The organism is Streptomyces sp. SDr-06 (assembly GCF_003324565.1).
GTDB lineage: Bacteria > Actinomycetota > Actinomycetes > Streptomycetales > Streptomycetaceae > Streptomyces.
Genome location: NZ_QOLA01000020.1, coordinates 114,913 through 161,010, shown reverse-complemented (window position 1 = coordinate 161,010; position 46,098 = coordinate 114,913). Strand labels below are relative to the sequence as shown.

The 46,098-nt window shown below is 70.3% G+C and carries 46 protein-coding genes and 1 pseudogene (1 of these 47 only partly in view); 20 read left to right on the top strand and 27 right to left on the bottom strand.

Annotated features, from left to right (window positions below; genetic code table 11):
- Nucleotides 1-256 (bottom strand): annotated as a pseudogene (locus DT019_RS30830) (Crp/Fnr family transcriptional regulator); the annotation flags it as partial.
- A gap of 288 nt (nucleotides 257-544) precedes the next feature.
- Between DT019_RS30830 and DT019_RS30825 the strand changes: the two are divergent.
- Complete coding sequence (locus DT019_RS30825; RefSeq protein WP_114040248.1) at nucleotides 545-1,855, top strand: PP2C family protein-serine/threonine phosphatase; 1,311 nt, start codon at nucleotides 545-547, stop codon at nucleotides 1,853-1,855.
- 31 nt (nucleotides 1,856-1,886) lie between these two features.
- On the opposite strand, the gene DT019_RS30820 is transcribed toward DT019_RS30825, so the two are convergent.
- The 7 genes from DT019_RS30820 to DT019_RS30795 form a co-directional block, all read right to left on the bottom strand.
- Nucleotides 1,887-2,300: an SgcJ/EcaC family oxidoreductase gene (locus tag DT019_RS30820; RefSeq protein ID WP_411292752.1), complete on the bottom strand. Its 414-nt coding sequence runs from the start codon at nucleotides 2,298-2,300 to the stop codon at nucleotides 1,887-1,889.
- A gap of 136 nt (nucleotides 2,301-2,436) precedes the next feature.
- Complete coding sequence (locus tag DT019_RS30815; protein WP_114040246.1) at nucleotides 2,437-3,750, bottom strand: JmjC domain-containing protein; 1,314 nt, start codon at nucleotides 3,748-3,750, stop codon at nucleotides 2,437-2,439.
- A complete protein-coding gene (locus tag DT019_RS30810) occupies nucleotides 3,747-4,928 on the bottom strand; it encodes a hypothetical protein (protein WP_114040245.1) in 1,182 nt (393 codons plus the stop codon). The genes DT019_RS30815 and DT019_RS30810 overlap by 4 nt, the downstream gene beginning before the upstream one ends.
- Nucleotides 4,925-7,369: a type 2 lantipeptide synthetase LanM gene (locus DT019_RS30805; RefSeq protein WP_223279847.1), complete on the bottom strand. Its 2,445-nt coding sequence runs from the start codon at nucleotides 7,367-7,369 to the stop codon at nucleotides 4,925-4,927. Before DT019_RS30805 ends, DT019_RS30810 begins: the two co-directional genes overlap by 4 nt.
- Before the next feature lie 90 nt (nucleotides 7,370-7,459).
- Nucleotides 7,460-7,621, bottom strand: coding sequence for a hypothetical protein (locus DT019_RS39870; RefSeq protein WP_189390079.1), 162 nt, complete (start codon nucleotides 7,619-7,621; stop codon nucleotides 7,460-7,462).
- A gap of 222 nt (nucleotides 7,622-7,843) precedes the next feature.
- Nucleotides 7,844-9,601: an immunity 49 family protein gene (locus tag DT019_RS30800; protein WP_189390077.1), complete on the bottom strand. Its 1,758-nt coding sequence runs from the start codon at nucleotides 9,599-9,601 to the stop codon at nucleotides 7,844-7,846.
- A gap of 139 nt (nucleotides 9,602-9,740) precedes the next feature.
- Nucleotides 9,741-10,643, bottom strand: a complete 903-nt coding sequence (locus DT019_RS30795) for a YihY/virulence factor BrkB family protein (protein ID WP_114040243.1) — start codon at nucleotides 10,641-10,643, stop codon at nucleotides 9,741-9,743.
- Nucleotides 10,644-11,182: 539 nt separating this feature from the next.
- Here DT019_RS30795 and DT019_RS30790 point away from each other — a divergent pair.
- Nucleotides 11,183-12,139, top strand: coding sequence for an SDR family NAD(P)-dependent oxidoreductase (locus tag DT019_RS30790; RefSeq protein WP_114040242.1), 957 nt, complete (start codon nucleotides 11,183-11,185; stop codon nucleotides 12,137-12,139).
- A 75-nt stretch (nucleotides 12,140-12,214) separates the two neighbouring features.
- Here DT019_RS30790 and DT019_RS30785 read toward each other — a convergent pair whose 3' ends face one another.
- Nucleotides 12,215-12,541, bottom strand: a complete 327-nt coding sequence (locus DT019_RS30785; RefSeq protein WP_114040241.1) for a plasmid stabilization protein — start codon at nucleotides 12,539-12,541, stop codon at nucleotides 12,215-12,217.
- Nucleotides 12,542-12,665: 124 nt separating this feature from the next.
- Nucleotides 12,666-12,983: a DUF3040 domain-containing protein gene (locus DT019_RS30780; RefSeq protein ID WP_114040240.1), complete on the bottom strand. Its 318-nt coding sequence runs from the start codon at nucleotides 12,981-12,983 to the stop codon at nucleotides 12,666-12,668.
- Nucleotides 12,984-13,410: 427 nt separating this feature from the next.
- Between DT019_RS30780 and DT019_RS30775 the strand changes: the two genes are divergently transcribed.
- A complete protein-coding gene (locus DT019_RS30775; protein WP_114040239.1) occupies nucleotides 13,411-14,601 on the top strand; it encodes a glutamate--cysteine ligase in 1,191 nt (396 codons plus the stop codon).
- 208 nt (nucleotides 14,602-14,809) lie between these two features.
- Here DT019_RS30775 and DT019_RS30770 read toward each other — a convergent pair whose 3' ends face one another.
- Nucleotides 14,810-15,715 carry a hypothetical protein gene (locus DT019_RS30770; RefSeq protein ID WP_147267366.1) on the bottom strand — a complete coding sequence of 302 codons (906 nt, stop codon included), beginning with the start codon at nucleotides 15,713-15,715 and terminating at the stop codon, nucleotides 14,810-14,812.
- Between the two features lie 186 nt (nucleotides 15,716-15,901).
- Between DT019_RS30770 and DT019_RS30765 the strand changes: the two genes are divergently transcribed.
- From DT019_RS30765 to DT019_RS30755, 3 genes are read left to right on the top strand one after another with little or no spacing between them, the layout of a single operon-like run.
- On the top strand, nucleotides 15,902-17,275 hold the full coding sequence (locus DT019_RS30765; protein ID WP_114040237.1) for an MBL fold metallo-hydrolase: 1,374 nt from the start codon (nucleotides 15,902-15,904) through the stop codon (nucleotides 17,273-17,275).
- Between the two features lie 38 nt (nucleotides 17,276-17,313).
- Complete coding sequence (locus tag DT019_RS30760) at nucleotides 17,314-17,673, top strand: rhodanese-like domain-containing protein (RefSeq protein ID WP_114040236.1); 360 nt, start codon at nucleotides 17,314-17,316, stop codon at nucleotides 17,671-17,673.
- Nucleotides 17,670-18,422, top strand: a complete 753-nt coding sequence (locus DT019_RS30755) for a sulfite exporter TauE/SafE family protein (RefSeq protein WP_114040235.1) — start codon at nucleotides 17,670-17,672, stop codon at nucleotides 18,420-18,422. The genes DT019_RS30760 and DT019_RS30755 overlap by 4 nt, the downstream gene beginning before the upstream one ends.
- Before the next feature lie 39 nt (nucleotides 18,423-18,461).
- On the opposite strand, the gene DT019_RS30750 is transcribed toward DT019_RS30755, so the two are convergent.
- Nucleotides 18,462-18,743 (bottom strand): metal-sensitive transcriptional regulator, encoded by a 282-nt coding sequence (locus DT019_RS30750; protein WP_114040234.1) that lies wholly within the window; start codon nucleotides 18,741-18,743, stop codon nucleotides 18,462-18,464.
- A gap of 77 nt (nucleotides 18,744-18,820) precedes the next feature.
- On the opposite strand from DT019_RS30750, the gene DT019_RS30745 reads away from it, so the two are divergent.
- Nucleotides 18,821-19,387, top strand: coding sequence for a rhodanese-like domain-containing protein (locus DT019_RS30745; protein WP_114040233.1), 567 nt, complete (start codon nucleotides 18,821-18,823; stop codon nucleotides 19,385-19,387).
- A gap of 42 nt (nucleotides 19,388-19,429) precedes the next feature.
- Here the strand turns inward: DT019_RS30745 and DT019_RS30740 are convergent, their stop codons facing one another.
- Nucleotides 19,430-19,717: a hypothetical protein gene (locus DT019_RS30740; RefSeq protein WP_114040232.1), complete on the bottom strand. Its 288-nt coding sequence runs from the start codon at nucleotides 19,715-19,717 to the stop codon at nucleotides 19,430-19,432.
- A gap of 211 nt (nucleotides 19,718-19,928) precedes the next feature.
- On the bottom strand, nucleotides 19,929-20,102 hold the full coding sequence (locus DT019_RS30735; RefSeq protein ID WP_114040231.1) for a CsbD family protein: 174 nt from the start codon (nucleotides 20,100-20,102) through the stop codon (nucleotides 19,929-19,931).
- A gap of 257 nt (nucleotides 20,103-20,359) precedes the next feature.
- Here DT019_RS30735 and DT019_RS30730 point away from each other — a divergent pair, with 257 nt between their 5' ends.
- Nucleotides 20,360-20,521, top strand: coding sequence for a hydrophobic protein (locus tag DT019_RS30730; RefSeq protein WP_114040230.1), 162 nt, complete (start codon nucleotides 20,360-20,362; stop codon nucleotides 20,519-20,521).
- Nucleotides 20,522-20,715: 194 nt separating this feature from the next.
- Here the strand turns inward: DT019_RS30730 and DT019_RS30725 are convergent, their stop codons facing one another.
- The 6 genes from DT019_RS30725 to DT019_RS30700 all read right to left on the bottom strand — a co-directional run bounded on the left by DT019_RS30725 (nucleotide 20,716) and on the right by DT019_RS30700 (nucleotide 25,138).
- Nucleotides 20,716-21,054, bottom strand: coding sequence for an STAS domain-containing protein (locus DT019_RS30725; protein WP_114040229.1), 339 nt, complete (start codon nucleotides 21,052-21,054; stop codon nucleotides 20,716-20,718).
- A 26-nt stretch (nucleotides 21,055-21,080) separates the two neighbouring features.
- On the bottom strand, nucleotides 21,081-22,364 hold the full coding sequence (locus DT019_RS30720) for a PP2C family protein-serine/threonine phosphatase (protein ID WP_114040228.1): 1,284 nt from the start codon (nucleotides 22,362-22,364) through the stop codon (nucleotides 21,081-21,083).
- A complete protein-coding gene (locus tag DT019_RS30715) occupies nucleotides 22,361-23,164 on the bottom strand; it encodes an alpha/beta fold hydrolase (protein ID WP_114040227.1) in 804 nt (267 codons plus the stop codon). Before DT019_RS30715 ends, DT019_RS30720 begins: the two co-directional genes overlap by 4 nt.
- 101 nt (nucleotides 23,165-23,265) lie before the next feature.
- Nucleotides 23,266-23,823: a GNAT family N-acetyltransferase gene (locus DT019_RS30710; protein WP_114040226.1), complete on the bottom strand. Its 558-nt coding sequence runs from the start codon at nucleotides 23,821-23,823 to the stop codon at nucleotides 23,266-23,268.
- Between the two features lie 140 nt (nucleotides 23,824-23,963).
- On the bottom strand, nucleotides 23,964-24,401 hold the full coding sequence (locus tag DT019_RS30705; RefSeq protein WP_189390075.1) for a DUF3592 domain-containing protein: 438 nt from the start codon (nucleotides 24,399-24,401) through the stop codon (nucleotides 23,964-23,966).
- Between the two features lie 224 nt (nucleotides 24,402-24,625).
- Nucleotides 24,626-25,138: a DinB family protein gene (locus tag DT019_RS30700; protein ID WP_114040224.1), complete on the bottom strand. Its 513-nt coding sequence runs from the start codon at nucleotides 25,136-25,138 to the stop codon at nucleotides 24,626-24,628.
- Nucleotides 25,139-26,705: 1,567 nt separating this feature from the next.
- Between DT019_RS30700 and DT019_RS30695 the strand changes: the two genes are divergently transcribed.
- From DT019_RS30695 to DT019_RS39205, 4 genes are all read left to right on the top strand, one after another.
- The gene (locus DT019_RS30695; protein ID WP_114040223.1) at nucleotides 26,706-27,473 is read left to right on the top strand and encodes a DUF4239 domain-containing protein; all 768 of its coding nucleotides are present in this window, start codon (nucleotides 26,706-26,708) and stop codon (nucleotides 27,471-27,473) included.
- A gap of 216 nt (nucleotides 27,474-27,689) precedes the next feature.
- On the top strand, nucleotides 27,690-29,684 hold the full coding sequence (locus DT019_RS30690; RefSeq protein ID WP_189390073.1) for a flavin monoamine oxidase family protein: 1,995 nt from the start codon (nucleotides 27,690-27,692) through the stop codon (nucleotides 29,682-29,684).
- Between the two features lie 203 nt (nucleotides 29,685-29,887).
- Nucleotides 29,888-30,547, top strand: a complete 660-nt coding sequence (locus tag DT019_RS30685) for a TetR/AcrR family transcriptional regulator (RefSeq protein ID WP_114040221.1) — start codon at nucleotides 29,888-29,890, stop codon at nucleotides 30,545-30,547.
- Nucleotides 30,548-30,772: 225 nt separating this feature from the next.
- A complete protein-coding gene (locus tag DT019_RS39205; RefSeq protein ID WP_147267365.1) occupies nucleotides 30,773-30,973 on the top strand; it encodes a hypothetical protein in 201 nt (66 codons plus the stop codon).
- Between the two features lie 237 nt (nucleotides 30,974-31,210).
- Here the strand turns inward: DT019_RS39205 and DT019_RS30680 are convergent, their stop codons facing one another.
- Complete coding sequence (locus DT019_RS30680; RefSeq protein WP_223279846.1) at nucleotides 31,211-31,780, bottom strand: CGNR zinc finger domain-containing protein; 570 nt, start codon at nucleotides 31,778-31,780, stop codon at nucleotides 31,211-31,213.
- A 74-nt stretch (nucleotides 31,781-31,854) separates the two neighbouring features.
- Here DT019_RS30680 and DT019_RS30675 point away from each other — a divergent pair, with 74 nt between their 5' ends.
- The 4 genes from DT019_RS30675 to DT019_RS30660 all read left to right on the top strand — a co-directional run bounded on the left by DT019_RS30675 (nucleotide 31,855) and on the right by DT019_RS30660 (nucleotide 38,052).
- Nucleotides 31,855-33,069, top strand: coding sequence for an MFS transporter (locus DT019_RS30675; RefSeq protein ID WP_223279845.1), 1,215 nt, complete (start codon nucleotides 31,855-31,857; stop codon nucleotides 33,067-33,069).
- 121 nt (nucleotides 33,070-33,190) lie between these two features.
- Nucleotides 33,191-33,901 (top strand): FadR/GntR family transcriptional regulator, encoded by a 711-nt coding sequence (locus DT019_RS30670; RefSeq protein ID WP_114040219.1) that lies wholly within the window; start codon nucleotides 33,191-33,193, stop codon nucleotides 33,899-33,901.
- Nucleotides 33,902-33,988: 87 nt separating this feature from the next.
- Nucleotides 33,989-37,507: a carboxylic acid reductase gene (car, locus tag DT019_RS30665; protein WP_114040218.1), complete on the top strand. Its 3,519-nt coding sequence runs from the start codon at nucleotides 33,989-33,991 to the stop codon at nucleotides 37,505-37,507.
- Between the two features lie 116 nt (nucleotides 37,508-37,623).
- The gene (locus DT019_RS30660) at nucleotides 37,624-38,052 is read left to right on the top strand and encodes a VOC family protein (protein WP_114040217.1); all 429 of its coding nucleotides are present in this window, start codon (nucleotides 37,624-37,626) and stop codon (nucleotides 38,050-38,052) included.
- A gap of 30 nt (nucleotides 38,053-38,082) precedes the next feature.
- Here DT019_RS30660 and DT019_RS30655 read toward each other — a convergent pair whose 3' ends face one another.
- Nucleotides 38,083-39,090, bottom strand: coding sequence for an RNA polymerase subunit sigma-70 (locus DT019_RS30655; protein ID WP_114040216.1), 1,008 nt, complete (start codon nucleotides 39,088-39,090; stop codon nucleotides 38,083-38,085).
- A gap of 152 nt (nucleotides 39,091-39,242) precedes the next feature.
- On the opposite strand from DT019_RS30655, the gene DT019_RS30650 reads away from it, so the two are divergent.
- Nucleotides 39,243-39,809, top strand: a complete 567-nt coding sequence (locus DT019_RS30650) for a dihydrofolate reductase family protein (RefSeq protein WP_114040215.1) — start codon at nucleotides 39,243-39,245, stop codon at nucleotides 39,807-39,809.
- Here DT019_RS30650 and DT019_RS30645 read toward each other — a convergent pair.
- Nucleotides 39,797-40,585, bottom strand: a complete 789-nt coding sequence (locus tag DT019_RS30645) for a phytanoyl-CoA dioxygenase family protein (protein WP_114040214.1) — start codon at nucleotides 40,583-40,585, stop codon at nucleotides 39,797-39,799. The genes DT019_RS30650 and DT019_RS30645 overlap by 13 nt on opposite strands.
- A 78-nt stretch (nucleotides 40,586-40,663) precedes the next feature.
- A complete protein-coding gene (locus DT019_RS30640) occupies nucleotides 40,664-41,569 on the bottom strand; it encodes a S41 family peptidase (protein ID WP_114040213.1) in 906 nt (301 codons plus the stop codon).
- A 57-nt stretch (nucleotides 41,570-41,626) separates the two neighbouring features.
- Between DT019_RS30640 and DT019_RS30635 the strand changes: the two genes are divergently transcribed.
- The 3 genes from DT019_RS30635 to DT019_RS30625 all read left to right on the top strand — a co-directional run bounded on the left by DT019_RS30635 (nucleotide 41,627) and on the right by DT019_RS30625 (nucleotide 43,904).
- A complete protein-coding gene (locus DT019_RS30635) occupies nucleotides 41,627-42,169 on the top strand; it encodes an ArsR/SmtB family transcription factor (protein WP_114040212.1) in 543 nt (180 codons plus the stop codon).
- Nucleotides 42,170-42,295: 126 nt separating this feature from the next.
- Entirely contained in the window at nucleotides 42,296-43,081 is a 786-nt protein-coding gene (locus tag DT019_RS30630) for an alpha/beta fold hydrolase (protein WP_114040259.1), read from the top strand.
- A gap of 223 nt (nucleotides 43,082-43,304) precedes the next feature.
- Nucleotides 43,305-43,904 (top strand): YdcF family protein, encoded by a 600-nt coding sequence (locus tag DT019_RS30625; RefSeq protein ID WP_114040211.1) that lies wholly within the window; start codon nucleotides 43,305-43,307, stop codon nucleotides 43,902-43,904.
- 124 nt (nucleotides 43,905-44,028) lie between these two features.
- On the opposite strand, the gene DT019_RS30620 is transcribed toward DT019_RS30625, so the two are convergent.
- The 3 genes from DT019_RS30620 to DT019_RS40815 form a co-directional block, all read right to left on the bottom strand.
- Nucleotides 44,029-44,919, bottom strand: coding sequence for an aminoglycoside phosphotransferase family protein (locus tag DT019_RS30620; protein WP_114040210.1), 891 nt, complete (start codon nucleotides 44,917-44,919; stop codon nucleotides 44,029-44,031).
- 177 nt (nucleotides 44,920-45,096) lie between these two features.
- Complete coding sequence (locus tag DT019_RS30615) at nucleotides 45,097-45,789, bottom strand: VOC family protein (protein WP_114040209.1); 693 nt, start codon at nucleotides 45,787-45,789, stop codon at nucleotides 45,097-45,099.
- 214 nt (nucleotides 45,790-46,003) lie between these two features.
- Nucleotides 46,004-46,098: the 3' portion of a hypothetical protein gene (locus DT019_RS40815; protein ID WP_262985351.1), read on the bottom strand. Its footprint extends 37 nt past the window's final position; only the last 95 of its 132 coding nucleotides appear in the window; the start codon falls outside the window, past its right edge; the stop codon is at nucleotides 46,004-46,006.

Sequence of the window (46,098 nt, the reverse complement as noted above, 5' to 3'; positions counted from 1 at the left end):
GCTCGGCCGGGATGACGGCCACCCGCTCGCCGGTCTGGACGAAGGTGATCCTCCCGTCCCCCACCGAATAGCTGAGCCGGCGGTTCACCCGGTACGTGCCGCCCTGGACCTGGACCCAAGGCAGCATGCGCAGCAGCCAACGGGAGGTGATCTCCTGCATCTGCGGCACGGACTTGGTAGTGGACGTCAGGTTGCGCGCGGCGGCTGTGCCGAGACTCTGCTGCGCACGGTTCTCGGGGCCTGCCTCGACCGACATGAGCATTTTCCCTTCGACGCAAATAGCTGCGGCCTCAGGGTTCCAGCCCAAGGGGAAGCTCCGCCATTCTCCCTTCGAGGGACGATGGGGAGATCAGTGCGAGGGTGCTCGGGCCCCGCCGATGGGGGCTCAAACCCCTCGCGGGTGTGGTCGGTCCTGGTGGCCCGGCCCTGCCGACCGGTGTGGCCGAAGGCGGCGACCCACCGTTGCTGGTACAGATCGGCGTGTGGCGGGGAAGGCGTAGGGGTGTGCGGTCCTTCTTCGTGGGCCTGACCGGAGGGAGGAGACATGGACGATTTCGACATCGACCAAGTGGTCCAACGAGCCCTGGATCGGCTGACGCTCCTGGCCGAAACCACCATGGCCATGACCAGCACGCTCGACTCCCACGCCGCGGTCCAACGGGTGTGCCGCATCCTCGTGCCCCAATTGGCGGACTGGTGCGCGGTCGACCTGCTGGACGACGACGGCCGGCCCCGGCGGGTCAGCGTCGTCCATCGTGATCCTGGCCTGCTGCCCGTCGGCGGCTTGACCGGGCTGCTCCCCAATCTCCCGGAAGAACCCGTCGGCCCGCTGGCGCGCGTGCTCATCGGCGCCGGCCCTCTGCTGCTGACCGCAGCCGACATCCCGAGCCCCGACAAGGCCGCCGACCCGCTGCACGCCCGCCAGCTCCAGCTGTTCGACCAGCTCGGCACCCACACGGCCGTCGTCGCCCCCGTACGGGCCCGACGGCAAGTCCTCGGCGCCCTGACCATCGGCCGCTCCGCCGACCGAGCCCCTCTCACCTCAGACGATCTCGCGATGGTCGAGGATCTGACGCACCGCATCGCTCTGGGCGTGGACAACGCGCGGCTGCACCGCGAGACCCAGCACATCGCCGAACGCCTCCAGCGCTCCCTCCTGCCCACCCTTCCCCAGACCGGTCCGCTGCAGATGGCCGCCCGCTACGCGCCCGCCGCCAGCACCGCCGAAGTCGGCGGCGACTGGTACGACAGCTTCCTTCTGCCCAACGGCAGCACCACCATGATCATGGGCGACGTCACCGGTCATGACCTGCGCGCCGCGATCACCATGAGCCAGCTGCGCAACATGCTCCGCGGGATCGGCTGCGACCGCCAAGAACCCCCCGGGCACATCCTCCGCCGCCTCGACCTCGCGCACCAGTCGCTCTATCCGCATGCCACGGCCACGTGTCTGTACGCCCTCCTCGACCAGGACGACGACGCCAGCTGGACGATCACCTACTCCAGTGCCGGACACCCGCCGCCCCTGCTGATCACCCGTGAGGGCGACACGCGCTTCCTCCGAGGAGGCCGCGGCCTCCTCCTCGGTGTCGACGCGGCTCTCCCGCGCACCGACGCCGCCGAAATGCTGCCGCCCCGTTGCACCGTTCTCATGTACACCGACGGGCTCATCGAGCGCCGCGGCGAGGACCTCGCCCACGGGATGACCCGCCTTCGCCAGCATGCGGCCGCCCTCGCACGCGAAGACGTCGACACGTTCTGCGACGAACTCCTCGCCGGCATGGCCAGCGATCACACCGACGACATCGCCGTGCTCGTCGCACGCACACCGGCCCGGTCGAAGCGCATCAGCTGACCTCGCGGCCCGACCCCTGCTTCCGCATCAATCAGTCGGCGACGACCGCCGTGTTCTGACAGGCGGCCAGCAGCCAGCGGCCGTCGTCCTGCTTGGCCATCACATACAGCGGCGCTCCCTCGCTCTCCTCGTCCGGGCTCAGGTAGCGCTGACGAACCTTGATCGCCGCGACATCGGGGCGGATGAAGAGCACATGGACGACCTCGTAGCTGACCTTGCCGTCCCAGTTGGCCGCGGGGAGCACGCCGCGGGTGAACTCCGAAATCGCGTCGAGGCCGACGAGAATCTTGCCGTGGGCCGTCGTCCAGACCGCGTCGGGGTGAAAGAGGGCGAGGAACGCGTCGGGGTCCTTGCGCCGCTGGGAGCGCTCGACGGCGGCGACGATCTCTTTGACGGCTTCGATGTCGGCGGCGTACGCCGTGGATTCCGTGGTCATGTGGGCCATGGTGCAACCTCGACCACAGTTGAGATCAAGCGGATGATCGCGCCGGGAAACGGAAGCCCGAGGATGCCTCCGCGACGCTCCACCGCCCGAGCCCTGTCCCGGGCGACGAGGACGAAGCGTGGGCGAGGCCCTGGGATCACAGCCGGGCGACTCCACGGAAGCTCTCCAGAATCTCCAGGAGGCGGCGGGCGCCCGGCCGGCTCGCGGGCAGCGTCTCATCGGTGCCCGTCGTGACGGAGTCCTCCGGAAGGGCGGCGAGCAGGTCCCGCACCGCGACGCCCGGACCGTCCAGGAGGCGCAGCATGCGGCGCACGCACTCCGCGTCCAGGGCGGTCGTCACCGCATGGCCGTTGACCGCGCACACCCGCGCCCCCTCGCTCTCGCCCCACAGCACGGGTGCGGTGGCTCGCACGACGACCTCGTCGCTCAGGGGGTGCGGCTGCTCGGGTGGCGGGGCAGGGCGCAGACCGCCGGCCGTCCAGGTCCGCAGGGACTGCACCACGGCCCGGTCCCGCATGCGCGACGCCTCGGTGTACGTGCCGAATTCCACGAGGGCCTGTTCGAAGACGGGCGGCAGTCCGACGCTCGCCGGATCGGGGACCGACAGGGGTGCCGCGGCGGCGGACAGCCGCGCGAGTCCGGCGTCGGGGTCCATCAGGGAGCGGGCGTCATGCTCGACGAGCAGGTCGTCGAGGTCGTACACGGCACGGTGGTTCTCCCGGGGCACTCCGACGTTGACGCTGGTCGCCATCGACCTCCCCACGCTCTCGCCGACGTGGTAGTGGCTTGCGGGCCAGTACAGGAGGTCGCCGGGCTCCACCTCGGCGGTGAACGACGCGGCCAGGTAGGGCTCGTAGTCGAGGACCGTGGTCGCCGCGTGTGTCCAGGGGCGGTGGGTCCAGAACCGCATCCGTTTGCGGCCCTGCAACGCGAAGAGGAAGGTGGCGAAGCGGTCCTTGTGCACGCCGACCGGTGTGTGTTCGTACGTGCCGTGGAAGAGGGTGGTGATCGCCCCCGTGGTGGGCAGGCCCACCTGTTCCCACAGGCCTGCGAGGAACGCCCGCTCGCGTTCCCACTGCGCGGCATGGAAGCCGTGGAAGGCGTGCACGATCAGCGCGTATCCGTCCTCACGGACCTCGTCGGCTGAAGTGGTCAGGCGTTTCGCGTAGCCCCTGAACGTGGCGTCCGCCGCACGCGGCAGCCACTGCCCAGGGGACGTCTGCTGCAATCGGCCGACCGCGAACTGGGTGTGGGACGGGATGAGATGCGGGTCGGGGGCGCGGGTGGCCCGCAACGCGGCCTGGAAGACCTCGTCCTCCTGGAAGGGGGCCGGACGGACGGACTTGTAGAGCACCGGCCGCCGGTCCCAGTACCGCGCGACGAACTCGGCCCAGTCGAAGCGCTGTTCAACGCTCACCTTGTGGTTCTGGTGCAGCTCCGTGCCCGTCATTCCTGCCCCCGTTCGCCCAGCACCTCGACCGCCCGCAGCCCCGCCAGCTTGGCGAGGAGAGCGGGCACGGCAGCGTTGTGCTCGTCCGCGCCGATCGCGCGGCACAGTTCGGCCACGGTCAACTCCCTTCCCAAGATGAGCTGTTCGGCGATCCGCTCCCCCGCCGCGCCGCCCACGGGAAAGGCATGTCCGTCCGCGGCCCAGAACCACCGGCCCGGCCCGTCGGGTATCCGTACGATCTCGCCCACCACCTTGAAGCGCCGCTCGGATGCCGGAGGGGAGCTGGGGCGGGGTGGCGGAGCGGGGTCGAGCCCGGCCGCCGAGCGCAGGGCGGCCCAGCGCGCCCGGAGCGCGCGGGCCGGACCTCCCTCGGCCAGGGCCGCTCCGGCAGCCTCGCCGACCCGCGCGAGTTCGGGCGCGACAAGCGTCGGGCCGTCGGGCCGGGTGGGCGCGGGGAACGGCAGGAGAGGCACCGCGCCGTCGTGGCCCAAGCGGTCGTGCACGGCGTCCGCGAGCAGGGTTCTGACCGCCGCCGTGACCAGGCGCCGCGCCCGGGGCACCCGGACGCGCAGCGTCACACACCGCTGCGCGTGCCGCTCCCGGCTGCGGTACCCCTCCGGCCAGTACAGCAACTCACCTGCGGCAGCGGCCAGTTCGACGGACTCGCCTCCCGCCTCCGGCCACAGTTCCACCTCCATGGCCCCTTCGAGGACCCAGATGAGGACCGCGTGCTCGGAGGCTGCGCCCATGCCCCGGTCCCAGGTGAAGTGCTCCGCCTCGGTCAGCTCGGACTCCACGGGCAGGCACGGCCAGCCGACGGCGCGCCACAGCCCGGCCAGCTCGTCCCGCACCGCCGTCCACACACGGTGATCCAGGTGCAGGGGCTGGAGCACGCTCAACAGGAGTCCGGGGACGGTCAACTCCCCGCCCACGCGGGCCAGGTACTGCTGTGCGCTCTCGTCGTCGGCGTCGGGCAGCAGCCGTCCGGGGGCGCCCAGCCACCCGCGCGAGGTGTGCAGGCGGACCTTCGGCAGCGCCCGGTAGAGGGTTCCCGCGCGGAACGGCTCGGCCGACTCGACGACCAGCTCGTGGGCCCGCGCGGCGTCCAGAGGCGCGGGAGCCGTCAGCCGCGCCGGCCGCCGTCCCCAGTACTGTGCGGCGAATACGTCCCAGGTCACGTGGCGCTGTCCTTCCGTGTCCCGCACACCGACACCCCGTCGGCGTTCGCGAAGCGCCCGCGCAACCGCGCGGCATACTTCTCCAGCGGCCCCAGGCCCACGCGAGCCCGGCGTGCGTCCACGTGGGACGCGTCCTCGATGGGGCAGGGCACCAATTCCCCCGCCACCCTGCGGAACTTCGTCCCGTACACCTGCTCCCGCCCCTCCGCCAGGCGCAGTGCGTCGGTCACATACGCCACCTCACTCAACGGGACATCGCCGTCCGCCGCGGCCAGCTCGACGAGCCGCAGGCAGCGCCGCTGGAAATCGGTCCGGTCCTCGACGTGCTGGACCAGTGCGCCGGCGATGGCCGAGGCTTCGGGGCCCACGAGCCGCCGCCCCGGCCAGCCGTGTTCCGTGATCACGCCGTCGAGCCAGTCCGCCGCGGCGTCGGTCAACCGCCGCAGCCTCTCTTCCAGTTGGGCGTCCGTGAAGCCTCCAGCGGCCCACGGGGCGCGCAGGGCCGCGTCCACCCGGCCGAGGCGCAGCAGCCGCGCCCGGATGCCGTCGCCCGCTCGCGCGGCATCCGCGCGCGACCCGCCCGGCTCATCGGCCTCGCTCATCTCGTCTATGCGCAGACGGAGTCTGGTCTCGTCCCAGGCGTAAGTGATCCGCCGCCCCGTCCCGGCCCAGTCGAACGACACCTCGCCGCGGTGCGGGCCGTGCAGGGCGATCCGTACGCCGTCCCCGTGCAGGCAGACGTCCGGCCCGGCCAGGTCGGCGAAGACGTGCTCCACGGCGCCGCGCAGCGCGAGGCCGAGCCGGGCCAGGTCGAGCCTGCGCCCCTCGCGCACGGCAGCCGTCGGCGTCCGGCCGACGGCGGGCCCCGGCAACTCGGCGTCCACGGCGCGCCCGCCCGGCTTGCGGAGCGCTTGCAGCGGTCCTCCGTCGGCCGTGCGGAAGAAATACGGCACATCACCCCGCGCCAACTGCGCCCGTTCGTCCGGGGCGAAGGCGGAGGCGACGTCGTCGTGGTCCGCGGTGAGGGCGTCGGCATACTCCCGGGTGGGCCGGGCGAGGACGCGTACGACATGGCCCGGGGCGCGCTCCGCGACGAACTGGGCGATGCGCTCACGGTTGCGGCACATCAGGGTCCAGGCGTCGAACATGCCGCGCAGCATGGCGTCCAGGTACGGCCCGTAGCCGACGCGTCCTGCGGTGTCCGCGACCACCGACCGCGTCCAGGTACGCGCCACGGGCCGGGTCCGGCGTGCCAGTCGCAGCACTCCGTCGTTTCCCACGGTCCAGCAGGTGGGCGGCCCGTCCAGGTCGCACCAGCGGGGCACGCTCTCCAGGCCCACATGGTGCGGGCCGCCGGCCGGATCCTGCACGAGGCCGGTGGCGGACAGGTGGTCCGAGTCGGTGAAGTACACCTCGAGGTCCACCGGGTACAGCAGCGGCCCGTCGTCCCCCGGCCGCGTCCCGGCGGGCAGATTGGGTCCGATGAGGTCGGCCATCCCGAACGCGAAGCCAGCCGCCGCGAGCGCACCGGCCCGGTGCCAAAAGCGCCGGGCCGCCGCCGGTTCCAACACCGTTCCCCGCAGGGCGAGTTCCTGGCCGGTGCGCAGGATGCCGATGGACCGGGGCGGTTCGATCCACTCGTGCCAGCTGTAGTCCGCCCCGTCGGGGCCCTGACCCATCCGGCATCGCAGCACCGGGAGCCGGACCGGCCCGGAAGCCGCCGGCAGACTGTTGAGCAGCGCGAACACCGAATCGGCGGGGGCGCCTTCGGCGCCGTCGGCCAGGAACAGCACCTCGCCCGAAGCGGGCCGAGGCTTGTAGGCCAGGCGCCCGCCCCCGGTGAACTCCACCCGAAGGACCCGCCCGCCGCCATGGTGCGTCTCGTCGCCCTGGGCCCATAGCCCGCTCACCGGGCCGTCGAGCCCTGGCACATCGGGCAGCCCCGCCGCCAGGTCGTGGTCGAGGCGGGTCAGAAAGAGGTCGAGGAAGCGCTCGTACTGAGCGACGCGCAGGGCCGCGAAGTCGGCGGCCCGCCGCTTGCCCAGGGTCAGGCAGGCTTCGAAGACTTCCGTGCTGAGGGGGCCGAACAGGTCGCCATGGGTCACGTCGAGCACCCCGGGTGCGATCAGTCCCGCCCAGCGGGGCGCGGCCCGCAGGCACCACGCGTCGAGCCGCTCCAGGGCCGCGGTGAAGGGCGCGAAGCGGGCGTCGGTCAGCGCGTTGGCGAGCGCCTCGGCCTCTGCCGCGCCGCCCAGGTGCCGCAGGACGACCACGGTTCCCTCCGGCCCGTCCGTCACGACGGGCGGGAACATCCCCTGGGCGCCTCCGTCGCCGAGGGAGTCCACTACTTTCCGTACGCCGTTGGGGAGTTGACGGTTCCGCTCCGCCTCCGGCGCGCTCGCCGCGCCCTGGGCAGGCAGCTCCCACAAGACGTCCGGCACCGCATCCCCCACCCGTCCGTGCCCGGCCCTGGCCGAAAGGCACGGGCGGGCCGTCGTTCCCAGGGCTCCGCCCGTGCTGTCGTGTGACGGTCAGTCGATGATGCAGTAGACCCGTATACAGGTGCTGGCCTGCGGGGCGTCAGCCGCCGGGCTCTGCACGAGCTCCTGCTCCAGATCGCCGATCACCAGGTCGAGCACGTCGTCGCCGACCGGCGCCGCGCTCTGGGGGTCCTGCACCGCAACAGCGTTCATCGCTTCCTCCTGACATATCAAGGACACACGGAACCACGACCGGCCGGGGGTCCCGGCCGGAGAGCTGGGTCGTACGCGAGACTTGCTGGAGATCACAGGGCAGTTGGCCGCTGACAGCCTCGCAATGGCCCATGCACCTGTCAAGAGTTCGTTCACCCACGTCATCGGCGTCGGCCACGCGGCCCGAGTGGCCGACAGACACGTGCCGCCCTGACGCTCGCCCTAGAGGGGTTCGGCTGCCTGAAGGAGTTCCTGCGGAAGGTAGGGGGACTCCACGCGGATCGCCCAGCCGCGGCGGCGGGCGTGGCAGGCCAGGGCGAGCACGTCGAGGTCGACGGAGGCATCCGGACCATCGGCGCGGTCAGCGACCTGGTAGTAGGCGCGATGGGCTTCGAGCGCGTCGGCCAGGGCGAGGTTGAAACTCTCCTCGTCACCGTCGACGAGCTGTGACAGCAGCACGGCCGGCGGCAGCACGCCGCCCCAGTCCGGGGCCTTCTCGGCCTCGTGCAACGCGCGCTGCGCGGTCGCTTCGGGGTCACTGCCCGTCAAGTAGGCGTGCAGGGCTTCGCGGTACGCGGTGAAGGCGCAGCCCTCCGGCCGGGCGGGGGCGGGCCCGATCAGGACGAGCGGGGCGAGGTCCTCGCGTACACCGGTGATCAGGGCGAGAGCAGTCGCCTTGTGCCAGCTGCCGGCACCGGTCTGCTCGTTTCTCTGGGCCGGGTAGCGCAGCGTACGGCCGTCGATGGTCACCTCGACCTCGGTGCCCGGCTTCCCCAGTGCGACACGGAACAGGGCCGCTCCTGCCTGGGAGGCCAGCCGAAGGTTCGCCAGTTGGGCGTCGCTGACGCCGCCGGGGGCGGCCGCGCGCCACTTGAAGAGGCGTTCCTGGTCGCTCAGGACACCACCGAGCTGCCGGAGTGAGAGGGGCTGCCCGTCAACGGGGGTGAACGCCCTCCGGATCCGTTCCTCGTACAGGGCCTCCACCCGCGGGTTCACCGTCCGCTCGAAGTCCGGCCGGTCCACCACCAGCGGGCCTGCGGCGAGGGCCGCTACCGCGTCCGGGCGCCGGTCCCGGCCGAACCCCGAGACCCGCGGGGCGCGGCCCTGGAAGCCGGTGATCAGCGCATGGGGGAGGTAGCCGGTGCGGACCGTGGGTTCCCAGCCCAGCGTCCGGTACGCGAGCCCGGCAAGGGCGATGGGGACGAGCGGCAAGAGCGACCTCGGCGAAGCCGCCGGACCATGCGAGGTGCTGTGCATGACCAGGAGGTCGACGAGAGCGGCTTCGAAAGCCTTCCGGTCCTCGACGACCAAGGCGCGCAACGCGTGCAGCGCCACGCCGTCCGGCCGCTCCAGCAGGGGCATTCCCGTCTGTGCGGCGCCGGCGCGGACGCGGTCCAGGGCGGCGTCGACGACGGCGAGCTTGGCGCGGGCGCTCGGCGGGTATTCCTCGTCGTCACCGGTGTAGTCCAGGACCACGGCCGTCAATCCGGTGGCGAGTTCACCGCCGGGCGTGCCCTTGGCCTGCGCGACGAACTTCTCGCGGGCGAAGTGGAATGCCTCACCGTGCCACGTGGCCTTGTCCCGCAGGACCGCCAGGCAGAGCGCGTCGATCCACTCCCCGGGTGCGATGCTCTCCACGGGGCCGTCCTCACCCGGGTCGTACCCCATGCCGAAGTTCACGTACTCCAGGAAGACCTGGAAGCCACAGTGCGGGTGGTACGCGGCGTAGGCGACGGCGCCGACCGCGGCCTCGCACGCATCCTTGAGGACGGCCTTCGCCTCCGGGGTGTCCAGGTCGGGTGTCTCGACGGAGAGGGCACCCAGGTAGTCCAGGAACTCCTCGGCGATCATCCGCCATGCATAGGTGGTCATCCGGTCGGCTCTCGACAGGGAGTGCACCTTGCCCCCGATGCGGTTCGGGAAGTCCTCGCACGCTGCCGACACGGCGGCCCCGCCCACCTGGTGACGCTCTATTCGCATGTTGCCCTGCTCCTTGATCGGATCTCAGCGACAGCCTAGGAGCGGGGTCTGTCAGGCGGTCGCCTGCCTTACGGCCTTCAGCCGAGCGGCGCCGGGTTGCTCGGTTGCGACGGCGTGTTCCGTGCCGCGGAAAATCTCCTCACGGCTTCGGTGTCTTTTCCCGCGCCGCGCCCGTAGGTGGCGTCGCCTTGCCACGCGCGGGGCGGCCGCGGACCGCGTTGAACTGTGCTCCCGCAAGGAGCGAGAGGTTGGTGAACCAGAGCCAGACGAGGAAGACGACGATGCCCGCCAGTGAGCCGTAGAGGCGGGTGTAGGAGGCGAAGTGACCGGCGTAGAGGGCGAAACCGGCCGACGCCGCGAACCACAGCAGCACCGCCAGCAGGCCGCCCGGCAAGCCCCGGCGCACACCCCGCGCCTCACGGGGTCCGGTACGGAACAGGACGAGTACCAGGACCGTGACCACGCCCAGCATGATCGGCCAGCGCAGCATCGGCCACGTACCCAGGCTGTCCAGCCCGAGCAGGGCCGCCGCTCGGCGGTCCAGCGGCCCCGAGACGACGATCGCGGCCGAACCGGTCAGGAGCAGAGCGAGCAGGACCACTGCGGTGGCCACGATGGTGTGGGCGGTGCGCAGGGCGGGGCGGTTGTCCGGCAGGTGGTGCATGGAGTGCAGAGCCCGGCGGAAGACGGCCAGATAGCTGGTCGCCGACCACAGCGCGCTGACGGTGCCCGTGGCCACCAGCAGCCACACCGCGGACTGGGCAGTCGTCATCTCGCGCAGCGCGCCGCGCAGGGCGACGGCCGACTGAGCGGGAGCGTAGGAGGTGAGGTCGTCGATCAGGCGGCCCGTCGCCTGCGGAGCCGCCAGACCGATCACCGAGACAGCGACCAGCAACGCCGGTACCAGCGCGAGCACGGCGTAATAGGTCAGCGCCGCCGCGAAGTCGGACACGTTGTCGTTCCACACCGCCACCGCGGTAGCCCGCAGATCCCTGCCCAGCGCCTTGCACGAGGCAGTAGCACGGCTACGCCTTCTGCCCATGCGCGACGCGAGTTCAGACACCGGATTCCCTTTCCGTGGGGCGGCGTGCGAAGTACGGATGCCCATCGTGACGCGCCCCACGCCACCTGGGCCGTTATGCGCGAGCAGCGGTGTGGACGGCAGAGACGACCGGTCGAACAGTAGACGGAACGGCGGACCCGGCAAAGTTCACGCCGAACGCCCAGACGACCCAAGCGGGGTCAGCCTTAAGCAAGGCGGCCGAGCCTGGTCACGTGCGCGATCCCACGACGGGCAAACCAGGGTGAACAAGAAGAGCCATCCACGTTCCATGCCCTGTCCGACGCGCGCCTGAGGGCCATGGTTGCCGGGGCGGCGCGACCGCCCCCGTTGTCGCGCCACAGCATGAGCCCAGAGATCGTCGAGCGGCGGCGCTGACAGAACGAACCGCCGGGCAGGGCGGTGCGGAGGAGGGCGGGCAGGGCAGAGCGGACCGGGGTACAGCCGCATAAGAGGGTCGTCAGGGGGCACCTGGTACGGGGTACCGATGGTGCACCCCACGTCTCACCCTGGAGTAGACGTTGACGCCACGACCGAACCGCTTCGATGGCCGCACCGCACTGGTCACGGGATCCTCACGCGGCCTCGGCCTCCTCATCGCCCGCGAGCTCACCCGGCGTGGCTGTCGTGTCATGCTCTGCGCCCGGGGCGCCGAAGGCCTGGCCACCGCCGAACGGAAGCTGCGCGCGCACGGTGCCGAGGTGTCGACGCTCGCGTGCGACATCACCGAGCCCGGCGCGCCGCAGTTGTTGATGGAGGCGGTCCACGAGCGCTTCGGCACGTTGGACATCCTCGTCAACAACGCAGGCATCATCCAGGTGGGCCCCCTTGACGCCTTCCACGAGGAGGAATTCCGTCTGGCGATGGAGACCATGTTCTTCTCTCCGATGCGTCTCGCCCTCGCGGCCCTGCCGGATCTGCGCGGCGACGCCGGGACGCTCGTGAGTATCTCCTCGATCGGCGGCCGGATCGCCGCTCCGCATCTGCTGCCCTACGTCTCGGCCAAGTTCGCCCACGCGGGCTTCTCCTCGGGGCTGCGGGCTGAACTCGCGGGCTCGGGGGTCAGCGTGACCACCGTGTTCCCGGGGTTGATGAGGACCGGGTCCCACACGGCGGCGCGTTTTTCCGGCCGCCCGGGCGCCGAGTACGGCTGGTTCGCGGCGGCGGCTTCCCTTCCCGTGCTGTCCATGGACGCGGGCCGGGCAGCCAGGGCCATCGTGCGCGCGGCCGAGCGCCGCCGCCCAGAGCTCGTCCTCACCCCGGCCGCCAAAGTGGCCGTACGGATGCAAGGCCTGGCGCCGGTCGCCACAGCACGCCTGCTGGCCGCAACGGCCCGCGCCCTGCCCGAGGCAGGCGAAGAGCCGCGCCATGACGTCGGCTCCCGGGCTGCAGAGCGGTCGTGGCTCCCCCGGTGGGTCACCACGCTCGGCGACCGCGCGGGGCGCCGCCTGGGCGAGCCCCGCCCGAACAGGCCCTGACCCGCCCGGGGGCCGCGTCCGAAACCGCCCGTCCCACCGTGACCGCACACCAGAGCCCGGACGAACGGCCTGGGTTCAGCGCCCGAGCGCCTTGCGCAGTTCCTGCTTGTTCATCGACGAGCGCCCCTCGATGGTCCGCTTCTTGGCCTCCTCGTAGAGCTGGTCCTTCGTCGGTCCCTGAGAGCCGCTGTGCGAACGCTCGCCCCCACGTTGAGACGCCGATTTCCTGTCCTGCGTCGACGTCTTGCTCGACGTCTTCGACTCGCCGGACCGGGCTCGCTCCTTGTTGACGGTCCGCGAAGCGAGCTCCTTCGCCCGCTTCGTGGACGCGCCCCGCTCCTCGGCGCTCTCCTTGATGTGCTCGTACTGCCGTTCCCGCTTGGAACTCGACCCGCGAGGCATGACCACTCCTTGGATTCAGTGATGTTCGGGCTGCCTTTTCACCATGTGCGGCCGCGCATCGGCCCGCAATCGGACGCGCACCTGGAACCAGCACCTCGTGGCCCGGGCCCCGCCAACACCGCGCTCAGAGCAGCGGCTTCCTGGGACCGTCGTGCCTCGAACCCGCGGCCCAGCGACACAACAGACAGCACGCCCCCACCAGGGTGAGTGGCCAGACCCCGGCGAACGCCCAAATGACGGCGGGGTCGGACGTGCGGATTCCACCGATGAGGAGCCCCAGCGACACGAAGGCCAGGGCTGTCACCAGGGCGGGCAGCCGGGAACGACGGCGCCTGCGAAGGCTCCCGGCCATGGCCCGATCGAACCGGCGATCACGCCGCAACCGGGCCTCGATGTCGTCGAGGGTGTTCTGCTCTCGCTGCGAAAGTTCGATTTCTTCCATGATCGGCCTGCTCAGTTGGGGACGGGCTGCGAGGGATGCACGAGGCGCGGACCCGATGGGCCGCCGGTACGTCGTCCACGGCCGCGAGGCATCCTTCGCCTCGGCACGCCGTTCCCCGCGAGTACCCCGCGAGCCCGACCAAAACGCGCAGCCGATGGTCGACGAAGTACCCGGTCCCACGCGTGCGGTGGCCGGTGAGGCGGCACCTGCGACGTGGCCTCGCCCGGGTCCGCCGGATTCCCCGACGTGATGGCGGGAGAGTCGGTCGCGTTCGAGGAGGTCGGCTCGCCCCGCGGCGGGCGAGGAGCGCGGCGGCGGTCGGGCCGACCAGGCCCCGCCAGGTGGAGGACCCCGGGCTGCGGCCTCATATCGGCTCGTTCCAGCCAACACACCCGGCAGGATTACTGTAAGTGACACCCTGGTGGCCATGGAGAGCGAAAAGTGGACGCCCACCCCCGCCCTGCCCCCTTCACCGGCATGCAACGTCCCGTCCTCGCGGCGCATCGGCGGTCCACCCGTGGTGCGAGTCGGCGTGGAGGAGGAGTACCTGGTGGTCGACCCGGTCTCCCGGCAGCTCAGCACGCGCGCGGACAAAGTCGTCGCCGAGGCGGCCGCAGAACTCGGGGCCAGAGTCACCACCGAACTGACCCGCTACCAGGTCGAGGTCCGCACCCACCCCCACACCAGCCTCACCGCTCTTGAAGAGGACTTGCGCCACATCCGCCACGCCGTCGCATGCGCCGCCGCCCGCCTGGGGCTGCGCATCGTCTCCAGCGGAACACCCGTCCTGGGCCAGCACACTCCCCCGCCGGTGTCGGAGGGTGCCCGGTACGCGCAGAGCCTGGCCACCTTCCGCGCTTTGGACGACGAGCAGACCGTGTGCGCCTGCCACATCCACGTGGAGATCCCTGACCTGGCCACCGCGCTCTCGGTCAGCAATCACCTGCGGCCCTGGCTGGCGGCGCTGATCGCGCTGAGCGGCAACTCACCTTTCTGGGGCGGCCAGGACACCGGCTATGACAGCTGGCGGACCTTGACCTGGGGACGCTGGCCCGTGGCCGGCCCGCCGCCCTACTTCGAGTCCGCCGCCCACTACGAGGATCTCGTCGGCCGACTCATCACCAGCCACACCCTCTTGGACCGTGCCGGTGTGTACTGGGACATCCGCCCCTCCCATCACGTGCCGACCCTGGAAGTCCGCGCCGCCGACGCCGCTCCCACACTCGACGACACCCTCTTGCTGGCCGCCGCGGTAAAGGGCCTCACTGCCGCGGCCCTTGTCGCCGTACGCGACAGCCAGGCCGCTCCCCGGCCGCACCCTGAAATGCTTCGGGCCGCGCACTGGCGCGCCGCCCGCGACGGTGTCCGCGGCCAGAGCGTCGACCTCTCCACCGGTCGGCTCCAGCCCGCCGCCCGCTACCAGGACCAGCTCTGGCACACCGCCCTCAGCGCCCTGCCTCCCGACGACCGCACGCGCGTCCACGCGGCCCGCCGCCATCTCGCTGCACAAGGCAACGGGGCCGACCGCCAACGCACCGCCTACCGCCACCGCCACAGTCACAAAGACGTCGTCGACCACCTCATCCAGCAGACGACCACCGGCCTTGACCGAACCTGACTTTGCAGCAGCGGGCATCGCTGTCAGGGGCTCGAAAGGGGCGGCCCCGTACGCCCTCTTTCCTGACGCCCGTTCAGCATCGGTCCGGGTCGTTCAGCCGGAGGCGGCGGGCTGGATGCCGAGGGGGCCAAATCGGTCCCGCGTCACACCGACGGGTCTCTTCAGCCGAGGCCCACCTCACGGCGCATCGGTCGTCGTGAACACGGGGTTACCGGCGCCGCTTACCCCGATGGAGCTCGTCGAGCGCCTTCTGCGCTTCTTCGGCTGCGGTCCGCGCGGTCCGCGCCTTCTTGTCGGCCCGCTGCTGGCGCCGGAGTGCCGTGTCCGCCTCCGTGGCGTAGTGGCTGTGTTGCTCGCGCGCGGTCTGAAGCTGTTCCTGCAGGGTCGCGATCTGCTGGTCGAGTGGTTCGAGCCGTGCACGGCTCCGGGTGAGTTCCTTCTCCGCGAGCGCGAGCTCTTCCTCGGCTTCCTGGTACTCCTGCGAGGTGCGGTCCACCCTGGCACGGGCGCGCTTCTCCTCCCTGGTGTCCGCCTGTACGGGCCCGGGGGCCGGGGCCCCTGTCGCTACGGGGGCGGTGGGAGGGCGCTTCTTCGTTCGGGGCGCGGCCGTGCCGGGTGCGGGTTCCAGGTTCTCGAAGCCGACCGCCGCGGGGGGTGGCTTCGCCAGGACACCCGCCGCCCAGGTCTGGGCGGTGTCCGGGTCGGCGAGGACAGCATGGAGGATCTGCTCGACATCGTGCTGGGCGCCTTCGGTGATGGGCTGGCCCGCTTCGTCGGCCAGTCGGCGGGCTTGACCGGCCATGGCGGCGATCACTTCGTGCCGCTGGTGCGACAGCTCCCGCAGCTCTTCACCCGCCAGCGTTCGGTGGGCCTCTCGCAGCGCCTGCCCCAGCTCCAGCAGTCGCCGCGTCTGGTCCGCTTCGGAGCGGGCCAGGAGGTTCGCGGCCCACACCGCCAGGGTCGGCTTGCGCAGAGCCTTGATCTGCTTCGCCGCGACGCTCTCGCCCGCCGCACGCGCCCGGGCCACATACGCGTCCCGCCCGGCGGTGAACTCGTCCGGCCTCAACCCGTAGAGCTCCCGCGTGATCGCATCCACATCAGACACATCAGCCACGTCCACAACTCTCCCCCACCAACCATGCCTCGGCGCGCGAGGGGCGGACCGAGACCCGGGGTACGCAGGCGCCGAGCGGTGCCATCAGACCGTTCCAGATACCGTCGGAATACCCCCGGGGGTACCCCTGTTATGGTGAATATCAGATACCCCCCGGGGTACAGCGTTCGGAAGGAGTCGTAAGCCGTGTTCTTTGTCGACACCCTGGAGTTCGAGGGCCTGGGCAACCGCAGCTATCTGGCCGGCGGGCCCCACAGCGCGGTGGCCGTCGACCCGCCGCGCGACATCGACCAGGTCATCGCCGCAGCGGCCCGTCGCGGTGTGCGCATCGCCTTCGTGGCCGAGACCCATGTGCACAACGACTACGTCAGCGGCGGACTGGAGTTGGCCCGCGTCACCGGCGCCCAGTACCTGGTGCCGGCGGAAGCACGCGTGTCGTTCGACCGGGTCCCTGTGGCCGACGGCGACGCCGTGACGGTGGACGAGGGCCTGGTGCTGCGCGCGATCGCCACTCCCGGCCACACCCCGCACCACACTTCCTACGCCCTGTCCGAGTACGGGCACGGTGTGGCGGCATTCACCGGCGGGTCGCTGCTGATCGGCACGGTGGGCCGCCCGGACCTGGTCGAGCCGCGACTGACCGAGCAGATGGCTCGCGCCCAGTACGCCTCCGCCCATCGGCTGGCCGAGGAGCTTGCCGACGAAGTGCCGGTGCTGCCCACCCACGGGTTCGGCAGTTTCTGCTCCTCTTCCCAGAGTCGGGGGAACGCCACCACGATCGGCAAGGAACGCACGACGAACGACGCACTGACCCTGGGCGTCGACGATTTCCTCGCCCGGATGCTGTCCGGCCTGGACGACGCACCCGCGTACTACGCACACATGGGACCGGCCAATGCGGCCGGCCCCACGCCGGTCGACCTCACCTCGCCGAAGCGTGCGGACGCGGAAGAGATCGCCGCTCGGTTGGCCGCGGGTGAGTGGGTGGTGGATCTGCGCAACCGGAGGGCCTTCGCCGAGGGGCATGTGGCCGGATCGTTCAACTTCGAAGGCGAGGGCCAGCTCGCCACGTACCTGGCCTGGCTGATCCCGTGGGGCAAGCCTGTGACGCTGCTCGCCGACACCCCCGAGCAGATCACCCGCGCGCAGCGGGAAGTCGTGCGGGTGGGCATCGACCGCCCGGCCGCCGTCGCCACCGGTGACCCGGCGGGCTGGATCCGGGACGGCGAACAGCTCGCCTCCTTCCCCCGCGCCCGATTCGCCGACCTCGCCGATGTTCGTGAGCGCGGTGACGACGTGACCGTTCTGGATGTACGCCGAGACTCCGAACGCGCGGTCGGCTACATCGAGGGCTCCGTCCACATCCCGATCCACGAACTGCCCGGCCGCATCGGCGAGGTGCCGGACGGTGTGGTGTGGGTGCACTGCGCGGGTGGGATGCGCGCGGCGATAGCCGCCTCCCTGCTCGACGCCGCCGGCCGAGGCGTGGTCGCTGTCGACGACGGCTTCGACGCCGCCCACGAGGCGGGGCTGGCACTCATCCGCCCCGATGCCGACTGACCCGCGCCTCCGGCCACCCGCACGAAACGGATCACATGATGTTCTCGCTCCTTCGCACCGGCCCCGCCCGCCTCACTCCCGAGCAGGCCCATCAGCGGACCGGTGACGGCACAGCCGTCCTGCTCGATGTCCGCGAAGCACCCGAGTGGAAGGCGAGTCATGCGCCCGGCGCGCTGCACCTGCCGCTCTCCCGTCTGCTGGCCGGGGACCCCCTCCCGGAAACCTTGCAGGGCAAACCGATCGTCGCGATCTGTCGCTCCGGTCACCGTTCCCAGGCGGCTGCCAAGCTGCTGGCCCGGCGCGGCATCGAGGCCACCGACGTCGTCGGCGGCATGGCCGCCTGGGCCCGGGCGGGGCGGCCGCTCTCCGGTGGCCGCGGCGACGGTGTCATAGCGTGAGCGCGCTGATCCTTGCCCTGATGGCGGGTGCCGTGGTCGGACTCGCGCTCGGCGCGCTCGGCGGAGGCGGCAGCGTCCTGGCGGTGCCCGCGCTGATCTACCTGCTCGGCTTCACCCCGGCCGCCGCGACCACCGCCGCCCTGATCATCGTCACCGCCACCTCCCTCACCGCCCTGTACGCCCACGCCCGTACCGGCCACGTCCGCTGGAAGGCCGGTGCCCTCTTCGCCGGGGCCGGACTCCTGCCCGCCGCTGCGGCCGGAGCCGCCGCATCCCGCCTGCCGCAGGCCGCGTTGACCGCCGCGTTCGCTGCCGTCGCCGCCCTCGCCGCCGTGAAAATGCTGCGCCCCAGCCCCGCCACGACCGGCTCCGAGCCACACGAGGCCCGGCCCGCCAGAGCGGTTGGCGCCGGCGCCGGGCTGGGCGCGCTGACCGGCCTGCTCGGCATCGGCGGAGGCTTCCTCGCCGTCCCGGCCCTGGTCACCGTCCTGGCGTTCGAGATGCAGGCCGCCGTCGGCACCAGCTTGCTTGTCATCTCGACGAACTCGCTGGCTTCCCTGGCCACGCGTGGCGCCACCGCCGCCGGCCTGGACTGGGCGGTGATCGGCCCCTTCACCGGAGCGGCGATCCTCGGCGCCTGGGACGGCAAACGTCTGGCCGCCAAGGTCACCGGCCCACGCCTTCAGCGCACTTTCGCCGTTGTCCTGCTCGCGGTGGCCGCCCTCATGCTGACCGACGCTCTCACGTGAGGAGCCCCACGGCGTACGAGGTGCCCGCGGCCCCCGTGCTCAGGCCAGAGAGAGGAACAGCTTCTCCAGCCGCGCACGCATGTGCTCCCGGTCGCCGGAAGCGGCCATGTCCTCATCGGTCAGGCAGTGCTGCAAGCCGGTGGCGATGATGGCGAAACCCGCCTTGTCCAGCGCCCGCGAGGCCGCCGCGAGCTGCGTGACCACTTCCTCGCAGTCCCGTCCCTCCTCGATCATCTTGATCACACCGGCGATCTGGCCCTGCGCCCGCCGCAGCCGGTTGACCACCGTCTTCAGTTCCTCAGCCGCCATCGCCAGTTCCACAGCCCACGCTCCTTCGAAATACCCCCGCGGGTATCCTACCGAAGGGGTAACCCCAACCCAGCGAAGGAAAGTCCCGCGTGCCCACGCCCACCTCACTCTCCGCCGACCAGGCCAACGCCTGCCTTCACGAGCTGACCGTCATCGACGTGCGCACGCCCGGCGAGTACGCCTCCGGTCACCTGCCCGGTGCCCACAACATCCCCCTCGACCGCCTCAATACAGCGTTGCCCGCCCTGAAGGACGCGGCCCGTCGCGGCGGCCTCCTCATTGTGTGCGCCTCCGGCGCCCGAGCCGCGACCGCCTGCCGGCGCCTGGCCGACCACGGCGTCACCGCCGCCACCCTCACCGGCGGCACCAACGCCTGGACGCAGCGCGGTCACGACATCCGCCGCCCCACCGGCCCCAGCACCTCCTGGGCCATGGACCGCCAGGTGCGCCTCGCCGCCGGATCCCTCGTCCTGGCCGGAGTGATCGCCGGACAGCGCCTCAGCGCTGCGCGCTGGGTGGCCGCGGGCGTAGCCGGAGGCCTTGTCCTGTCCGCGCTGACCGACACCTGCGGCATGGCCAAGATCCTCGCCAGGCTCCCCCACAACCGGCCGACGACGGCCGGCTTGGAGGCCACTCTCACCGCACTGACCGACTGACCCCAGCAGGCCGCCAGGCACCGCTCCCGGCATTCCACGGGCTCAGCCGAGACCACGATGGGCGGCCCACAACTCTCCGGCACGGCTGGCAGCCTCGGCGACGAGAGCCGCCAGTTCGGGTTGGTCGGGTACCGGGAACGAGACGTATGCCCCTCGACCACCGGCGACGGGTCGGCCGTAGGCCTTTACTGCCAGGTGCCCGTCCGGGAGAAGCCGGACGTTGAGCGTGGTCAGGGTGAACTCCTCACCACGTCGAGCGTCCGTCCAACGGAGAGCCTGCGGGATCGTGACGTTGATCGCCAGAGCACTCACTTCCAGGTCGCTACTCATGGGCGGATGCTCTCACGTGAATCGCCGCCGACGCCCGCTGCCGGCCTGCACAGCTGGGCAGTTGGATCACGACCCCCCACGGGCGAGTACGGGAAGCGTGGCTGCCGCTACCGGCTCCAGGGGCGTCGGGGAGGTCTGCACACTCTCGTGGCCGGGGCCGCACCAGGTGGTGCGGCCCCGGCCACGAGCCGTGTCGGCGGAGAGGTGCCGGTCAGTCCTTGAAGACGTCCTTCACCTTCTCCTTCGCCTCGCGAGCGTCGCCCTTGGCCTGCTCGGCGCGGCCTTCGGCCTCCAGGCGCTCGTTGCCGACCGCGCTGCCCGCCTTCTCCTTGACCTTGCCCTTGGCCTGCTCGACCTTGGACTGCGTCTTCTCATCGCCTGCCATTGCACTCAACTCCTCTTGCACCACGGTTAGCCGTATTGCACTCAAGGAATCGCGTGTCCCATATCCGCCGCCGCAAACAGGCACGATCGCATCGTCTTGAAGGATCCAGCAGTCGTGTCGACGACACCACGCGCCGAGCCGCTTCTCCAGCAGAAAGGGGAAAGACGAATGCCCGGTCGAGAATCTCATAAACAGTCGCGTTACGACGGTGTAAGCCTGCGTCGGCGGGGCATCCGCTTGCTCGGAGGTTGATAACTATGGTTCCCCTGCTTCTCGTTCTTCTGCTGGCCCTGATCCTCTTCGGTGCGGGTTTCGCACTCAAGGCGCTCTGGTGGATCGCCGTCATCGTGCTCATCGCCTGGCTGATCGGGTTCGTCGCCCGACCCAAGGGCGGAAGCGCACGCTGGTACCGCTGGTAGACGCCAGCCACACGTAATCCACATGTGGGGGCTCCCCGTCCTGCCGGGACGGGGAGCCCCCCCCATCGGTGTCCCAGCAGGCACGGGGAAGTGCACGCGCGCGTGGGTGGTGCCCGGAATCCCGGGTACCAGTAAGCATCCCGCGAGTTAATTCCCCTTCTCCCGCCTCCGATCCCGGAGTTCGCAAAGTCGGATCAGAGTACGTCCGGTGTACCACTGGCGGGGAGAACCGGGAAGATCTGATCGAGGCCGACGGTCCGGAGCACGGAGAGGGTGCGAGCGGGGACATTGGCAAGAGCGAACCCGGCATCGGCGGTCGCGGTGTGGTTGTGTGCGGCGATCATCGCGGTAATGCCGCTCGAATCACAGAAACGCAGACCGCTCAGGTCCAGGACGAGTCGTTGGCCGGGCTGGAGGTCGAGGGCCTGAAGGCGCTCGCGCAGTGTGGGCGCGGTGGCGTAGTCCAGGTCCCCGTCGATCTGGAGAACAGGGCCGGTGGGGGTGGCGCGGAGAGTAAGTACCAGCGGGTTCATTCTGCGGTTTTCGTCTGTGAGTTGGGCTACTGGTGGGGGACGGCCGGGACACCGAGGGCCATCAAGGCGGTGTCGTCGTCGAGGCCGTCACCGAAGTCGTCCAAGAGACCGGTCAGGGCTTGAACGACGGCCTGGGGTGACTGGCCGGCGAGCTCGGTGGCGAAGGCGTGCAGCGCCTGGTCACCATAAAGGGCAGTCCTGTTCTCACCGGTACGGGCCTCGGTGAGACCGTCGGTGTAGAGCAGCAGTGTGTCGCCCTGCGCCAAGGTGGTGGTGGCGGTGGCGAAGTGGGCGGCGGGAAGAATGCCGACCAGGAGACCGCCCGGGGTGGGCAGGAAGTCCGCGGTGCCGTCGGCGCGCAGGACGAGAGCGGGGGGATGTCCGCCCGAGGCCAGGCTCACCGACGTCTCGCCGGTCGTGGGGTCCGGCTCCACGACACCGAAGATGGCGGTGCAGTACCGCGGGTCACCCCCGTTGTACCGCTCGTGCAGCACGGTGTTCAGGGTGGTGAGAACGGAGACCGGGTCGGGGTCGTGCAGGGCCGCCGCGCGCAGGGTGTAGCGCGTCAGCGACGTGACCGCGGCGGCCTGTGGGCCCTTGCCGCATACGTCCCCGAGAAAGAAGCCGTAGCGCTTGCCGTCGATGGGGAAGACGTCGTAGAAGTCGCCGCCGAGCCGGTCCGGCGAGGCCGTGTGGTAGTAAGCCGCCGTCTCCATGCCAGGGATCGGCGGCAGGACGTCGGGGAGCAGTGACTTCTGCAGAACGGCGAGCGCGTCCTGCAGCCGGGCGCGGTCCGCCTCCGCCTGTCGTCGCGCTTCCTCGGCGGCCTGCCGGCCACGCAGGAGCTCTTCCTCGTAGGCGCGCCGGTCGCGCGCGTCGAAGAGAGTGGTGCGGATCAACAGCGCCTCACCGCTGTCACCCCGCTTGACCACGGAGGACACCAGAACCGGTACGCGTGCGCCGTCGGCTCGCCTGATCTCCAGGGCTATGCCGTTTATCTCGCCGTGCATCTGGAGCAGGGGGGCGAAGTGCGTCTCGTGATACAGCTTGCCGCCCACCGTCAGCAGGTCCGTGAACCGCATCCGGCCCACCACCGCCTCGCGCTCCAGACCCAGCCAGCTCAGCAACGTGCTGTTGACCTTCGCGATGGTGCCGTCCATCAAGGTGGACAGGTAACCGCAGGGCGCCTGGTCGTACAGCTCCTCGGCGCTGTCCTCCAGCAGCGCCGCGAACGCCGCGTTCGGCGTCGGCGCAGGGCCGCTGTCCCGCGGGTCGGGCGGATCCGACTGCTGTCCTGTGTGGCACGTCACGCGAGCGTCCTCAAGAACGAGGTGATGGCAACGTTGGTGACGCCGGGCGCGGACAGATGGGGGCAGTGGCCGGTCGCGTCGAGAGTCACCAACTCCGAGCCCTCGATCGCCTGGTGGACGTACGCACCGACCTCGCGCGGAGCGATGGCGTCCTGCGTGCACTCCAGCACCAGCGTCGGCACCCGCACGCCCTTCAGGTCGTCGCGGGAATCGGACAGGAACGTGGTGCGGGCGAAGACCCGCGCCATGTCCGGATCGGTCGCACAGAAGCTGGTCGTCAGCTCGTCTCCCAGCTCCGGTCGTTCCGCGTTCCCCATGATCACCGGTGCCATCGCTGCGGACCACCCCAGATAGTTCGACTCCAACGACGCGAGGAGTTCCTCGATGTCCTGGGGGCTAAACCCGCCTCGGTACCCCTCGTCGTCGATGTAGCGCGGGGAAGGAGCGACCATCACGTGCGCGCCGATGCGGTCCGGGGCCAGGGCCGCGGCGAGCACGCCGATCATCGCGCTCACGGAGTGCCCCACGAACACCGCCTCACGCACATCGAGGGCTTCACATATCTCCACCACGTCGCGGGCATATCCGTCCAAGGAGCCATAGCGGTCCTCGGAGAACGCGGACAGGTCCGAGCGTCCTGACCCCACGTAGTCGAACAGTACGATCCGGTAGTCCCGGGCCAGGGCAGGCACGGTGAGCCGCCACATGTTCTGGTCACAGCCGAAGCCGTGCGCCAGCACCACCGTGCGCCCCTGCGGGTTGCCGGTGACCGTGACGTTGTTCCTGCGACGGATTTCCATCCCTCAACACTCTCAGACCCGCGCCCCCTCTCTGTACCACCCTCCAGCAGACCGACCGGCCAACCCCGGCCGCTCCCCGCATCCGAGTCGCGTGTGCCTGCCTACCCCTGCTCCCACTCGGCGCGCGTGAGTACGTACTCGACTTCACCGTGCTCCGAGCCCTCGATCGCCTCCGGCCAGTCCCCGGTGTAGTTCCGCACGAAGGACAGTCCCGCCTTCTCCATGACGCGGCGGGAGCGGCTGTTGACGGCCATCGTGTTCGCCGTGACCCTCTCGACCCCCAGTTCCGTGAACCCCTTGTGGATCAGCGCCCTGGACCCCTCCGTGGCGTAACCGCGCCCCCACGCCGCCTGGTTCAGGCGGTAGCCGAGTTCGACCACTGCGGGGCTGCGCTCGTCCAACGGCCGGAATTCGAACCAACCCAGCCAGGTGGCCGTGGTCTTCTCCTCCACGGCCCAGTAGCCACGGGTGCCCCAACACGGGTAATCACGCAGGAGACGCGGCAGGACCCGCGTCTCGATCGCCTCACGGCTGGTGGGCCGTCCTCCGTTGATGAAGCGCATGACCTCGGGAGCACGGTCCAGGGCGAGCAGGTGGTCGGTGTCGGTCGCCGCGAACGCGCGCAGGACGAGCCGGTCGGTCTCCAGGAAGGTGGACATGCAGCGATCTTCACCACGACCGGCCACCCCTGCCACCGCTTTTCCGACCGGCGGCCGTCGAGGGTGTGCATACCGCACGGGCGCGGAACGCCCGCTGCGGACCCGATGACTGCGAGCCCCCGGGATCGGTGCGGCAATCGCTACGGAAACAGCACCGAGACGTCGATCCACAGGAGGATCGCGAGCGCGGCACCGATGCCGAGCGCCGCGCAGCCAGGCACCAGCACCGGTGCCAGGTCGTCCCTGCCTACGATCGTGGCCGTGCGGGCAGGGTCTGCTGGATCGTAGTGGACCGTGGCCCGGTATCCGATGTGGGTGTACGAGGCCACGGCGTCCTCGGTGTAGGTGATGCGACGGCCGTCGCGGGTCACGAACGCGAAGAGGTGAAAGCGGTGGCCACCCATGTCGGTGGAGTGCGAGGCGACGTCCCGGACCTCGACGCACTCGGCCACGGCGGACTCACCGTGCAGGACGACCCGGCGCATCACCAGCAGCCGCCGTACGAGATAGGCGAGCAGCAGAGCGAGTCCGACGGTCGGCAGCACCAACAGCCCCAGAATGGTCAGGATCTCCGTCACGCCGTCCGCCCCTTGTTGTTCTGAATCCTGGTGGGCACGGGGCCCATGACCTGGGAATTCCCTCACGTTAACGTGCCTGCCGCACCACGGGGCAGGAGGGTCCCGGCACGGGATGGCCCAGGCGGGCCCCTCGCAGGGAGCGTGGTCATGGTCGACCCGTCATGGGCGCCCCCGCTGGTGTCTACGCGTCCTCGTCGACAGGGCGCACGCCACGGGAGTTGGCGTTACACACCGGTGGCGCCGTCGATACGTTCCCTGAGGAGGTCCGCGTGGCCATTGTGGCGGGCGTACTCCTCGATCATGTGGATGTAGATCCAGCGGAGGTTGACGTCCTGCTCCATGAAGCGACCCGTGTCGGTCAGGGCGAAGGCGGCACAGTGTTCGCGGGCGCGGGCGATCTCGCCCCGCCAAGTGGAGAGGGCGTCGCGCAGGGTGGTGCCCTCGGCCAGTTCGAAGCCGCCGTCGGGAGCGGTCGGGTCTGCCTGCGGATCGTAGATGGGCGGGGCCTGTTCTCCGGCGAGCACGCGGCGGAACCAGTTTCGCTCGACTTCCGCCATGTGCTGGACGAGCCCGGTCAGGGTGAAGCCGGACGGCGGCACGCTCGCAGCGGCGGCCTGCTCATCGTCCAGACCCTCGCACTTCATGGCCAGGGTGGTGCGATGAAAGTCGAGCCAGCTTTCGAGCGTGGTGCGCTCGTCACCATTCAGGGGAGGCATGGGGCGTTCCAGGGAGTTCATCGGTCGATTATCGCCGGGCGCCGACGTGGCGGACGGGCCGGGCCTGACCGCAGGGCGAATTGACTGATGCAGCGTCAGCTCAGGGGATCGTCCGAGTGTGGCCGAGGGTCGCGGGCGGCGTTGCCGGAGGGATTCCCATGCGCCGCTGACCGGGGTCGGCACGACGGCTGCCGCGGGCCGTCGATGCGAACCGTTTCCTGAAGATCGCGGCGCCTCTTGCCGATCATGCCGTTTCAGTCTCCGCGCATTCCGCGCGCCGAGACCTCCGCCTGCCCCGCGGGATTTGATAATGCCGAGATGAATGCCTGTCACAGGTTGTCCGGCAGGGTGAAAGCGGTGGCCTTGGCCGGTGTCGGAGTTTGCCTGCTCGGATTGGCGCCTCTGGGAGGTGGGGACGGCGCTGCGCTGAGGATGACGGTCTCGACGAATAGTGTTCCGTCCGCCGGTGTCCAAGTGAGGGCGGATCAGGAACTGGTGCGCATCTACCGGCTGCGTAATTTCGCCGAATACGCGTTGCGCAACGTGCGGGTGGTCGACGGACAGGCGGCAGGGGGCGTCGCGCGGTGTCCTCGGGCGTCCTTGGCGCCGCTGGGGACGATGGTGTGCCAGGCTTCCGTGCGAGCCGTGGCGGGACGGCACGTCGGTCGGGTGACCGCCTCCGGCGTCCCGGCGTGGGAGGAGTACGGGCCCGCCCGTGCCTCCGCCGTCGCGGGGTACGACGCCCACGCCTCGGTGTTGTCTCTCCAACGGACCGCGTCGCAGAAACGTCTCTCCTACCGCCTTGAGTACGCAGGGGCTGCGCCGCTGGAGCATGTGCAGTTGTCGGATCCGCCCCTGAATGCGGCGGCTTTGCAGTGCGCTTCGGGGATGGGCCTGCCGCGCAGTTTGCCGTCCCGGGCCCGGCTGGAGTGCTGGGCGCCCGCGCCCGGGCAGCCCGGTCGGCACGAGTCGGTGGCACAGGTGTCGGGAACGACCGCGGACCGGGCTGTTGCCCCGGCCGGGACCCTGCTGCCGCCCTTGGCTCTTGCCGCGCAGGCGGCCGCTGAATACAGCGTGCCGCTTCCGCCGCCGGCGGCTCTTCCGCACCAGCCTGCCCCGCTCTCCTCGCCGGGCCGGGCCGACAGCGGAAGACAGCGCCCGCCCCTCGGCGCGCCCGGTCGCGATGGCCAAGCCCGGCCCCCCGCGCAGGCCCCCCGGCTCGCGTCGTCCGGGGCACCGCCCGCACCCCCGGCGACCCCAGCACCTCTCCCGGCAGCCGGCGCAGCGCCCTTCCCCCCGGCCGCGGCACGGCCTCCCCTCCCACCGGGCCCGGTTCCTGCCTTGCCGGGGGACCTGTTCCTCGCCCCGGCCGGCGATGTGCCGGGCAACGCCGAGGCCCTGGTGCCGACCGCGGCGCCGTTGCCCCCGGGGACAGCAGCGGCCGCTCGCACCGCTCCCCATCGGGCCGGTCAGCTGGACGAGGGGATGGACTGGGCATTCCTCACGTTGCTGATCGTGCTTTTCCCCGCCCTTCTGGTGGCCGTCACCTCCGCATCACGCACATCAAAAAGCAAGAAAGGGGACTGACATGTTCGGCGTGGGAATTGTGTGCGCATGCGTGGGTGCGGCAGCCGCATGGGGACTTACCTGGGCGCTTTCGCGCAGCGAGGCCTCGAAGAGGGCGCATTTGGAGGCTCCGGCACTGGCGTTCGTCGGAAGCGCCACATTGGCGCTGTTCGTCTTGACAGCGGCCTTCCTGGTGGCCAGTTCCTGGCAGCAGCGCAATGCCGCGAGCGATCACACCTATCAGGAGGCCCGGGGCCTGGAGTCCGCCTATGTCGCCGCCGGTGCGCTGCCCCCGGCGCAGGGTCAACCGACGCGACGCCAACTCAGGGCCTACGTGACAGAAGTGAACGGACCGGAATGGGAGCTGATGCGACACCAGGAGATGAGCTCCCGGGCCTCGGGCATGCTCGACGGAGCGAGGCTGACGGCGTCACACGCGCAGGGAGCGAGCGACCCGCAGAAGACCGCGCAGGAGACGCTGGCCACGGCGCTGGACACGGTGTCCACGGCGCGCAATCAGCGTTCCAGCGACATGCGGTGGACGGTTCCCGACCCGATCTTCTACGCCCTGATCGCCACAGCCCTGCTGGTCGTCCTGTTTCCGGCCCTGGTCGGCATCAACGCCGGCCCGCGGCACATGCTCGTGATGATCCTGCTGGGGACCGTCCTGGGGTTCGGCGTGTATCTCGTATCGAGCCTGCAGCACTCCTTCAACCCGCCCCTCGGGATCGAACCGGACGCCTACCGGCAGACCTTGGCCCGCTTCGACCAGCTCGACGCTTCCGCATAGAGGTCTTCGCGTGGGAACTGGATCGGTCTGCCCGGTGAACCGGTGGCCTGGTGCGGTGAGCACCACTCCCGGCTCGCCCCCTTGGGGTCGCGTGGGCCCAGGGCGCTGCGGGATGGGCTGTTTGGGCTAAAGACGGGTGCGCGCGTGAGCGGGAAGCCCGGACTGCGATGTACGGCATTGCATGGTGTGGCTATGCAATCGTCTCGACCGGTCGGGATGTCCTCCCGCCCCAACTCCCTGTCCCGGCGCGGTTTTACCGCCACCGCCGCAGCGACGGCGACCGCGCTGGCCACCACAGGAGCCGCGCCCAGCGCCGCCTCTCCTTCCGCAACCGTGGAAGCTCTCCGGCTCCCCGCCACGGAGCCCTCGTTGCCCCAGCGGTGCCGGGAGATCGCGCGGGCCCTGCTGCTGCGCGGGAGCGACGGGCGGGATCTGGTGCCCTCCTACCGGCAAGTGCTCGTGGGCAGCGGTCTTCCCCGTTCCGCCGCACGGCCGAAGAACGTGCTGGTCGTGGGGGCCGGTCCGGCCGGCCTGGTGACCGCGATGCTGCTGCGGCGCGCAGGCCATACGGTCACACTGCTGGAGGCCAACGGAAACCGTGCGGGCGGACGGATCAAGACGTTCCGGACCGGGGGTCACGAGCGCGCACAGCAACCGTTCGCCGACCCGCGCCAGTACGCGGAATTCGGAGCCATGCGCATTCCGCAGAGCCATCCGCTGGTCATGGCACTGCTCGACCATCTGGGAGTGGAGCGGCAGAAGTTCCGCCTGGTCGATGAACACCCGGACGGAACTCCTGCGCAGCAGACCTGGATCCACGTCAACGGCCTGCGGGTACGCCGGGCCGACTACGCGCGCAACCCGCAGCGGGTGAATCGTTCCTTCGGTATTCCCCGCGCCCTGTGGAATACCCCCTCCAGCAAGATCCTCAGCGATGCGCTGGCCCCGGTCAGGGACGAGTTCAGCACGCTGGGCCCCGACGGGCGCCGCGTGGACAAGCCGGTCGACGAAATGATCGCCGGGTGGGCGCGGGTCATCGAGCGCTTCGGCGACTGGTCCATGCGCCGGTTCCTGAGCGAGTTCGCCAAACTGGACGAGGGAACCATCGACCTGGTCGGCTGTCTGGAAGACATCACCTCCCGCCTGCCGCTCTCCTTCCTGCACAGCTTCCTCGACGCCGCCCTGATCAGCCCCCAGACCACCTTCTGGGAACTGCGCGGCGGCACCGCTGCCCTGCCCGACGCCCTGCTGCGGCAGGTCGAGCCGTGTGTCCGCTTCGACCGCCGCGTCACCCGCATCGAGTACTGGCACCCCGACCGCCCCCACACAGACACCCCGCATGTGAGCGCCGCCGGGCCGCACGTATGGGTCGACACCGTGTCGGAAGGCCGCGACGGAGCGCCGGTGCGGGAGCAGTTCACCGCGGACCTCGCCGTCATCACCGTCCCGTTCTCGGGACTGCGGCACATCCAGGTCGCCCCCCTCATGTCGTACGGGAAGCGCAGAGCCGTCACCGAACTCCACTACGACAGCGCCACCAAGGTCGTCCTCGAATTCAGCCGCCGCTGGTGGGAGTTCACCGAGGACGACTGGAAACGCGAGCTCGCCACCATCGCCCCCCGCCTCTACGACTCCTACCGCACCGGCCGGGCCCCCGACGACGGCAGCCTCCTCGGCCGGCACGACTCCGTCACCGGCGAACGCCTCTCCGACAACCAGCGTGCCTACTACGCCGCTTACCGCTCGGCCTCCCGCGACCAGCCCGGACCAGTGGCGAGCCTGGGCGGAGGCTCGGTCAGCGACAACCCCAACCGGTTCACGTTCAACCCCTCCCACCCCGTGCCGGGCAGCCAAGGCGGTGTCGTCCTCGCCTCCTACACCTGGGCCGACGACGCCATGCGCTGGGACGCCTTCGACGACGAAGCCCGCTACCCCCACGCCCTGGCCGGGCTCCAGGAGATCTACGGCCAGCGCATCGAGGTCTTCTACACCGGAGCCGGACGCACCCAGAGCTGGGCACGCGACCCCTACGCCTACGGCGAGGCATCCGTACTCCTGCCCGGTCAGCACACCGAGCTGTTCCACAACATCGCCACCCCCGAAGGCCCCCTTCACTTCGCCGGCGACCACACCTCCCTCAAACCCGCCTGGATCGAGGGCGCCCTCGAATCAGCCGTGCGCGCCGCACTCGAAGTCCACCACACCCCCTGACCGGCGTGACCGGCTGGGTCTGACGCATCCGGCCGAGAAGCTCCTGAGCCGACGTAGGTAGCGGTGCGCTCACCCACGGGCCGTTCTGTGCCCGAGCGGGCGTGCCGCTGTTGGCCTAATGCTCAGGGCAGCGCCTCGGCTGGTCGACCCTGGGAATCTGATCCGCAGCGGGAGATCCTGGGCGGGCGGTCCGAGGAGGGAACGTGACGGGATCCGAACACGCGCAGCAGCACCAGCCGGACTCAGGTCCCGAACACGAGCAGGTGGACGAGGACCGCCTGCTGCCGGACGTGGCACGGGCCTTGCAGGAGCTGCACCCCAACGCCTCCATGGCTCAGATCGCCAGGCAGGTCCACGTGGCCCCCGCCACCCTGTACCTCCGCCACCCCACCAAGGACTCACTGCTTCAAGCACTGGCGACCTGGTTCTTCGACGGCCTGATCACCCTCCTGGACAGGGCCCTGGAGGAACCGGCGGACCGGCAGCTGGAGCGGTTTCTGCGGACGGCGGGCGTGCACCTGGCCACCAGCCGCAGCGTCCTGCCCCACGCCTTCGGTGAAATGGCCCGGCCCGAGCAACGCCAACTCATCTACGCCAAAATCGCCGAGTTGCTGGTCACGGCCAAAAAGGCTCATGCGGTCCATCCCGACGTCGCCCTGGCCGACATCGGAGCCGTCGTCTGGAGCATGCGCGGTGTCATCGAGACCACCGCCGGACTCGCCCCGGACGCATGGCAGCGACACCTCGACATCGTGCTGGCCGGTCTCACCAACACCCGGGCCACATTCGCCCACCCGCCCCTCAGCGACGCGGTGTTGGACGAGGCGATCAGAAGATCCGGCACCGACACCAGACATCCCTGACCAACGGGCCCCGACAACACCATCGCCGCACAACGCGTCCGTCCACGGCTTTCCGGAGAGACGCCACACGCTCGTTCCTGCGCGATGCCGATCCGGCTGGAGACCGAGGCTCCTTGGCCGGGTGACGCAGGGGTCGGTCCATGCCGCCGGGGGCCTGTTCTGGATCCTGTGTGTGAATTCTGTGTGGGGTTGTCCGGAGTCCTCGCTTCGGGGTATGCGCGCCTGATGAACCAGCACCGTCAAGGAAACGTCCAGGACCCGGCCACTAAACCAGCCGATTCCGCCGCGGCCGCCGACTTGTTGCGTGATCAGCTGGCCGAGGCCATCGCCTCCATCCGCTCGCGTGGCGCGATGCTCCAGGGGCGCAAGCCCGCATCTCCCGACGAGAGCCCGTCAACCGCATCGACGCAGACGCCTCCCGACTGAGCCCCCGCTCCGGACTCGTGGCAGCCGGAGCCCAGCGAGGCTCGCGCCCGCGCGGAGGATCGTCGGGCCGCGGGAACTCCTCAGACCGGCGGACCGTGACTTCGAGCGGGTCTGGGCGTTGGGCAGGGCAACACGTCTGGCTCCCGCCCCCTTGGGGGTTCGTGTTCACCGGCCCTGGCGCCTCCCTCCCCGGCGTCAGGGCCGCCCCATGTGCAGCCACACGCGACGGACGGAGGCTCAGGTCCCGTCGCCCGCCTGCCGCGCACGAAACGCCGCGGCCTTGACCCGGTTCTGACAGGCGGTCGAGCAGAACTGGCGACCGGCGTTGCGGGACACGTCCACGTAGACCCGGTCGCAGCGCGGGGCCGCGCAGAGTCCGAGGCGGCCGGCGTAGTCGCCGCCGAGAGCCATGGCGAGACCGGTGGCGCAGCCTGCACTCCAACCGACCGCGTAGGAGTCGTCGGCACCGTGGAAGTGGACCTGCCACGGCTCGCCAGGAGCCCGATCCAGCTGGGGGCGCGCGCCGGTCTCGCGCAACAGCGCGTTGAGGGCGGGCGCCGCGTCGTCGAGGCGGTCGGCGGCGACGGCCTCGAACACCGTACGCAGGGCGCGGGCGGTGTCGGCCAACCGGTTGGCCTCGTCGAGTCTCAGGTCTGCCCCGGCGGAGAGTGCGGCGCGGACCGCTCCGACCCGTTCGGCGCCTTCGGGCGCGAGGTAGTCCCGGCCGCGCGCCTGACCGTCGGTCAGCGCGTTGACGAGCGCCACCGAGGCATCGAGCAGAGTCCGCATGTGACTGTCGAACAACACTTGACCAGTTACCTTCCGCCTGTCTACGGTGCTCGTCACTGACAATAGACCAATAACCAGTGACGGGAGGCGCCGTGCTGCGCCCCGAACCGCTGCCCCGCACCGTCCGCCTGCTCCTGCTCGCCCGGACCGTCAACCGCCTCGGAGCCTTCTCACTGCCCTTTCTCACCGCGCTGATATGCGCCGACCACGGCGCTAGTCTGACCACCGCCGGACTGGTCAGCGCCGCCTTCGGACTCGCGACCATCCCCTCGCGGCTGGTCGGCGGACGACTGGCCGACAGGGTCGGCCGGCGGACGACCATCGTGCTCGGCCTCTGCGGATGCGCGGTGGCCCAACTGGCCATCGCGGGCTCCGGTTCGCTCACCTGGGTGGTCGCCAGCGCGATCCTGCTAGGGCTGGCCTTCGAGCTCTACGAGCCGCCGAGCCAGGCGATCATCGGCGAGTCCGTTCCGGAACGGCAACGGGTGCGCGCGTTCAGCCTGTTCAGCGCCGCGCTGGCACTGGGCGGCATGGGCGCCGGACTGCTGGCCGCCGTCGTCGGCCGCTGGGATCTGCGCTGGCTCTTCGTCATCGACGCCGCGACATGCCTGGCCTGCGCGCTGCTCATCCGGCTCGCCCTCCCCCATGACCGACCGGCACGGCCCGGAGCAGACCCGGGCGACACCCTCGTGCGACCGCTGAGGGACCGCGCCCTGGTGGGCGTCCTCGCCACCGGCACCGCCTACGCGTTGATTCACCAGCAGACCGTGATGACCCTGCCCCTCGCGCTCACACGGCAGGGCCTGCCGGCCGCCGACGCCGGACTGTTGTTCACCGCCGCCGCGGCCACCACCGTGCTCGCCCAGCCACTGATCCAACTGCCCCGGGTGCGCAGGCTCGGGACGCCCCTCGCCCTCTCCCTCGCCCATCTCCTCCTGGCCGCAGGACTGACCGGTTACGCCCTCGCCCGCACTCTGCCGGCACTGCTCGCCGCGGCCGTCGTCTGGAGCCTCGGCGACCTGCTGGTCATGGGCCGCGTGTACGCGCTCGTCACCGACCTCGCCCCGCCCGGCGGAAGCGGTCGCTACCTGGCCGTGTTCGGCACCAGCTGGGGCGTCGCCGCAACGCTTGCCCCCGTCCTCGGCACCCAGTTGCTCGCCCGTGCGGGGGCGACCGCGTCATGGTCCACGATGGCCGTACTCTGCCTGCTGCTCGCAGCGCTGCACCTGCGGGCGACACCGCGACCCCCCGGTCATCAGCACGCGGCAGAGGCGATTCACCCCCGGGTTCCGGGCACCGCGCAGTGACCTCCAGCCCGGCGCCACCGCACAACCTCCAGCAGACCGAATGAAGTTCGCGCCGGAAGGTCGGTGGTGCATAGCTACCAGCATGATGTCCAAACGTCTGATGTTTGTGTAGCCTGCTGGCATGAAGCGCATCAACGCACCGCGACGGACAGCCAGCCTGTCCGCTCAGCTCGTGGACAGCCTCCGCTCGCACATCGAGGCGGGGGGCTGGCCGGTAGGGACACGGATCCCCTCGGAACAGGCACTCATTGAGGAACTCGGCGTAGGACGCAGCACGCTGCGCGAGGCGATCGGCGCGCTGGTGCACCTGGGGCTGCTGGAGCCCCGGGCCGGGGACGGCACCTACGTCCGCTCCGCCAGTGAGCTTCAGTCGGTCATGGTGCGGCGGGCGAGTTCCACGCAGCGGGACAAGGTGCTGGAGCTGCGCACCGTGCTGGAGGAGTACGCCTCGGGAGCCGCGGCCCTGCGCCGCGACGAGAGTCAGCTGCGGCAGATGCGGGAGCTGCTGGCCGACGCCGACGCGGCCAGCGCCGGCGCGGACACGGCAGCGGCCACGAACGTCGACGCCCTCTTCCACCGGGCTGTGGTCCGGGCGAGCGGGAACGACCTGCTGGTCGAGGTGTACGACTACCTCGGCACGGCACTCACCTCGTCCCTGGGGGGCCTGTCCTGGGATGCCGCCCACGCCGAGGAGCACGCCCGGCTGCACCGGCGGCTTGTCGACGCGATCGAAGCCCAGGACGCGGGCGACGCCCGTGCCGCGGCCGCGGCGATCGTCCAGCTCACCCGCGACCACGAGACCGCCGCACCACGGGCGGAGGAGGACCAGTGAGCTCGCCCTCCCGCTGACCAGACCACCCTGCTCCAACGGCAAAGCCACCCCCTGACCACGTTTCCGCGGCCACAAAGGAGATTGCCCGTGTCCCCCTCCCCCGCTGACGAGTTCGACGCACCCGCCGAGCGACGCAGCGCCCACTTATTCGCGACCGACGTACAGTTCCGCGACACCGCGCCCCTGGACGCCGTCACGGAAGCGATCCGCCGTCCCGGACTTCCCCTGGCAGCCCTGATGGCCACGGTGATGGAGCGGTACGCGGACCGCCCCGCCCTGGGCGAGCGGGCCACCGAGCCGGTCACCGACCCGAAGACGGGCCGCACCACGCGACGCCTCCTCCAGCGGTTCACCACGCTCACCTACGGCGAACTCTGGGAACGGGTCGGCGCCGTGGCCGCCGAGTGGCGGCATCACCCCGAACACGCACTGAACCCAGGTGACTTCGTCGCCGTTCTCGGTCCCACCAGCGCCGCGTACACCGTGGCGGATCTGGCCTGCGTGCGTTCCGGCGTGGTGTCCGTCCCCCTGCCGGTCGGCGCCGCGGCGGAACAATTGGCCCCCATCGTGGAGCAGACCGGGCCGCGCCTGCTCGTCGTGGACATCGACCACCTGGAGGTCGCGCTCGAGGTCACGGCGAACGCTCCCTCGGTGGTCAGGGTCATCGTCATCGGCCACCATCCCGAGGTCACCGGCCACCAGGAGATATACGAGTCCGCGCGCGGTCGGCTCACGACGCAGGGCCACGGCGCGGCCCTGGACACACTCGCGTCGGTCATCGACCGGGGAAGGACCCTGCCATCGCTCCCCCGGGTTCCCGAGGGGGCTTCGGAGGACACGCTCAGCGCTCTGATCTACACCTCGGGCAGTACCGGCGTCCCCAAGGGCGCCATGTACACCGAGCGACAGGTCAGGCAGTTCTGGGTCGACTTCGTCCCCGGTCAGATGGGTCGGCCCGCCATCGTGCTGAACTACCTGCCGTTGAGTCACATGATGGGAAGGGGCGTCCTGTTCGGCACGCTCGCCAAGGGGGGCCTCGCCTGCTTCGCGGCGTCCAGCGACCTGTCGACGCTCTTCGAAGACCTCTCCCTGGTCCGTCCCACCGAATTCGTCATGGTGCCCCGCATCGCGGACATGCTCCTGCGGCACTACCGGGACGAGGTGTCCCGCCGGAACGGGGCGGCCGGCGCTGAGGCCGACCCGGAAGAGCAGGTGAAGCAGGAGCTGCGGGAGGAGGTCATGGGCGGCCGCCTCTTGTGGGCCGTCAGCGCCTCGGCGCCGCTGAGCGCGGACATGACGGCGTTCGTCGAGAGCTGCCTCCAGGTCAGACTGCACGACGGCTACGGGTCGACGGAAGCCGGAATCGTCCTTCTCGACGGCCGGGTGCTGCGCCCGCCGGTGACCGATTACAAGCTGGCCGATGTTCCCGAGCTGGGATACTTCGCCACCGACTCACCCCACCCCAGAGGCGAACTGCTGGTCAGGTCCGACCGGCTCGTTCCCGGCTACTTCCGGCGCCCGGATGCCACCTCCGAGGTCTTCGACGAGGACGGCTTCTACCGCACAGGCGACATCATGGCCCGCGTCGGCCCCGACGAACTGCGGTATGTGGACCGCCGCTCCAGCGTCCTCAAGCTGTCACAGGGCGAATTCGTGACAGTCTCCCGCCTGGAGGCCCTTTTCACCGGCGGCCCGGCCGTCCGCCAGATCTTCCTGTACGGCAACAGTGCCCGTGCCTACCTCCTCGCGGTCGTCGTACCCACGACGGACGCCCTCGCCCGCGCCGCCGGAGACCCCCGGCGCCTGCGGCGGATCCTGCGAGAATCCCTGCGGAGCCTCGCCGCCGATGCGGGACTCAACTCCTACGAGATTCCACGGGACTTCCTCATCGAGCGCGAGCCGTTCAGTCAGGAGAACGGGTTGCTCTCCGCAGTACGCAAGCCGTTGCGCCCTGCCCTGACCAAGCGATACGGCCGCCAACTCGAAGCGTTGTACGCCGAGTTGTCCGACCGTGAGGACCGCGCAGTGCGAGCCCTGCGCCACGTCGGTACGGAGCAGCCGGTACTGCAGACCGTCCTCCGGTCCGCACGGGCGCTTCTTGGCCAGGAGGACGAGGATGTCCAGCCCGGCACACGCTTCACCGAACTCGGCGGTGACAGCCTCACGGCGCTGTCGTTCGCCCAGACGCTGAAAAAGATCTTCCAGGTCGACGTGCCCGTCGACGTGGTCATCAACCCGGTCAACACCCTGCACCACGTGGCCGGTCACATCGAACGGGCGCTCGCATCGGAACAACGCCGACCCACCGCCGACAGCGTTCACGGCCCCGATGCGAGGCGCCTCTACGCAGCCGATGTGCAGCTGGACGCATTCCTTGGCCCGGAGACCGTCGCGCAGGCCGCACAGCCGACCGGTCCGCTGCCCGAAGCCCGGACCGTCCTGCTGACAGGCGCCAACGGCTACCTGGGCCGTTTCCTGTGCCTGGAGTGGCTGGAGCGCCTGGCGGAGCGCGGCGGCAGGCTGGTGTGCATCGTGCGCGGCTCCTCCGCCGAGACGGCCCGGGCGCGGCTCGACGCGGCCTTCGACAGCGGCGACCCCGAACTCATCGAGCGCTACCGCGAGTCCGCCGCCCGGCATCTCCACGTGATCGCCGGTGACATCGGGGAACCGAACCTCGGGCTCGACCAGGAGTCCTGGCGGACACTGGCCGACACCGTGGACCTGATCGTCCACCCGGCGGCGCTGGTCAACCACGTCCTGCCCTATGACCAGCTGTTCGGCCCCAACGTCCTGGGAACGGCCGAACTGATCAGGCTCGCGATCACCTCCCGCGTCAAGCAGTTCACCTACCTGTCGACGGTCGCAGTCGTCTTCGGCAACGAGGCGGCGGCCGATGAGTCGGCGGACCTCCGCACCACCTGCTCGACACGCGACCTGGAAGGTGGTTACGCCGACGGTTACGCGGCCAGCAAGTGGGCCGGCGAGGTGCTGCTGCGCGCCGCCCACGAAACGTTCGGTCTTCCGGTCGCCGTCTTCCGCTCGAACCTGATCCTCGCGCATCCCCGTTACCGCGGCCAACTCAACGTCTCGGACGTCTTCACCCGCCTGCTGCTCAGCCTGCTGGCGACAGGCATCGCGCCGGGCAGTTTCTATACGCGGGCCACAGGCGGCGGCCACTACGACGCGCTTCCCGTGGACTTCACCGCGCGCGCCATCACCGCCCTGGGGGACGACGCACGCGAGGGCTACCGCACCTACAACGTGGTCAACCCGCACGACGACGGCATCTCACTCGACACGTTCGTCGACTGGTTGGCCGCGACCGGCCATCCGCTGACGCGTGTTCAGGACTACGCCGAGTGGCTCGAACGCTTCGAGACCGCGCTACGGAGCCTGCCCGACCGCCAGAAGCAGCATTCACTGCTCCCTCTGCTGCACGCCTTCGCCCGCCCGGAAGAGCCACTGCCCGGATCCGCCCTGCCGGCGGACCGCTTCCGCGAGGCAGTACGGGCCGCAGCCCTCGACGAGCACCACGACATCCCCCATCTGACACCGGACCTGATCACCAAGTACGTGGCTGACCTGCGGGCGCGGCGTCTGGCATGACGTCGCGCATGATCGCCACGGTGTCCGTACGAGGCGCTCGTGGTCGAAAAGGCCGGCGACCGCCTCGGCGGGAAAATCCGATTCTCGGTGAGCGGCACCGCCCCTAGGGTGGACCTATGACGTCGATCAAGAAGTTCCAGGTCACCTTCGACTGCGCGGAACCCGAGCGCCTCGCTCGTTTCTGGTGCGAGGTGTTGGGGTACGTCGTGCCGGCGCCACCGAAGGGGTTTGCGACGTGGGACGACTTCAAGGCATCGCGGACACCTGAGGAGCGGGACGCATGGTTCGCCTGTGAGGATCCCTCAGGTGTCGGCCCGCGGCTGTACTTCCAGCACGTACCGGAAGGGAAGGCCGCAAAGAACCGGGTGCACCTCGACGTGCGGGTCGGCACCGGGCTTGTGGGTGAAGAGCGCCTCGCCGCGCTCGAGGCCGAGTGCGCACGGCTGATCCCCCTCGGCGCGGTCCACGTGCAAACCCTGTATGACGGCACCGATTCCTGCATCCCGATGCTGGATATCGAGGGCAACGAGTTCTGCATCGACTGAGCGGCACGGCAAGTGATTCGCTGACCGGGGCTATCGGCTCGGGAGTGAGCGCGGGAGCCCGAACCAGGGCAGCACGTCGTTCTCGAACCGGATCATGGCGCTGACGCGGTCGCCGGAGAGTGTGAGCACGTACAGGCCGGTCCCGTGGCTGATGCCGTCACCGGCACGCAGATACGCTCCGAACGCCGGCTGCCCGTTGGCACGCGTCGGGACCAGGTCGAACCTCCGGTCAGCGCGGAAGATGGCCGCACAGAAGCGGGCGACGAGGTCCTTGCCCTCGTACTCGAAGGGCACCGGCGGCATCGCGACGAAGACGTCGTCGGTCAGAAGATCCACCAGCGCGTCGACATCGGCGGACTCCCACGCGTGGACGAACTTCGCCACGATCGCGTTCTCCGGGGCCGAGCCGCGTGCGGGCGGTTGGCCGTCCGCCGCGTGCGGCGGGCGGCGTCGCAGGGCGGCGCGGGCTCGTTTGAGGGCGCTGTTGACCGAGTCGACGGTCGAGTCGAGCATGATGGCCACCTCGCGGGCGTGGAATCCGAGGACGTCACGCAGGACGAGAACGGCGAGCTGGCGAGGCGGCAGCGCCTGTAGACCGGTGACGAAGGCCAGGGAGACCGACTCGGTCTGCTCGTAGCGGGCTTCCGGCCCGAGCGGCGACTCGGTGACGGCCTCGAGCAGGGAGTCGGGATACGGCTGCAGCCAAACGACGTCGCCGAGCCGCGTCGGCTCGGGCGGCTCGACATGGGGCACGCTCCACTCCCTGGCCTGGCGCCGGCTAGCCGAGCGCCGCGCGTTGAGGCACCGATTCGTGGCGATCCGGTACAACCAGGTCCGCATCGAGGCGCGTTGCTCGAATCCCTCGATGCCCTGCCAGGCGGCCAGCAGGGTGTCCTGAAGGACGTCCTCGGCGTCCTGCAACGATCCGAGCATCCGATAGCAGTGCACCCGCAACTCCGCGCGGTACGGCTCGACCAGTGCGCGGAACGCGTCACCGTCGCCGGCCCGGGCCTTCGACATCAGGTCGCCGCTCGCCATCCTCGTGCCCACCTCTCCCTCACCCCCTGCACTTTCTCGGGTATGGACACCGGCCGACCGCCGAACTGGGCGGCCGCCGTGCGCCCAGTTCCGCCGATGGCGCGGTGTCCGTACCAGTGACAGCCAGACCATCCGAACACAGGAGCACCGAGATGGGCACGATCGTCGTCTTCGAGAACGTTTCGCTCGACGGAGTCCTTCAGGACCCGACCGGCGAGGAGGGCTTCAGCCGCCATGACTGGCGTGCCGGGATCACTCCGACCGACCGCGAAGCCTGGAACAGGCTCATCCTGGACGACGCGTTGGGCGCGCAGGCCCTGCTGCTGGGACGGCGCAGCTACGAATTCTTCGCCGGGCGGTACCCGTCACGCACCGGCCGGCTCGCGGACCGCATGAACGGCCTGCCCAAATACGTCGCCTCCACCACGCTCTCAGATCCCGGCTGGAAGAACTCGACCATCTTGGACGGTGACATCGTGCAGAAGGCTGCGCGCCTGAAGCACACGGTCAAGGGCGAGATCCGCGTCTACGCCAGCTCCCAGCTCGTGCACACGCTGATCGAGCACGACCTCGTCGACGAACTGCGGCTGGCCGTGTTCCCGCTCGTCATGGGCGCGGGCGACCGCCTCTTCGACCCGACCGGCGCCCCCAAGGCCCTGCGCCTCGTCGGCAACCGCACCGTGGGTGACAGCCTGGCCTACCTCACCTACCAGTGGTGACCGGGTGTGTCCTGTCCCAGACCCCGGCGGATCGCGATCTCCACGGGTGAGTACGCGCCGTCGGCCCGCTCCAGTTCGTACGGCGCGGCCGGCATCAGCGGTGGCTGGGCCATGAAACGCGGTCGCACCCCATGGTGCGGTTGCGCCGCGTGCACCAGGAACGGATGGCACAGGAAGACATCGCCCGGCGAGCCGGTGGCGAGGGCCAGGGGGCGGTGGTCGGACGCGGCCACCAGGTCGGGCGCGAGCGCCAGCCCGCTCGCCCCGTCCTCTCCGTACTTCTCCAGCACCTTCGGCACATCGAGGTGGGAACCGACCCGGATCCGGGTCGGCGCATCCGCTTCACCGACCTCGCTGAACAGGAACAGCATGAGCAGTGCACGGTCCCGGGAACGCAGATTGGTGAAGTACCAGCTCTCGCCCTCCGGCAGATAGCTGCCCTCGATGTGCCAGCCCGCGTCGTCCGGCTCCTCCGTGTGCGGGAAGCGCAGGGGGAACGAGCCCAGCGAGTAGCGGGGCTCCCAACGACCGGCGCCGACGAGCAGATCGTAGGCGTGGTGCAGCAAGGGAGAGTTGGGCGCGGCGGCGAACGGCCCCTGGGCCATGCCGGCCACCCAGTGCACGGGCCGCGTCCACGTCGCTGGATCGTCCTGGTCGCAGCCTGTCTCACGCCACAGCAGCTGCGCGCAGTCCGCTGCGACACGCGGGGCGACGGCGCCCTCCAGCTTCACGAAGACGTCGCGGAGGAAGCGGGATACCAAATTCGTGTCATCCATGCCCTCATCGTGCGACGGCACCGGCCTTGAGCACCCGACTTTTTCCGCACCGCCGCTGTCGGGTATGCGTGGACCGGGTCAGCCGCCCAGTTGGGCGAGGGCCAGCGCGAGCGCCTGGTCCAGGGACTCAGCAGCGGCGCAGGGGACGTCCGGTTGCACGCCGGTGCCCTCCCAGTTCGTACCCGAGACGGGGTTGATGGCACGGCCGACGGGGATGGTGGCCTCCAGATGTGGGTGCACGGTCCAGCCCTGGCACGGATGTGCGCCGCCCCGGGTGCGCTCGCCCACGACTGTGGCCCGGCCGAGCTGTTGGAGGTCGTACGCGAGCTCCTCAGCGGCCGAGAAGGTGGTGTCGCTGGACAAGACATACAGCGGCTTGCTGCCGCCGAAGCGCGCGCCAGGAACGTGCGGCAGGCTCCAGGACTGCTCGCTGCGCTCGCCGTCGCGCCAGTACATGGTGTTGAGGTGGGTGCGCTCGTCCAGCAGGTAGCTGCAGACGAACGCCACCGTGTCCGGGTCGCCGCCGCGGTTGGAGCGGAGGTCCACGATCAGCGCCCGGGCGCGTGAGGCCAGGGTGAGCGCGGCGGTCAGCGGTTCCGCGGCCCACTCCAGCGGAAACAGCATCGGCGCCAGCTCCACCGCGGCGACCCCTCCTTCGAGCAAGCGCACCCGGGGCGCACCGCCCAGCGAGGCATCGAATTCCCGCCGCATCGAGTCCAAGGTGGCCGCTCCCTTCTTCGAGGGCACCGGGTCGGCGTGGTGCTTCAGCCTCAGGTGTCGGTCGCCATTGACGGACTGAAGGTCCGCGGTGACCAGTCGGGCGAGTTCCTCGGCACCGTCGACGTCGTAGACGCCCTCGGCGAGGCGCCCCTTCAGCAGGCCGGCGAGCTGCTCGGCCGTCTCGGGGAAAACGTAGTGCTCGGTCAGCAGCCGGGCCGTCTCGTCGATGACCGAGGCAGGCCGAAGGTTCGTCAGAGTTGTCATGGCGGGAAGTAGAGCACCGCCCTTGCCAAAGCGTCAAAGACTTTAGACACTTTCACCATGCGAGATGAGCCTTCCTGCCCGCCACCTCCTGAGGACGTCCTGGAGATCAGTGCACCTCAGCAGTTCGCGGCGCTCGCCCACCCGTTGCGTCAGCGGTTGCTCTTCGCCCTGGGCCAGCGGCCGGCCACCATCAGCCGGCTCGCGGCGCAACTCGACGCGAAGAAGGGCAACGTGGCCCATCACCTCAAAGTGCTGCGCGAAGCCGGTCTTGTCCACATCGCCGAGACCCGCCAGGTCCGTGGAGGCACCGAGCAGTACTACCAGCGCACGGCTCGACAGATGGTCGTCGCCGAACCCCAAGCGGCAGGCACCGCCGCGATGCTCGCCGCGGTCGCCCAGGAGCTCGACCGTGCTCCCGCCGAACCCCACCTGACACTGCGCCACCTGCGCCTCAGCCCGGCGAAGGCGAGAGAACTCGGCGAGACCCTCACCAAGCTGGTCGACGAGGCAGAGGAAGAGACAGAGGACCAGCCCGTGCACGGCGTGCTGGTAACGCTCTATCAGCAGGCTCCGCCGACCAGCACCACCGGTTCCGCATAGCGCCACCAACCCACAGGACCGCACCCCGGCAGGTACACCGACCGCATGAAGCCGCGGGGGTCGGACGGCAGGGGCGGCGAAACCTCTTGGGTAGCCCCTGCACCGTTGTTCTGCGGCCATCTGCGGATGATCACCCTCGCCGATGACCTCGGCCACCTTTCCTACGTCGTCACCGGAGACGGACCGCCCGTCGTCCTCGTGCATGCCGGCATCGCCGACCACCGCATGTGGGACGCGATCGTGCCCGAGCTGGCGGAACGGCACACCGTCATCCGCTACGACCTGCGCGGCTTCGGCGAATCAGCACCGCCGACCGGCCCGTTCAGCGAGACCGACGACCTGCGCCGTCTGCTGGACCACCTCGGCCACGCGCAGGTCCGGCTCGTCGGCGCCTCCTGGGGCGGCCGGGTGGCCCTGGACTTCGCTCTCGCCCACCCGGACCGAGTGGATTCCCTGGCGCTGTTCGCCCCGCCATGGCGGGGATACGACTGGTCGGCGGAGATGGTCGCGTACGACGAGGCGGAAACGGCGGCCCTGGCCACGGGCGGCCTGGACGCCGCCCTCGACATCAACCTGGACATGTGGCTGCGCGGGCCGGCACGGCGTTGGGAGGACGTCGCCGACGGACTGGCCGACCGGCTCCGCGGCCCGATACGGACATCACTGGTGAACCAGGACCTCGTGGCAGAGCACTCCCAGGGCGCCTCGACCGGCGACCTCGCCACCATCTCCGTCCCTGCGCTGGTCGGTATCGGCAAGCTCGACGTCACCGACTTCCAGGACATCGGGCGGCGCTACGCCTCCGAGATCCCCGATGCCACCCTGGTCGAGTTCGCCACCGCTGCTCACCTCATCGCCCTGGACGCGCCCGCCGAACTCAGCGCGGTACTGGTCCCCTTCCTCGCCCGTTAGATCCGGGACCGTGGCGGCGGCTCACCAGGGCGTCCCGCCGCCACGGTGCCGGGGCGCCGCCCGAACCGCCGCAGCGGGCCGAGGCGGGGTGCGATCCCCGTGTTCGTACTCGAACCCGAATACCTGGTCCGGGCGACGAAGGCCCCACCGCCGACGGGTGACTGAACCTCGGGTCCCAAGTTGCAGTTGCCGGGCCGATGTCGCGGTGTCCTAGAGTCGCCGCATGCGACGACGGACAGGACTGACGATCGCCGGCGCCGCGACCTTGGCCTGGGGTGAGTGGTTGAACTGGCGCTGGTCTCGGGCCCTGACCGGAGAAGGCGGAGGTGAGTCCGAGGCCGTGGTCGTGCTGGGCTATCGAAACCCGCAGGCGACAGCGAACTTCATCAACCGCTGGAGGGTCCGCGCCGGAATCCGCTCCGTCGACGCGGACCGCGCGCGTGAGACGCACGTGATCTTCAGCGGCGGTGCCCCGGGCGGTGGTGTCGCGGAAGCCGAGCTGATGGCCGACTACGCACAATCGGTCCTCGGGTTCGACGGCTCCGTGCTGCTCGAAGACAAGAGCACGACGACATGGGAGAACATCACGAACGTGATCCCACTGCTCGAAGACGTCGACCGCATCAAGATCGTCTCCCAGCCCGCTCATGCCCTCAAGGCGCGCGCCTACTTGCGACGGCAGCGTCCTGATCTCGCCAAGAGGCTCGTGCGCGCAGACGACTACCGTCCTGGCGAGTGGCTGATCGTCAAGCCGCTGCTGGCCCTGTACGGGCTGTGGTCACTTCGCGGTTTCACCGCCGCTGAGCGGAAGGGCACGCCGTAGTCGGCCGCTGTCGTGCGGCAGCACATCCGGTGGTTCGTGAGGCATCGGATGTGCAGATGACAGCGGATCCGCGGATGAAGAAAGCCTCGTGCTCCATCGCCGCGGGCCCCAGCACCACCCCGCATCACAAGCCCTTCAGGACCCGCTCAAGCGCCGCACGGCCCACCGGCCCCCAGTTCGGCTTGCCGCCGGGAAGGCCCCGGTCTCCGGCCTGCCCCATGCACATCAGGAAAAGGCACTTCAGCGCGGCCAGCCCGCGGGCCCGCCGGATCGTCGCCTCATCCGCACGCGCGTACCGGTCGAAGAACCTCTCGGCCATGCCCGCGGGCAGCAGCAGCCACGCGGCGGCGAGATCCCACGCCGGATCGCCCGCGAACAAGGCGCCGAAGTCCACGATGCCCGAGAACGTTCCGTCCGAGACGACGACGTTCGCGGGATGAAGGTCGCCGTGCACCCACATCGGCGGGCCATCCCACTCCGGGGACGCGACGGCGTCGTCCCAGACGGCCCGGGTGTCTGCCGCGATGTCGTCGGCCGCAACGATCTGGAAGAAGTTCTCGAAGCCTTCGGTGCAGTTCTTCGGGTGCGCGCCGAAGTCCACGCCGATCGGTGCCTCGGCAGGCGCCTCCACGTGGAGTGCCCGCAGGAAGCCCGCCAGCGCGTCGGCCGCGTGGGCGCCGCGGGTGATCGAGCCGTGATCCAGCGGTTCGCCGGGAACCCACGTCATCACGGTCCAGTGCTTGGGGAAACGGTGCGACGGTTCACCGCACCGCACCGGAGTCGGCACGGGGAGCGGCAGGCGCGGAGCCAGCACCGGCAGCCATCGTCGTTCCTTGAGCTGGAGCTCCGGAGTGGGATCCATGCGCTGCACGCGCACGGCCAACTCGTCCCCGAGACGCCACATCTGATTGCCCCAGCCGCCCGCCACCTCGCGAATGCTCAGCCCCGCCAGATCTGGATGTTGCTCCCGCAGGAGGTCGCGAACCAGGTCTGCGGTGATCTCGGTGTCGGTCATGCGACGTCACAGTACCGAGGTGGCGGGCGGAGCGGCTCTCGCTCTGATGGTTTCGGCACCACCGCACCCTCGCAGGCCGGCTCGTCCACCAAGCCGGTGCATTCGCCCGGACCGATTCCGCGCGGGCCATGCTGACCGTGACGGCCGTCAACGAGCGCTCGCCGCGCACAAGTTGACTCAGCTGTCCCGGCCCTGCCATGTGGTCACGCAGGCTTCGTTCCCCTCCGCGTCGGCAAGTACCCAGAAGGCAGGGGCACGGCTCGCGGACACGAGTCGGCCCTGAGCCGCCAGCGCGGCCTCGATCCGGCGGGACGCCTCGTCATGCGGAACGCTGATGTCGAGGTGGATGCGATTGCGCTGCGGCCGCGCGCGGTCCATCTGCTGGAACCAGAGCGCCGGACCTTGCCAGAGCGGGTCGACGAGCGGATCCTCCGGTCCCGCCGCGCCGGCCTCATCGGCATAGCCCAGCACCGCCTTCCAGAACGGTCGAATCGCGGCGATGTTCAGGGCGTCGATGGCGATCTCCACGACCTGGACGGACCGAGGCGCCCTCGCTCCGAATACGGGCTCCGGCACAAGCCCGGCCCTTTCAACGGCGGCGGAGATCTGGCGCGCGAGTCCGATGTCCCGCGAAGTAACCGCCGCGTCGCTCGACGACTGCAGGGTGAAGACGGCCCGATCAGGACGGACATCGACCCGCAGATGGCGATCGGCGTCGTCGCCACACACCGTGACAGCGTCCGCTGCCACGGTGATCGCTTGCGCCAACGTCCCGACCGGGACCGACGTGTGCAAGGCGCCCAACAGGTAGCGCCATCCATGATCCTGGACCGCATCCGACGCTTCCCGACGACTCACTATCTGCTCCATGACGGCATCCTCGCAGCCACGCCACCCAGCCCCGACTCCCGTCACTTCCGCAACAGGCCCCCGGAACATCGTGAGTCATGAGCGGGCCCCCGCGTACGCGAAACTCCCGGCAAACCGGGGCGGTCTCGAATGCTGCCCGGTCTGCCAGGAGCTCGGTCGACACCCCCTGGGCGGCCCTTGGTCGAGGGCGCCGCCGACAGGAGGAGACTCTGGCTCAGCCCACCTGTGTCCAGTCCCCGATGATCTCGTCACCGAGGTTGCACCAGGCGACGCTCTCCGCGCTCGCCCACACCCAGGGGCCGTAGTGCA

Excerpts from the sequence above, each read along its gene's own strand:
- DT019_RS30655 (WP_114040216.1), bottom strand. The coding sequence starts at position 39,090 with ATGGCGAGCGGCGACCTGATGTCGAAGGCCCGGGCCGGCGACGGTGAC.
- DT019_RS30775 (WP_114040239.1), top strand. The coding sequence starts at position 13,411 with ATGGAGAGCGAAAAGTGGACGCCCACCCCCGCCCTGCCCCCTTCACCG.
- DT019_RS39205 (WP_147267365.1), top strand. The coding sequence starts at position 30,773 with ATGAACCAGCACCGTCAAGGAAACGTCCAGGACCCGGCCACTAAACCA.
- DT019_RS30650 (WP_114040215.1), top strand. The coding sequence starts at position 39,243 with ATGGGCACGATCGTCGTCTTCGAGAACGTTTCGCTCGACGGAGTCCTT.
- DT019_RS30630 (WP_114040259.1), top strand. The coding sequence starts at position 42,296 with ATGATCACCCTCGCCGATGACCTCGGCCACCTTTCCTACGTCGTCACC.
- DT019_RS39870 (WP_189390079.1), bottom strand. The coding sequence starts at position 7,621 with ATGAACGCTGTTGCGGTGCAGGACCCCCAGAGCGCGGCGCCGGTCGGC.
- DT019_RS30620 (WP_114040210.1), bottom strand. The coding sequence starts at position 44,919 with ATGACCGACACCGAGATCACCGCAGACCTGGTTCGCGACCTCCTGCGG.
- DT019_RS30625 (WP_114040211.1), top strand. The coding sequence starts at position 43,305 with ATGCGACGACGGACAGGACTGACGATCGCCGGCGCCGCGACCTTGGCC.
- DT019_RS30670 (WP_114040219.1), top strand. The coding sequence starts at position 33,191 with ATGAAGCGCATCAACGCACCGCGACGGACAGCCAGCCTGTCCGCTCAG.
- DT019_RS30795 (WP_114040243.1), bottom strand. The coding sequence starts at position 10,643 with ATGGGCAGAAGGCGTAGCCGTGCTACTGCCTCGTGCAAGGCGCTGGGC.
- DT019_RS30660 (WP_114040217.1), top strand. The coding sequence starts at position 37,624 with ATGACGTCGATCAAGAAGTTCCAGGTCACCTTCGACTGCGCGGAACCC.
- DT019_RS30820 (WP_411292752.1), bottom strand. The coding sequence starts at position 2,300 with ATGGCCCACATGACCACGGAATCCACGGCGTACGCCGCCGACATCGAA.
- DT019_RS30635 (WP_114040212.1), top strand. The coding sequence starts at position 41,627 with ATGCGAGATGAGCCTTCCTGCCCGCCACCTCCTGAGGACGTCCTGGAG.
- DT019_RS30815 (WP_114040246.1), bottom strand. The coding sequence starts at position 3,750 with ATGACGGGCACGGAGCTGCACCAGAACCACAAGGTGAGCGTTGAACAG.
- DT019_RS30695 (WP_114040223.1), top strand. The coding sequence starts at position 26,706 with ATGTTCGGCGTGGGAATTGTGTGCGCATGCGTGGGTGCGGCAGCCGCA.
- DT019_RS30725 (WP_114040229.1), bottom strand. The coding sequence starts at position 21,054 with ATGAACCCGCTGGTACTTACTCTCCGCGCCACCCCCACCGGCCCTGTT.
- DT019_RS30825 (WP_114040248.1), top strand. The coding sequence starts at position 545 with ATGGACGATTTCGACATCGACCAAGTGGTCCAACGAGCCCTGGATCGG.
- DT019_RS30735 (WP_114040231.1), bottom strand. The coding sequence starts at position 20,102 with ATGGCAGGCGATGAGAAGACGCAGTCCAAGGTCGAGCAGGCCAAGGGC.
- DT019_RS30700 (WP_114040224.1), bottom strand. The coding sequence starts at position 25,138 with ATGAACTCCCTGGAACGCCCCATGCCTCCCCTGAATGGTGACGAGCGC.
- DT019_RS30780 (WP_114040240.1), bottom strand. The coding sequence starts at position 12,983 with ATGGAAGAAATCGAACTTTCGCAGCGAGAGCAGAACACCCTCGACGAC.
- DT019_RS30710 (WP_114040226.1), bottom strand. The coding sequence starts at position 23,823 with ATGTCCACCTTCCTGGAGACCGACCGGCTCGTCCTGCGCGCGTTCGCG.
- DT019_RS30730 (WP_114040230.1), top strand. The coding sequence starts at position 20,360 with ATGGTTCCCCTGCTTCTCGTTCTTCTGCTGGCCCTGATCCTCTTCGGT.
- DT019_RS30740 (WP_114040232.1), bottom strand. The coding sequence starts at position 19,717 with ATGAGTAGCGACCTGGAAGTGAGTGCTCTGGCGATCAACGTCACGATC.
- DT019_RS30785 (WP_114040241.1), bottom strand. The coding sequence starts at position 12,541 with ATGCCTCGCGGGTCGAGTTCCAAGCGGGAACGGCAGTACGAGCACATC.
- DT019_RS30760 (WP_114040236.1), top strand. The coding sequence starts at position 17,314 with ATGTTCTCGCTCCTTCGCACCGGCCCCGCCCGCCTCACTCCCGAGCAG.
- DT019_RS30690 (WP_189390073.1), top strand. The coding sequence starts at position 27,690 with ATGTCCTCCCGCCCCAACTCCCTGTCCCGGCGCGGTTTTACCGCCACC.
- DT019_RS30640 (WP_114040213.1), bottom strand. The coding sequence starts at position 41,569 with ATGACAACTCTGACGAACCTTCGGCCTGCCTCGGTCATCGACGAGACG.
- DT019_RS30715 (WP_114040227.1), bottom strand. The coding sequence starts at position 23,164 with ATGGAAATCCGTCGCAGGAACAACGTCACGGTCACCGGCAACCCGCAG.
- DT019_RS30615 (WP_114040209.1), bottom strand. The coding sequence starts at position 45,789 with ATGGAGCAGATAGTGAGTCGTCGGGAAGCGTCGGATGCGGTCCAGGAT.
- DT019_RS30800 (WP_189390077.1), bottom strand. The coding sequence starts at position 9,601 with ATGCGAATAGAGCGTCACCAGGTGGGCGGGGCCGCCGTGTCGGCAGCG.
- DT019_RS30645 (WP_114040214.1), bottom strand. The coding sequence starts at position 40,585 with ATGGATGACACGAATTTGGTATCCCGCTTCCTCCGCGACGTCTTCGTG.